General features: G+C 39.5%; 61 protein-coding genes, 2 pseudogenes and 1 riboswitch (1 of these 64 only partly in view). Of the genes and pseudogenes, 42 read left to right on the forward strand and 21 right to left on the reverse strand.

Going from position 1 to position 57,530, the window contains the following annotated elements:
• On the forward strand, positions 1-441 hold a 441-nt coding region (locus tag A8M50_RS06760), incomplete at its 5' end, for a YadA C-terminal domain-containing protein (RefSeq protein ID WP_173645656.1).
• 129 nt (positions 442-570) lie between these two features.
• On the opposite strand, the gene rdgC is transcribed toward A8M50_RS06760, so the two are convergent.
• The gene (gene rdgC, locus A8M50_RS06765) at positions 571-1,479 is read right to left on the reverse strand and encodes a recombination-associated protein RdgC (RefSeq protein ID WP_005647071.1); all 909 of its coding nucleotides are present in this window, start codon (positions 1,477-1,479) and stop codon (positions 571-573) included.
• Positions 1,480-1,544: 65 nt separating this feature from the next.
• On the opposite strand from rdgC, the gene proC reads away from it, so the two are divergent.
• The 13 genes from proC (at position 1,545) to A8M50_RS06830 (ending at position 15,273) form a co-directional block, all read left to right on the forward strand.
• Positions 1,545-2,360 carry a pyrroline-5-carboxylate reductase gene (proC, locus tag A8M50_RS06770; protein ID WP_005646990.1) on the forward strand — a complete coding sequence of 272 codons (816 nt, stop codon included), beginning with the start codon at positions 1,545-1,547 and terminating at the stop codon, positions 2,358-2,360.
• Positions 2,360-3,526, forward strand: coding sequence for a 3-phenylpropionate MFS transporter (locus A8M50_RS06775; protein ID WP_005647078.1), 1,167 nt, complete (start codon positions 2,360-2,362; stop codon positions 3,524-3,526). Before proC ends, A8M50_RS06775 begins: the two co-directional genes overlap by 1 nt.
• A gap of 30 nt (positions 3,527-3,556) precedes the next feature.
• The gene (gene xerD, locus A8M50_RS06780) at positions 3,557-4,450 is read left to right on the forward strand and encodes a site-specific tyrosine recombinase XerD (protein ID WP_005636429.1); all 894 of its coding nucleotides are present in this window, start codon (positions 3,557-3,559) and stop codon (positions 4,448-4,450) included.
• Positions 4,451-4,637: 187 nt separating this feature from the next.
• Positions 4,638-6,275 carry a glutamine hydrolyzing CTP synthase gene (gene pyrG / locus A8M50_RS06785; RefSeq protein ID WP_005636432.1) on the forward strand — a complete coding sequence of 546 codons (1,638 nt, stop codon included), beginning with the start codon at positions 4,638-4,640 and terminating at the stop codon, positions 6,273-6,275.
• A 190-nt stretch (positions 6,276-6,465) separates the two neighbouring features.
• Complete coding sequence (gene eno, locus A8M50_RS06790) at positions 6,466-7,776, forward strand: phosphopyruvate hydratase (RefSeq protein ID WP_005635098.1); 1,311 nt, start codon at positions 6,466-6,468, stop codon at positions 7,774-7,776.
• 83 nt (positions 7,777-7,859) lie between these two features.
• The gene (locus tag A8M50_RS06795) at positions 7,860-8,279 is read left to right on the forward strand and encodes a DUF2251 domain-containing protein (RefSeq protein ID WP_005636440.1); all 420 of its coding nucleotides are present in this window, start codon (positions 7,860-7,862) and stop codon (positions 8,277-8,279) included.
• Between the two features lie 12 nt (positions 8,280-8,291).
• Entirely contained in the window at positions 8,292-8,873 is a 582-nt protein-coding gene (locus tag A8M50_RS06800) for a DUF1190 domain-containing protein (protein ID WP_005647048.1), read from the forward strand.
• Entirely contained in the window at positions 8,874-10,055 is a 1,182-nt protein-coding gene (locus A8M50_RS06805; RefSeq protein ID WP_005646906.1) for a glutathionylspermidine synthase family protein, read from the forward strand.
• 268 nt (positions 10,056-10,323) lie between these two features.
• Positions 10,324-11,178, forward strand: coding sequence for a formate transporter FocA (gene focA, locus A8M50_RS06810; RefSeq protein ID WP_005647050.1), 855 nt, complete (start codon positions 10,324-10,326; stop codon positions 11,176-11,178).
• Positions 11,179-11,219: 41 nt separating this feature from the next.
• Complete coding sequence (gene pflB, locus A8M50_RS06815; RefSeq protein WP_005647128.1) at positions 11,220-13,532, forward strand: formate C-acetyltransferase; 2,313 nt, start codon at positions 11,220-11,222, stop codon at positions 13,530-13,532.
• 80 nt (positions 13,533-13,612) lie between these two features.
• On the forward strand, positions 13,613-13,903 hold the full coding sequence (locus A8M50_RS06820) for a putative quinol monooxygenase (RefSeq protein ID WP_005647085.1): 291 nt from the start codon (positions 13,613-13,615) through the stop codon (positions 13,901-13,903).
• Positions 13,904-14,018: 115 nt separating this feature from the next.
• On the forward strand, positions 14,019-14,759 hold the full coding sequence (pflA, locus tag A8M50_RS06825) for a pyruvate formate lyase 1-activating protein (RefSeq protein ID WP_005647113.1): 741 nt from the start codon (positions 14,019-14,021) through the stop codon (positions 14,757-14,759).
• A gap of 31 nt (positions 14,760-14,790) precedes the next feature.
• Entirely contained in the window at positions 14,791-15,273 is a 483-nt protein-coding gene (locus A8M50_RS06830; RefSeq protein WP_005647108.1) for a surface-adhesin E family protein, read from the forward strand.
• Positions 15,274-15,318: 45 nt separating this feature from the next.
• On the opposite strand, the gene dsbB is transcribed toward A8M50_RS06830, so the two are convergent.
• Both dsbB and nhaB read right to left on the reverse strand, forming a co-directional pair.
• Positions 15,319-15,852: a disulfide bond formation protein DsbB gene (gene dsbB, locus A8M50_RS06835; protein WP_005635120.1), complete on the reverse strand. Its 534-nt coding sequence runs from the start codon at positions 15,850-15,852 to the stop codon at positions 15,319-15,321.
• A gap of 9 nt (positions 15,853-15,861) precedes the next feature.
• Positions 15,862-17,406, reverse strand: coding sequence for a Na(+)/H(+) antiporter NhaB (gene nhaB, locus A8M50_RS06840; protein ID WP_005646897.1), 1,545 nt, complete (start codon positions 17,404-17,406; stop codon positions 15,862-15,864).
• A 125-nt stretch (positions 17,407-17,531) separates the two neighbouring features.
• On the opposite strand from nhaB, the gene fadR reads away from it, so the two are divergent.
• The 4 genes from fadR to ruvX all read left to right on the forward strand — a co-directional run bounded on the left by fadR (position 17,532) and on the right by ruvX (position 20,039).
• Positions 17,532-18,257, forward strand: a complete 726-nt coding sequence (fadR, locus tag A8M50_RS06845; RefSeq protein WP_005647028.1) for a fatty acid metabolism transcriptional regulator FadR — start codon at positions 17,532-17,534, stop codon at positions 18,255-18,257.
• Positions 18,258-18,319: 62 nt separating this feature from the next.
• Positions 18,320-19,057 carry a 16S rRNA (uracil(1498)-N(3))-methyltransferase gene (gene rsmE / locus A8M50_RS06850; RefSeq protein WP_005646920.1) on the forward strand — a complete coding sequence of 246 codons (738 nt, stop codon included), beginning with the start codon at positions 18,320-18,322 and terminating at the stop codon, positions 19,055-19,057.
• A complete protein-coding gene (locus A8M50_RS06855; protein ID WP_032826618.1) occupies positions 19,054-19,614 on the forward strand; it encodes a YqgE/AlgH family protein in 561 nt (186 codons plus the stop codon). Before rsmE ends, A8M50_RS06855 begins: the two co-directional genes overlap by 4 nt.
• A complete protein-coding gene (gene ruvX, locus A8M50_RS06860; protein WP_005646895.1) occupies positions 19,614-20,039 on the forward strand; it encodes a Holliday junction resolvase RuvX in 426 nt (141 codons plus the stop codon). The genes A8M50_RS06855 and ruvX overlap by 1 nt, the downstream gene beginning before the upstream one ends.
• 141 nt (positions 20,040-20,180) lie before the next feature.
• On the opposite strand, the gene trhP is transcribed toward ruvX, so the two are convergent.
• The 9 genes from trhP to efp all read right to left on the reverse strand — a co-directional run bounded on the left by trhP (position 20,181) and on the right by efp (position 28,130).
• Entirely contained in the window at positions 20,181-21,560 is a 1,380-nt protein-coding gene (trhP, locus tag A8M50_RS06865; RefSeq protein WP_005646973.1) for a prephenate-dependent tRNA uridine(34) hydroxylase TrhP, read from the reverse strand.
• A gap of 231 nt (positions 21,561-21,791) precedes the next feature.
• On the reverse strand, positions 21,792-22,472 hold the full coding sequence (gene thiE, locus A8M50_RS06870; RefSeq protein ID WP_005647106.1) for a thiamine phosphate synthase: 681 nt from the start codon (positions 22,470-22,472) through the stop codon (positions 21,792-21,794).
• 10 nt (positions 22,473-22,482) lie between these two features.
• Positions 22,483-23,292, reverse strand: a complete 810-nt coding sequence (gene thiD, locus A8M50_RS06875) for a bifunctional hydroxymethylpyrimidine kinase/phosphomethylpyrimidine kinase (protein ID WP_005636476.1) — start codon at positions 23,290-23,292, stop codon at positions 22,483-22,485.
• On the reverse strand, positions 23,285-24,079 hold the full coding sequence (gene thiM, locus A8M50_RS06880; RefSeq protein WP_005647061.1) for a hydroxyethylthiazole kinase: 795 nt from the start codon (positions 24,077-24,079) through the stop codon (positions 23,285-23,287). The genes thiD and thiM overlap by 8 nt, the downstream gene beginning before the upstream one ends.
• Positions 24,080-24,094: 15 nt before the next feature.
• Positions 24,095-24,742 (reverse strand): thiaminase II, encoded by a 648-nt coding sequence (gene tenA / locus A8M50_RS06885; RefSeq protein ID WP_005646910.1) that lies wholly within the window; start codon positions 24,740-24,742, stop codon positions 24,095-24,097.
• A gap of 9 nt (positions 24,743-24,751) precedes the next feature.
• A complete protein-coding gene (locus A8M50_RS06890) occupies positions 24,752-25,696 on the reverse strand; it encodes an ABC transporter substrate-binding protein (protein ID WP_005647034.1) in 945 nt (314 codons plus the stop codon).
• 25 nt (positions 25,697-25,721) lie between these two features.
• Positions 25,722-26,459, reverse strand: a complete 738-nt coding sequence (locus tag A8M50_RS06895; protein WP_005646969.1) for an ABC transporter permease — start codon at positions 26,457-26,459, stop codon at positions 25,722-25,724.
• Positions 26,456-27,181: an ABC transporter ATP-binding protein gene (locus A8M50_RS06900; protein ID WP_005646975.1), complete on the reverse strand. Its 726-nt coding sequence runs from the start codon at positions 27,179-27,181 to the stop codon at positions 26,456-26,458. Before A8M50_RS06900 ends, A8M50_RS06895 begins: the two co-directional genes overlap by 4 nt.
• A gap of 74 nt (positions 27,182-27,255) precedes the next feature.
• Positions 27,256-27,347, reverse strand: a riboswitch (TPP riboswitch).
• Between the two features lie 216 nt (positions 27,348-27,563).
• The gene (efp, locus tag A8M50_RS06905) at positions 27,564-28,130 is read right to left on the reverse strand and encodes an elongation factor P (protein WP_005635150.1); all 567 of its coding nucleotides are present in this window, start codon (positions 28,128-28,130) and stop codon (positions 27,564-27,566) included.
• A gap of 37 nt (positions 28,131-28,167) precedes the next feature.
• Between efp and epmB the strand changes: the two genes are divergently transcribed.
• The 10 genes from epmB to A8M50_RS06955 all read left to right on the forward strand — a co-directional run bounded on the left by epmB (position 28,168) and on the right by A8M50_RS06955 (position 37,832).
• The gene (gene epmB, locus A8M50_RS06910) at positions 28,168-29,184 is read left to right on the forward strand and encodes an EF-P beta-lysylation protein EpmB (RefSeq protein ID WP_005647104.1); all 1,017 of its coding nucleotides are present in this window, start codon (positions 28,168-28,170) and stop codon (positions 29,182-29,184) included.
• Between the two features lie 84 nt (positions 29,185-29,268).
• Complete coding sequence (oapA, locus tag A8M50_RS06915; RefSeq protein ID WP_005646915.1) at positions 29,269-30,609, forward strand: opacity-associated protein OapA; 1,341 nt, start codon at positions 29,269-29,271, stop codon at positions 30,607-30,609.
• A gap of 47 nt (positions 30,610-30,656) precedes the next feature.
• Positions 30,657-31,061 carry a hypothetical protein gene (locus A8M50_RS06920; protein WP_005647018.1) on the forward strand — a complete coding sequence of 135 codons (405 nt, stop codon included), beginning with the start codon at positions 30,657-30,659 and terminating at the stop codon, positions 31,059-31,061.
• Positions 31,062-31,063: 2 nt separating this feature from the next.
• Positions 31,064-31,774 (forward strand): DNA repair protein RecO, encoded by a 711-nt coding sequence (recO, locus tag A8M50_RS06925; protein WP_005646928.1) that lies wholly within the window; start codon positions 31,064-31,066, stop codon positions 31,772-31,774.
• Entirely contained in the window at positions 31,774-33,090 is a 1,317-nt protein-coding gene (rlmD, locus tag A8M50_RS06930; protein WP_005646956.1) for a 23S rRNA (uracil(1939)-C(5))-methyltransferase RlmD, read from the forward strand. The genes recO and rlmD overlap by 1 nt, the downstream gene beginning before the upstream one ends.
• 77 nt (positions 33,091-33,167) lie before the next feature.
• Complete coding sequence (gene relA / locus A8M50_RS06935) at positions 33,168-35,399, forward strand: GTP diphosphokinase (protein ID WP_005647057.1); 2,232 nt, start codon at positions 33,168-33,170, stop codon at positions 35,397-35,399.
• A 14-nt stretch (positions 35,400-35,413) separates the two neighbouring features.
• The gene (locus tag A8M50_RS06940; protein WP_005627042.1) at positions 35,414-35,770 is read left to right on the forward strand and encodes a diacylglycerol kinase; all 357 of its coding nucleotides are present in this window, start codon (positions 35,414-35,416) and stop codon (positions 35,768-35,770) included.
• 82 nt (positions 35,771-35,852) lie between these two features.
• Entirely contained in the window at positions 35,853-36,446 is a 594-nt protein-coding gene (gene mog, locus A8M50_RS06945) for a molybdopterin adenylyltransferase (protein ID WP_005647046.1), read from the forward strand.
• Between the two features lies 1 nt (position 36,447).
• On the forward strand, positions 36,448-36,786 hold the full coding sequence (gene glnB, locus A8M50_RS06950; protein WP_005635169.1) for a nitrogen regulatory protein P-II: 339 nt from the start codon (positions 36,448-36,450) through the stop codon (positions 36,784-36,786).
• Positions 36,786-37,832 carry an AI-2E family transporter gene (locus A8M50_RS06955; RefSeq protein ID WP_005647001.1) on the forward strand — a complete coding sequence of 349 codons (1,047 nt, stop codon included), beginning with the start codon at positions 36,786-36,788 and terminating at the stop codon, positions 37,830-37,832. The genes glnB and A8M50_RS06955 overlap by 1 nt, the downstream gene beginning before the upstream one ends.
• Positions 37,833-37,871: 39 nt before the next feature.
• On the opposite strand, the gene priA is transcribed toward A8M50_RS06955, so the two are convergent.
• Positions 37,872-40,064, reverse strand: coding sequence for a primosomal protein N' (gene priA / locus A8M50_RS06960; protein ID WP_005647100.1), 2,193 nt, complete (start codon positions 40,062-40,064; stop codon positions 37,872-37,874).
• A gap of 84 nt (positions 40,065-40,148) precedes the next feature.
• Between priA and trmB the strand changes: the two genes are divergently transcribed.
• The 10 genes and pseudogenes from trmB (at position 40,149) to ftsN (ending at position 48,796) form a co-directional block, all read left to right on the forward strand.
• The gene (gene trmB / locus A8M50_RS06965) at positions 40,149-40,889 is read left to right on the forward strand and encodes a tRNA (guanosine(46)-N7)-methyltransferase TrmB (RefSeq protein WP_005647145.1); all 741 of its coding nucleotides are present in this window, start codon (positions 40,149-40,151) and stop codon (positions 40,887-40,889) included.
• A gap of 117 nt (positions 40,890-41,006) precedes the next feature.
• Positions 41,007-41,351, forward strand: coding sequence for a YggL family protein (locus A8M50_RS06970; RefSeq protein WP_005627035.1), 345 nt, complete (start codon positions 41,007-41,009; stop codon positions 41,349-41,351).
• Between the two features lie 214 nt (positions 41,352-41,565).
• Positions 41,566-42,096 carry a ferredoxin-type protein NapF gene (gene napF, locus A8M50_RS06975; protein WP_005647141.1) on the forward strand — a complete coding sequence of 177 codons (531 nt, stop codon included), beginning with the start codon at positions 41,566-41,568 and terminating at the stop codon, positions 42,094-42,096.
• On the forward strand, positions 42,089-42,370 hold the full coding sequence (locus A8M50_RS06980) for a chaperone NapD (protein WP_005627031.1): 282 nt from the start codon (positions 42,089-42,091) through the stop codon (positions 42,368-42,370). The genes napF and A8M50_RS06980 overlap by 8 nt, the downstream gene beginning before the upstream one ends.
• A 156-nt stretch (positions 42,371-42,526) precedes the next feature.
• Positions 42,527-45,010 carry a nitrate reductase catalytic subunit NapA gene (napA, locus tag A8M50_RS06985; RefSeq protein WP_005647135.1) on the forward strand — a complete coding sequence of 828 codons (2,484 nt, stop codon included), beginning with the start codon at positions 42,527-42,529 and terminating at the stop codon, positions 45,008-45,010.
• Between the two features lie 54 nt (positions 45,011-45,064).
• A pseudogene (gene napG / locus A8M50_RS06990) lies at positions 45,065-45,903 on the forward strand (ferredoxin-type protein NapG).
• Complete coding sequence (napH, locus tag A8M50_RS06995) at positions 45,903-46,766, forward strand: quinol dehydrogenase ferredoxin subunit NapH (protein WP_005647067.1); 864 nt, start codon at positions 45,903-45,905, stop codon at positions 46,764-46,766. Before napG ends, napH begins: the two are co-directional and overlap by 1 nt.
• A gap of 5 nt (positions 46,767-46,771) precedes the next feature.
• Positions 46,772-47,215, forward strand: a complete 444-nt coding sequence (locus tag A8M50_RS07000) for a nitrate reductase cytochrome c-type subunit (RefSeq protein WP_005636511.1) — start codon at positions 46,772-46,774, stop codon at positions 47,213-47,215.
• A 14-nt stretch (positions 47,216-47,229) separates the two neighbouring features.
• Positions 47,230-47,832 (forward strand): cytochrome c3 family protein, encoded by a 603-nt coding sequence (locus A8M50_RS07005; protein ID WP_005632140.1) that lies wholly within the window; start codon positions 47,230-47,232, stop codon positions 47,830-47,832.
• Positions 47,833-48,007: 175 nt separating this feature from the next.
• On the forward strand, positions 48,008-48,796 hold the full coding sequence (gene ftsN, locus A8M50_RS07010) for a cell division protein FtsN (protein WP_005646903.1): 789 nt from the start codon (positions 48,008-48,010) through the stop codon (positions 48,794-48,796).
• 111 nt (positions 48,797-48,907) lie between these two features.
• On the opposite strand, the gene proB is transcribed toward ftsN, so the two are convergent.
• A complete protein-coding gene (gene proB, locus A8M50_RS07015) occupies positions 48,908-50,011 on the reverse strand; it encodes a glutamate 5-kinase (protein ID WP_005647138.1) in 1,104 nt (367 codons plus the stop codon).
• A 100-nt stretch (positions 50,012-50,111) separates the two neighbouring features.
• On the opposite strand from proB, the gene folA reads away from it, so the two are divergent.
• The 4 genes and pseudogenes from folA to A8M50_RS07035 form a co-directional block, all read left to right on the forward strand.
• On the forward strand, positions 50,112-50,594 hold the full coding sequence (folA, locus tag A8M50_RS07020; RefSeq protein ID WP_005647059.1) for a type 3 dihydrofolate reductase: 483 nt from the start codon (positions 50,112-50,114) through the stop codon (positions 50,592-50,594).
• A gap of 183 nt (positions 50,595-50,777) precedes the next feature.
• The gene (locus tag A8M50_RS07025; protein ID WP_005646942.1) at positions 50,778-51,950 is read left to right on the forward strand and encodes an EmrA/EmrK family multidrug efflux transporter periplasmic adaptor subunit; all 1,173 of its coding nucleotides are present in this window, start codon (positions 50,778-50,780) and stop codon (positions 51,948-51,950) included.
• 9 nt (positions 51,951-51,959) lie between these two features.
• Positions 51,960-53,492 (forward strand): DHA2 family efflux MFS transporter permease subunit, encoded by a 1,533-nt coding sequence (locus A8M50_RS07030; RefSeq protein WP_005647026.1) that lies wholly within the window; start codon positions 51,960-51,962, stop codon positions 53,490-53,492.
• A gap of 125 nt (positions 53,493-53,617) precedes the next feature.
• Positions 53,618-54,295: pseudogene (locus tag A8M50_RS07035) on the forward strand (CRISPR-associated endonuclease Cas3''); the annotation flags it as partial.
• Between the two features lie 139 nt (positions 54,296-54,434).
• Here the strand turns inward: A8M50_RS07035 and A8M50_RS07040 are convergent.
• From A8M50_RS07040 to A8M50_RS09055, 7 genes are all read right to left on the reverse strand, one after another.
• Positions 54,435-55,301, reverse strand: a complete 867-nt coding sequence (locus A8M50_RS07040; RefSeq protein ID WP_005647155.1) for a DNA adenine methylase — start codon at positions 55,299-55,301, stop codon at positions 54,435-54,437.
• 67 nt (positions 55,302-55,368) lie between these two features.
• A complete protein-coding gene (locus tag A8M50_RS07045) occupies positions 55,369-56,049 on the reverse strand; it encodes a hypothetical protein (protein ID WP_005646958.1) in 681 nt (226 codons plus the stop codon).
• A complete protein-coding gene (locus tag A8M50_RS07050) occupies positions 56,049-56,375 on the reverse strand; it encodes a hypothetical protein (RefSeq protein WP_005647162.1) in 327 nt (108 codons plus the stop codon). Before A8M50_RS07050 ends, A8M50_RS07045 begins: the two co-directional genes overlap by 1 nt.
• Positions 56,372-56,554: a hypothetical protein gene (locus A8M50_RS07055; protein ID WP_005647043.1), complete on the reverse strand. Its 183-nt coding sequence runs from the start codon at positions 56,552-56,554 to the stop codon at positions 56,372-56,374. The genes A8M50_RS07050 and A8M50_RS07055 overlap by 4 nt, the downstream gene beginning before the upstream one ends.
• Positions 56,555-56,558: 4 nt before the next feature.
• On the reverse strand, positions 56,559-56,915 hold the full coding sequence (locus A8M50_RS07060; RefSeq protein WP_005646980.1) for a hypothetical protein: 357 nt from the start codon (positions 56,913-56,915) through the stop codon (positions 56,559-56,561).
• Positions 56,905-57,390, reverse strand: a complete 486-nt coding sequence (locus tag A8M50_RS07065) for a hypothetical protein (RefSeq protein WP_005647132.1) — start codon at positions 57,388-57,390, stop codon at positions 56,905-56,907. The genes A8M50_RS07060 and A8M50_RS07065 overlap by 11 nt, the downstream gene beginning before the upstream one ends.
• Positions 57,383-57,530: the 3' end of a hypothetical protein gene (locus A8M50_RS09055; protein WP_232604896.1), read on the reverse strand. The gene runs 488 nt beyond the window's last position; 148 of the gene's 636 nt are visible here — the last part of the coding sequence; its start codon lies beyond the right edge, outside the window — the gene reads right to left on this strand; it ends in the stop codon at positions 57,383-57,385. The genes A8M50_RS07065 and A8M50_RS09055 overlap by 8 nt, the downstream gene beginning before the upstream one ends.

A 57,530-nucleotide genomic window follows, 5' to 3' on the forward strand; every position in this document is an offset into this window, starting at 1 on the left:
TATACTAAGACTGAAAGCGACAGAAAACTAAATGCTAAAGCAAATGTAGCTGACGTATATAGTAAAACTGAAACCGATAATAAATTTGCATTAAAAGCGGATAATTCAGTTGTTAGAGCTCAGGCAGCAGATATTAGAAATTTACGTACCGATGTTAATGCTCATACAAAACGTCTTGATCATTTAGATAATAGAGTAAATAAACTTGATAAAGATCTTAAACGTGGTCTTGCTGCTCAAGCTGCTTTAACAGGTTTATTCCAACCATATACTGTGGGTAAAGCAAACTTTACAGCAGCTGTAGGTGGTTATAAATCTCAAACTGCAGTAGCGATTGGTACTGGTTATCGTTATAACCAAAACATTGCGACTAAAGCAGGGGTTGCATTTACACAAGGTGGCGGTGTAACTTATAACGCTGGTGTAAACTTTGAATGGTAATTAGATAACTAATTTTCCATAACAGAAAATAAATACCTGTTTTTGAGTAATATCAGAAACAGGTATTTTTATGGGCAAAGAATTTTTAGATATAAACTGAAAAGAGTGCGGTAAATTTGTAATATGATTTTACAGTCTAGTTTTTTCGCCACCAAATTCATCTAATAAATTTTCGGTGAGTTTGGCTAGAATACCAGTCATCAGTACAAAATCTGCATCGAAACGCTGTGCAAAATCTTCTTTCAGAATATCATCATTTTTTTCCCGTACACTATCTGCAAATTTTAAACGTTTGAGGGTGCAATCTTCGTTAAAAACGAAAGTTAAGGTGTCTTCCCATTCTAAAGCTAATTTACTTACTACTTTTTTACCATCTTGCAGAAGTGCGAGAATTTCTTCATTTTCTAAGGGTTGTTTTTTGCAACGGATAACGCTGTCTTCCTGGCTGCCACGAAGCTCGGCTTCTTCTAATGCAAGTAACCAATGCGGTAAGCTATCTTGAAGGATCCAATTGGTTAAAATCGTGCTGGGTTCATTAGCAAAGGCTAAAGGCACAACAGGAAGCGAACCTAAGGATTTACGGAGTAATGCGAGCGCATCTTCCGCGCGTTTACTCGATGCGGCATCAACATGAACAAGATTATTTTCTGTATCAATCCATAGCGCTGTATGGTGATTTTTACTAAACGCACGAGGTAATAAATTGATCACGACATCATCTTTTAATGTCTGTTTTTCTACCTTTTTAAGTTTGCGGTTTTCTTTTTGTTCAAGGCTTTCAATGCGTTCATCAAGTTCACGTTTGACCACGTTTGCCGGCAAGATTTTTTCTTCTTTTTTGGCGATTAATAGAATTTGTTTTCCAACAGAAAAATAGAGTAAGTCAGAACCTCTTAATGGAGCAGACCAACCAAATTTACTTTGATCTTGAGCACCGCAAGGATGGAATTGACAATCTTCCAGTTGAGTTTGTAGCTGTGCAAGATCCCAATCTAGCGGTTTAGTCAGCCTATAAGTCATTAAATTTTTGAACCACATCGTAACACTTCCTTCAATATAGGGTAGAATGTGCGGCATTATAGCCCATAAAAGTAGGAAAAACGATGCAACATAAATTGATTGCCTTTATTGGCGGCGGCAATATGGCGCAGGCTATTATTCTTGGATTATTGAAACAAGGTTATCCTGTCGAGCAAATTATTGTGAATGATCCGAATGAGGAAAAAAGAGCATTTTTTGCCAATCTTGGCGTGGAAACTTCAGAAAATAATGTGGAAAGTGTAATCAAAGCTGAGGTTGTGTTGCTTGCGGTAAAACCTCAAATGATGGCTGAAGTTTGTTCGTCACTAAGTGCGGTGGATTTTTCCGATAAATTATTAATTTCCATTGCTGCGGGTATTTCAACTGAACGCTTGAACGCATTAATTCCAAGTATAAAATCGATAGTACGCGTCATGCCAAATACGCCCGCATTGGTGGGGGAAGGCATGGCGGGTTTATTTGCACCGAAAAATACGAGCGAAAATCACCGCACTTTTGCACAAGATTTATTGGGTGCTGTGGGAAGAACGGTTTGGGTGGATGATGAAACTCAAATGCACGCAGTAACTGCCGCGTCAGGAAGTAGCCCTGCCTATTTCTTTTTAATGCTGGAAGCAATGCAGCAGGCCTTAATCAAAATGAATATTGATGAGAAAACTGCGCGTGAATTAGTGCAGCAATCCATGCTTGGTGCAGCAAAAATGGTGACCGAAAATCCGCAAATTGCGCTTTCAACTTTACGAGAAAATGTCACTTCGAAAGGTGGCACCACTGCGGCGGCGTTAGCGGTATTTGACGCACAACATTTTAATCAAACTATAGAGCAAGCTATGCAGGCTTGTTTGTCTCGTTCACAAGAAATGGAAACTTTATTCTGATGCAAGTTCGTCCTTTTTATTGGCTCGCCCTGAGCTTTCTAGGTTACTACTGCGCTTATGGCGTATTTTTGCCGTTCTTCCCAGCATGGTTGAAATCACAACAATATGGCGAAGAAATGATTGGTTTGGTGATCGGGAGTGCTTATATTTTCCGATTTGCGGGCGGATTATTTTTTTCATCGTTAATTAAAAAAGCCAATCATATTATTATTTCCTTACGTCTGTTGGCATTAGCATCGGCCATTATTATGGCGGCAATGAGCTTAGTTGCGCATAATTTTTGGTTGTTGTTTATTGCTATTGGTTTATACGCCTCTGTGAATTCAGCGGGAATGCCGATTGGGGATTCGTTGGCATCCACTTGGCAACGACAAATAGGCTTGGATTACGGTAAAGTACGTTTAATTGGCTCTGCGGCCTTTATTCTTGGCGTAGTGGTGTTTGGTGGCATGATTGGCTGGGTTGGCGAGCAAAATATCGTGTGGATTTTAACCGCACTTTTATCCTTCTATACTATCATTCAGCTTTTAAAACCAACCATTCCCCCAAAAGATGAGATCCCTGAAGGCGGCGCTCAAAATAATATTGGTTTTATTGCGTTACTGAAAAATCCTATTACATTGAGAGTCATGATTGCAGTGGGGCTTATTCAAGGCTCTCATGCGGCTTATTATGTTTATAGCACAATTTATTGGACAAGCATTGGGATCTCCGTTTCTCAAACTAGCTTACTTTGGGGCATTGGGGTATTAGCAGAAATTGTATTATTTTTCTTTTCTCGTCGCTTATTTCAAAATATTTCTATCAGTGCGCTGCTTTATATTTCTGCGCTTGCGTGCATCGGACGCTGGGCTGTAATGGGATATATTGAAGATTTTTGGTTGATATTCTTATTGCAACTTATGCATAGTTTGACTTATGCCGTGTGCCATTATGCGATTGTTCGCTATATCACTACGCAACCGCAAAGTCATATTGCGAAGTTGCAAGGTTTGTATAATGGTTTATCGAATGGTGTGCTTATTGCCATTTTCACCGCGATTGCAGGTATGATTTATCCAATGTCGCCAGCGATGACATTTGTATTTATGAGTATTATTGCGGCGGCAGCATTTTTTGTGATTCCACGCAAATTAAATGCCTTTTTGATTGTTCAGCATAAATAGGACGCATCGATTTCCTTGTAGAGAAGTAATATGAAAAATCTTGCGCTCATTGATTTGTTTCTTAACGAATATTGGATTGAAAAAGGGCTTTCAGAAAATACCGTTCAATCTTATCGTTTGGATTTAACCGCACTTTGTGATTGGTTGGATAAAAACGACTTGTCTTTGGAAACCTTAGATGCTGTAGATTTACAAGGTTTTCTAGGTGAGCGCTTGGAGAAAGGTTACAAAGCCACGAGCACTGCGCGAATGTTAAGTGCAATGCGTAAACTTTTCCAATATTTATATCGGGAAAAATATCGAGTTGATGATCCAAGTGCGGTGCTAAGTTCGCCTAAATTACCCAGTCGCCTACCAAAATATTTAACTGAGCAACAAGTGTCAGATTTGCTCAATACGCCAGATGTGGAAGTGCCTTTGGAGCTGCGTGATAAAGCAATGTTAGAATTGCTTTATGCTACGGGGCTTCGTGTCACGGAGTTAGTTTCGCTTACGATTGAAAACATGAGTGTGCAACAAGGCGTGGTGCGAGTGATTGGTAAAGGAAACAAGGAACGTATTGTGCCAATGGGGGAAGAAGCTGCCTATTGGGTTCGTCAATTTATGCTTTATGGTCGCCCAGTGCTATTAAATGGGCAGAGTTCTGATGTTGTTTTTCCAAGTCAGCGTGCACAGCAAATGACTCGTCAAACTTTCTGGCATCGTGTAAAACATTATGCCATTCTGGCAGATATCGATGCTGATGCACTTTCCCCTCACGTTCTTCGCCATGCTTTTGCCACCCATTTAGTAAATCACGGTGCGGATTTACGCGTGGTGCAAATGTTGCTAGGGCATACAGATTTATCCACAACACAGATTTATACTCATGTGGCAAAAGAGAGATTGAAACGATTGCATGAAAGATTTCATCCTAGAGGATAGATAAATCTAATAAGGCTTTACATGCTAAATTGTGGTTTTCTAATTGAGTTCATTGACCAAATCAGGTAAACTACCGTCCCGTCTTTGATAGCTAGTTATCTTCGATTTTTGACCGCACTTTTGGTTGATTTTGTCTGTAAGATGATTAGCTATAATCATTTATATCCCAATACAGATTAGGTTCCCTATGGCTACAAATTATATTTTCGTCACTGGCGGTGTGGTTTCATCGTTAGGTAAAGGCATTGCGGCAGCATCATTGGCGGCAATTTTAGAAGCTCGCGGTTTAAACGTAACCATTATGAAATTAGATCCATATATTAATGTGGATCCAGGTACGATGAGCCCAACCCAACATGGGGAAGTTTTCGTTACACAAGATGGTGCTGAAACAGATTTAGACTTAGGTCACTATGAGCGTTTTATCCGCACGAAAATGACTAAACGTAATAACTTCACCACAGGTAAAATTTATTCTGAAGTATTACGTAAAGAGCGTCGTGGCGATTATCTTGGTGCAACAATTCAAGTGATTCCACATATCACCAATGAAATTAAAGATCGCGTCATTGCTGGTGCACAAGGTCATGACGTTGTGATTGTTGAAGTGGGAGGTACCGTTGGGGATATTGAATCACTCCCATTCTTAGAAGCATTACGTCAATTAGCCGTTCAAGTTGGTCGTGAACATACGTTATTTATGCACTTAACTTTAGTGCCTTATATTCCAACGGCGGGGGAAGTTAAAACTAAACCAACCCAACATTCTGTAAAAGAATTACTTTCTATTGGTATTCAACCTGATGTGTTGATTTGTCGTTCAGATCGTATGATTCCGCCAAATGAACGCGCGAAAATTGCTTTATTCTGTAACGTTCCAGAACGTGCAGTCATTTCATTAAAAGATGTAAATTCGATTTATCAAATCCCAGCATTATTAAAATCTCAAGGTTTAGATGATTTCGTCTGTGAACGTTTCCGTTTGACTTGCCCTGAAGCGGATCTGTCTGAATGGGAGCAAGTGCTTTACAAACAAGCCAATCCAGTGGGGGAAGTGACCATTGGCATGGTGGGTAAATATACTGAGTTACCCGATGCCTATAAATCTGTAAATGAAGCATTGAAGCATGCAGGTTTGACTAATCGTTTAAGCGTTAACATTAAATATATTGATTCCCAAGATGTTGAAACCAAAGGTGTTGAAGTATTAAAAGGCATTGATGGTATTCTTGTTCCAGGTGGATTCGGTTATCGTGGTGTGGAAGGTAAAATTCGTACCGCACAATATGCACGTGAAAACAAAATTCCTTACTTGGGCATTTGCTTAGGTATGCAGATCGCATTGATTGAATATGCACGTAATGTAGCGGGTTTAACTAAAGCTAACTCGTCCGAGTTTGATAAAGATTGTGAACAACCTGTGGTGGCATTAATCACGGAATGGCAAGATGCAGATGGTAATACAGAAGTGCGTACCGATGAATCTGATCTTGGTGGAACAATGCGTTTAGGCGCACAACAATGTCATTTGGTGTCAGGCAGCCGCGCTCGCGAGCTTTATGGAAAAGAAACCATTGAAGAGCGCCATCGTCATCGCTATGAAGTGAACAATACCTTGCTTCCACAAATTGAAAAAGCAGGATTGAAAGTAACGGGCTTATCTGCAGATAAAAAATTGGTAGAAATTATCGAAGTGCCAAATCATCCTTGGTTCGTCGCTTGCCAATTCCATCCAGAATTTACTTCTACGCCTCGTGATGGTCATCCGTTGTTTGCTGGGTTTGTAAAAGCAGCCTATGAAAATCACAAACAATCTGTGAAGTAATGGATTAAATTAGAGTAAAAAGAGCGGTGAGAAACAACGAATTTTTTCACCGCTCTTTTATTTTGTAAAAATAGATAAAGATCAAAGCATACGCATTTTTTACAAGACAAAATCTCAAAATAGCTTTATTATATCGCCTGTTTTAGGCTCGCCTAACCCGTTTTAATTAACTTAATTGAGGAAAATAAAAATGGCAAAAATCGTTAAAGTGATTGGTCGCGAAATCATCGACTCACGCGGTAATCCAACTGTTGAAGCTGAAGTTCACTTAGAAGGTGGTTTTGTTGGTTTAGCTGCGGCTCCATCTGGTGCATCAACTGGTTCTCGCGAAGCATTAGAATTGCGTGATGGTGACAAATCTCGTTTCTTAGGTAAAGGCGTATTAAAAGCTGTAGCAGCAGTAAATGGCCCAATTGCTGAAGCAATTCTTGGTAAAGATGCGTCTAACCAAGCTGAAATCGACCAAATCATGATCGATTTAGACGGAACCGAAAACAAATCTAACTTTGGTGCAAACGCAATCTTAGCGGTATCTTTAGCAAACGCAAAAGCAGCTGCAGCGTCTAAAGGTTTACCACTTTACGCTTACATCGCAGAACTTAACGGCACTCCAGGCGTTTACTCTATGCCATTACCAATGATGAACATCATCAACGGTGGTGAGCACGCAGATAACAACGTTGATATCCAAGAATTCATGATTCAACCAGTTGGGGCGAAAACATTACGCGAAGCACTTCGTATCGGTGCTGAAGTATTCCACAACCTTGCGAAAGTATTAAAATCTAAAGGCATGAGCACAGCAGTTGGTGACGAAGGTGGTTTCGCACCTAACTTAGCATCTAACGCAGATGCTTTAGCATGTATCAAAGAAGCAGTAGAAAAAGCAGGTTACGTATTAGGTAAAGACGTGACTTTAGCGATGGACTGCGCATCTTCTGAGTTCTACAACAAAGAAACTGGTAAATATGAAATGAAAGGCGAAGGCCGTTCATTCACTTCTCAAGAGTTCACACACTATCTTGAAGAATTAACTAAACAATACCCAATCGTGTCTATCGAAGATGGTCAAGATGAATCTGACTGGGAAGGTTTTGCATACCAAACTAAAGTGTTAGGCGACCGCGTTCAATTAGTGGGAGACGACTTATTCGTAACTAACACCAAAATCTTAAAAGAAGGTATCGAAAAAGGTATCGCAAACTCTATCTTAATCAAATTCAACCAAATCGGTTCTTTAACTGAAACTTTAGCAGCAATCAAAATGGCTAAAGATGCAGGTTACACCGCTGTGATCTCTCACCGTTCAGGTGAAACCGAAGATGCAACCATCGCTGATTTAGCGGTTGGTACAGCAGCAGGTCAAATCAAAACTGGTTCTATGAGCCGTTCTGACCGTATTGCTAAATACAACCAATTAATCCGTATCGAAGAAGCATTAGAACGCGCAGGTACTCCAGCAGCATTCCCAGGCTTAAAAGCGGTTAAAGGTCAAGCGTAATTCACGCTGAATTTACTGTAAAATCTCACCGCACTTTGTATAAAAGTGCGGTGTTTTTATATCTAATATTTAAAGGAAAGGGAATGTTACATTTAACTTTAGAGGACGAACTCTTTTTAGGAACGCCAAAGCAAGTGGGAACGCATTCTACGGTATTTGAGCATTTTGCTGTAATGTTTGAAGATGACGGCGAAACAGGCTATTTTTATGCACTTGATATGCGTCAAAATGCTCAACCGATAGTTGATATGTTGCACGTGTATAATGTTGATTCAACCTCTAATCATCATGAGGCTCGTAAACTTGAAATTTGTTGGGATGAGAGTGGTTATTTAGCCTTATTGCTTATTAATGGCTATCCTCATGCCGTATTTGATTTTGCCCGTTTAGTCGGCTATAACAGCAATAAATATCCACAACCAGATTTAATGAGTATGTGGACTCGTGAAGAAATTACTAATAAACAGGCCGAGCAATGGCTAGGCGTAAAAACCATTCGATAAAAATTGAGAACAATGAAAAAGAAAAATCAGATTTTAGTTAGTTTATCTATTGTGGCCTTATTAGGAGGCTGTTCAGAAGAACAAGTACAACGTGATGTGTATCAGTCTTTAGACGATTGTTTAGCGGATTGGAAAAAAATTGAGCTTTGTGAGGCAGATAAAAATACTGACAGTACTCAGAAAACTGAAACCACACCACAGCAGGGGCTTGGTTTAAATATTCGTGATAACGGTAATGCAGAAAGTGCGGTAAAAAATCCAGCTGAAAATAATGCACAAGCTAATCAAAGCGAGAACAACGCTGAATCAACTGCAAAAGCTGAAAGTACCGATCCTTCTTTAGGGGCTGCGATTGCTGGTGGCGTTATGGGGTATATGGCGGCTCGTGCAATTAGTAGTTTCCTTGGTCCAAGCTATCATCCTGGAAATCGAGCTGTCACCACACCAACAGGGCAAGTTGTGCAACCGCAAACGAATCGTTCTGTTGGAAAACCAATGCTTGTGAAAGGAAATGCAGGAAGCATGAATAGCAAACCTGTATCTCGCGGTGGTTTTAGTAGCCCAAATAATACTAATCGTAGCAGTGGGGGCTAAATGAAACGTGTAACCGGGTTTCCTACTCGACCAGATATGGTGCAACAGCTACTTAATGTTGGATTTGATTATTATAACTTGCCTTCCAGCGATGGATCTCATTATTGGTCTGATAATGTCGCCTATGAATTTACCTTAGCGGAAATTGATCGCATTGAGGATACAACTAATGAATTGCATTCAATGTGTTTAGATTTTGCGGCGGATGAAATTAAAAAAGGCGATTATGAAAATTATCGTTTTACGGAGTTGCAAAAACAGCTTATTGAAACCTCTTGGCGTAATCAAGATCCTTATTTATATGGACGCTTTGATTTTGGCTATGATGGCGACAGCCTTAAAATGTTTGAATATAACGCCGATACGCCAACATCCTTGTTGGAAGCTGCGGTTGTTCAATGGCAGTGGTTGGAGCAAATTGAGGGCTTGAAACATCGTGATCAATTTAACTGGATTCATGAAGAATTAATAAAACATTTCCAATTTTTGAAACAACAAAGTGGTAAAACAGATTTCCATTTGAGTGCCATGCAAGATGCTGGCCGTGAAGATTGGGGCAATGTGGATTATTTAGCTGATGTGGCTTATAACGCAGGTTGGAATATTCATCAATTAGCGGTGGAAGATATTGGCTATAACAGTGAAACAAAAAAATTTGTAGATTTAAATGACCAACCTATTGAAATGTTATTTAAATTGTATCCGCTGGAATGGTTAAGCCACGCTGAGTTTGCTCGCCATATTACGACGGCTTCAACACGATTTATTGAGCCTGCGTGGAAAATGTTGTTAAGTAATAAAGCGCTATTGGCAAAACTTTGGGCACGTTATCCTAATCATCCGAATTTATTGCCAGCTTATTTTACGCCCTTTGAATTACCAAAAGATTTATCAATGTGGGTGAAAAAACCATTGTTAGGTCGAGAAGGTGCCAATGTCTTCTATTATGAGAAAAACAATGGCGTAGAATTTGCAGCGAAAGGAAGCGAACACTCTACGTTTTATGGTAATTCAGGTTATGTTTATCAACAAAAATTTGAATTGCCTAGTTTTGATGGAATGTATCCAATTATCGGCTCTTGGGTTGTGGGTGATGTGGCTTGCGGTATGGGATTACGCGAAGATTTTACTGCAGTTACGGGTAATGATAGCCATTTTATACCTCATTATTTTGTACCTTAATGTGTCCTGAGTATTACTAAAATAACCAAAAAATAAACCGCACTTTTGTCTTTTTTGATAAAAGTGCGGTTTATTTTTTGTGGATTTTATCTAACCAGAAATGTGTATAGCGTATTTTCTTTGACAAATCTTGTAAAAAATCAAATTTTGTTGAGATAAATAGTGGATTTCTTGCAATGGATTTTTAAGGGAGTAAAATAGCTTTTGGTTGTAGAAGTACCCTAGAAGTATTATAAATTAAATTACTATTTCTGTTTGGAGTTACATTATGGCATCAGAAAATCTAAATCAATCTTCTGTTGCTCTCACACCAGTTGAAGCAACGGATTATGCAGAAAATGTGGGTGCGTATAAAGCGCAAAAACGTCCATTTTTATCATTTATGTCTGGCATTAACGCCGGAGCTTGTATTGCCTTAGCATTTGTATTTTACACGACAACACAAGCTGCTAGTGCCGGAGCACCTTGGGGGCTGACCAAGTTAGTGGGTGGGTTAGTATTCTCATTAGGTGTGATTATGGTGGTAATTCTGGGCTCTGAATTATTCACTTCTTCTACTTTAACTTTAGTCGCCCGAGTGGGCGATAGAATCACTACGACACAAATGATTCGAAATTGGATCGTGGTGTATTTAGGCAACTTCGTTGGTGGTTTATTTATTGCGGCTGTTATTTGGTTTGGTGGACAAACAATGGCAGCAAATGGCCAATGGGGTTTAACAATTCTTGCAACCGCCCAACATAAAATTCATCACACGTGGTTTGAAGCTTTTAACCTAGGTATTTTATGTAACATTATGGTGTGTGTGGCGGTTTGGATGTCTTATTCTGGTAAGACTGTTACAGACAAAGCATTTATTATGATTATGCCGATTGGTTTGTTTGTTGCGTCAGGATTTGAACACTGTGTGGCTAATATGTTTATGATTCCGATGGGAATTATTACCGCACATTTTAGTACTCCTGAATTTTGGCAACAAATCGGCGTTGATCCGATGAAATACGCAGATTTAGATTTGTATCATTTCATTGTGAAGAATTTAATCCCTGTAACGTTAGGAAATATTGTCGGCGGGGCAATTTGTATTGGTGTATTCCAACGTTATTTAACCAAAACGCATTAAAGATTTATTTACTTATTTATTAATTAACAAAGGAAATGACTATGTCAGAACTTAATGAAGCGCAAAAATTAGCGTGGGCTGGTTTTACTGGTGGTGATTGGCAAGAAAATGTCAATGTACGTGACTTTATCCAAAAAAACTACACCCCATATGAAGGTGATGATTCTTTCTTAGCGGGTCCAACTGAAGCGACAACAAAACTTTGGGAGACCGTAATGGAAGGAATCAAAGTTGAAAACCGTACACATGCGCCATTAGATTTTGACGAGCATACGCCTTCAACAATTACTTCTCACGCACCAGGTTACATTAACAAAGATTTAGAAAAAATCGTTGGTCTTCAAACTGATGAGCCTTTAAAACGTGCCATTATGCCATTTGGTGGTATCAAAATGGTGGAAGGTTCTTGTAAAGTTTATGGTCGTGAACTTGATCCAAAAGTGAAAAAAATCTTCACTGAATACCGTAAAACACATAACCAAGGTGTATTCGATGTTTATACGCCAGATATTTTACGTTGCCGTAAATCTGGTGTATTAACTGGTCTTCCAGATGCTTATGGTCGTGGCCGTATCATCGGTGACTACCGTCGTGTAGCACTTTACGGTGTAGACTTCTTAATGAAAGATAAATACGCACAATTCTCTTCTTTACAAAAAGACTTAGAAGAGGGTGTAAATCTTGAAGCAACTATCCGTTTACGTGAAGAAATCGCAGAACAACACCGTGCATTAGGCCAATTAAAACAAATGGCTGCAAGCTATGGTTATGATATTTCTAACCCAGCAACTAATGCTCAAGAAGCAATTCAATGGATGTACTTTGCTTATCTTGCTGCAATCAAATCACAAAATGGTGCGGCAATGTCATTCGGTCGTACTGCAACCTTTATCGATATCTATATCGAACGTGATTTACAAGCAGGTAAAATTACTGAAACTGAAGCGCAAGAATTAGTTGACCACTTAGTCATGAAACTCCGTATGGTTCGTTTCTTACGTACACCTGAATACGATCAATTATTCTCTGGTGACCCAATGTGGGCAACAGAAACCATAGCGGGTATGGGGTTAGACGGTCGTACATTAGTAACCAAAAATACATTCCGTATTTTACACACTCTTTACAACATGGGTACTTCTCCAGAACCAAACTTAACCATTCTTTGGTCTGAACAATTACCTGAAAACTTCAAACGTTTCTGTGCGAAAGTATCGATTGATACCTCATCAGTTCAATACGAAAATGATGATTTAATGCGTCCAGACTTCAACAATGATGACTACGCAATCGCATGTTGTGTATCACCAATGGTTGTGGGTAAACAAATGCAATTCTTCGGTGCGCGTGCAAACTTAGCGAAAACATTGTTATACGCAATCAACGGCGGTATCGATGAAAAATTAGGTATGCAAGTAGGCCCGAAAACTGCACCAATTACTGATGAAGTATTAGATTTCGATACAGTAATGACTCGTATGGACAGCTTTATGGATTGGTTGGCCAAACAATATGTGACTGCCTTAAACGTAATCCACTATATGCACGATAAATATTCATACGAAGCAGCATTAATGGCATTACATGATCGTGATGTATACCGTACCATGGCTTGTGGTATCGCAGGTCTTTCTGTTGCGGCTGACTCACTTTCAGCAATCAAATATGCGAAAGTTAAACCAGTTCGTGGCGACATCAAAGATAAAGATGGCAATGTTGTTGCAACTAACGTAGCAATCGACTTTGAAATCGAAGGTGAATATCCACAATATGGTAACAATGATAACCGTGTTGATGACATCGCTTGTGACTTAGTTGAACGTTTCATGAAGAAAATTCAAAAACTTAAAACTTACCGCAATGCAGTGCCTACACAATCTGTATTAACCATTACTTCTAACGTGGTTTATGGTAAGAAAACGGGTAACACCCCTGATGGTCGTCGTGCTGGTGCGCCATTCGGACCTGGTGCGAACCCAATGCACGGTCGTGACCAAAAAGGTGCGGTAGCATCATTAACTTCTGTGGCTAAACTTCCATTTGCTTATGCGAAAGATGGTATTTCTTATACCTTCTCAATCGTACCAAATGCGTTAGGTAAAGATGCAGAAGCACAACGCCGCAATCTTGCTGGCTTAATGGATGGTTACTTCCACCATGAAGCAACAGTAGAGGGTGGTCAACACTTAAACGTGAACGTGTTAAACCGTGAAATGTTGTTAGATGCAATGGAAAATCCGGATAAATATCCACAATTGACTATCCGTGTATCTGGTTACGCAGTACGTTTCAACTCTTTAACCAAAGAGCAACAACAAGACGTCGTAACTCGTACATTTACCGAGTCTTTCTAAGTAAATAAAATTATGTTTTAATATAAACCACTCACAGACTAGTTTTGTGAGTGGTTTATTTTTATATAGGAGAGCAAATTATGCTAACAGTTATTGCCCAATTTTCAGTAAAAGCGGACAAAATTAATGATTTTCTAGCCCAATGCCAAGAATTAATTAAGCATACTCGTCAAGAAACAGGATGCGTATCTTATGAATTACAACAAAATAGCGAACAAGCTAATCATTATGTTTTTATTGAGCAATGGAAAAGCAAAGCCGATTTAGAACAACATTTTGCAACGCCACACTTTACCTCAATTGTACCTGTATTGGTCGAGTATTGTGAACAAGCGCCAGTGGTGCAAACTTTTCAAAAAGTCAGCGAATAATGACCGCACTTTGATAAATATATTTTAATTATGAGCCTGATTTAAATCAGGCTCATTTTTTATAAACTAAATCTTTGGTAAAATTTAGCTATATCTAGTTTTAGGAAATTTATGTATGTCAGTTCTTGGACGAATTCACTCTTTTGAATCCTGTGGCACTGTAGATGGGCCAGGTATTCGTTTTATTTTATTTATGCAAGGCTGCTTAATGCGCTGCAAATATTGCCACAATCGTGATACTTGGGATCTTGAAGGTGGTAAAGAAATCAGTGTTGAGGATTTAATGAAAGAAGTAGTGACTTACCGCCATTTTATGAATGCGACTGGCGGAGGTGTCACGGCATCTGGTGGTGAGGCTGTGTTACAAGCAGAGTTTGTGCGTGATTGGTTCCGTGCTTGTAAAGCAGAAGGGATTAATACTTGCTTAGATACAAATGGTTTTGTACGTCATTATGATCATATTATTGATGAATTATTAGATGTAACAGATCTTGTTTTACTCGATTTAAAAGAGCTTAATGATCAAGTTCATCAAAATCTTATTGGGGTACCAAATAAACGTACTCTTGAATTTGCAAAATATTTGCAAAAACGTCATCAACGTACATGGATTCGTTATGTTGTTGTTCCTGGTTATACCGATAGCGATCACGATGTGCATTTATTAGGTCAATTTATTGAAGGTATGACCAATATTGAAAAAGTTGAACTTCTTCCTTATCATCGATTAGGTGCGCATAAATGGAAAACCCTTGGGTTAGATTATGAGCTTGAAGATGTATTACCGCCAACCAAAGAATCGTTAGAGCATATTAAAACAATCCTAGAAGGTTATGGGCACACTGTAAAATTTTAGAATGAATGTCAGATAACATAAGGAGTAAATAATGAAAAAAATTATTTTAACATTATCACTTGGGCTACTTACTGCCTGTTCTGCTCAAACTCAAAAGGCTGAACAAAATGATGTGAAGCTGACACCGCCGACTGATGTGCGAAGCGGATATGTACGTTTAGTGAAGAATGCAAATTATTACATCGATAGTGAATCTATTTGGGTGGATAACCAAGAGCCACAAATTGTACATTTTGATGCAGTGGTGAATTTAGATAAGGGATTGTATGTTTATCCTGAGCCTAAACGTTATGCACGTTCTGTTCGTCAGTACAAGATTTTGAATTGTGCAAATTATCATTTAACTCAAGTGCGAACTGATTTCTATGATGAGTTTTGGGGACAGGGTTTACGTGCAGCACCTAAAAAGCAAAAGAAACATACGTTAAGTTTAACACCTGATACAACGCTTTATAATGCTGCTCAGATTATTTGTGCGAATTATGGCAGAGGACAGCCTTCAGTTAAAAAATAACAAAATCTCGCGAATAAAAAATACGGTGAAATTTCACCGTATTTTTTAATTAAATATTCTTCTTTGTTTTCGTGTTTTGACTACTTGCACTATTAATAATAAAGCAAGAATTATCACATATACTGCAAAAATAAATACCAACCATTGCACCATCGTCACACCGAATAATGACCATTGACTTTCGTTACAAGAGCCGGTCGGGCTAAACATAAATGGAAACCATTGGTGAAACGGTAAAGTTTCAGGAAAGTTTGGAATAAATTCACATTGTTTCCAAGGGGCTGGATTCATTTGTAAATCAAGATGACGGAATGAAACCAATAATCCCTTAATCCCACTGAATAAGCCTAATGCCAAAGCGATTAATCGAATGATTAAAGCGCGAGGTTGAAGTAAACCTATAATGCCCGCAATAAATAACCCAATTATTGCTAAACGTTCATACACGCAAAGTACGCAAGGTTGTAATCCCATTCCATATTGGAAGTAAAGTGCGGTGGATTCTAGTGCTAAACTTGAGAATGCCAGCAGGAACCAAGCAGAACGTTTTTCAGAAAATCGTTTTAAAAGTGCGAGCATTTCTTCTCCTTAGATTGGTAAAATCAAGCCTAAACTTGCTAGCCAAATAGTGGCGGCTGGTAAGATAAATTCAATAGCTAGTAAACCAATGAGTGAAAGTACAATCGTGTAAGGTAAAGCCATATAAACCATTCTTCCGTAAGAAAGACGAATTAATGGCGCTAGCGATGAAGTCAATAAGAACAAGAATGCGGCTTGTCCATTTGGAGTTGCGACTGACGGCAAGTTTGTACCTGTATTGATTGCAACAGAGAGCAATTCAAATTGGTGCGGAGCAATTACGCCATTCGTTAATGCCGCTTTGGCTTCATTGATGTAAACCGTTGCGACGAATACGTTATCAGAGATAGAAGAAAGCAAGCCGTTAAATACATAGAATAAGGCAAGCTGTGTATTTTCTTCTGAAGAAAGAACGAAGTGAATGATTGGCGCAAAAAGTTTTTGATCAATAATTACGGCAACCACTGAGAAGAATACCACGAGCAATGCAGTGAAAGGCAAGGATTCTTGGAATGCTTTACCGATAGTGTGTTCGTCAGTCACACCAGTGAATGCAGTGGCAAAAATGATGATACTTAAACCAATTAAGCCTACCGCCGCGAGATGGAACGCCAATCCAAGAATTAACCAAATTGCGATTAACGCTTGGATGCCTAATTTGATTTTGTCTTGTTTAGACATTTTCTCTGAATTAGTGCGGTCTAAATCTGACAAGATTTTCCATACATCTTCAGGTAACTTTTCACCATAACCAAATAATTTGAATTTTTCGACTAGGAAGCAAGTGAGTAATCCGCAGATAAATACTGGAACAGTAACTGGCGCCATGCGGAAGAAAAATTCGATGAAGTTCCATTTGGCTTGTTCGGCAATGATTAAGTTTTGTGGTTCACCCACCATTGTCATCACACCACCAAGTGCGGTTCCGACGCCAGCATGCATCATCAAACTACGTAAGAATGAACGGAATTTTTCTAAGGTTTCGTGATGTTGTGTTTCAATTTTTCCATCATCAGCAATATCAACGGCATCAATTAAATTATTACCTGATGCGACTTTGTGGTAAACGCCATAGAATCCCATTGCTACGCTGATAATTACGGCAACAACCGTTAATGCATCAAGGAAGGCTGATAGGAAGGCTGCGCTAAAACAGAAAGCTAAAGAAAGCGCAATTTTTGAACGAATCTTGACAAGTAATTTCGTGAATACGTAAAGAAGCAGTTGTTTCATGAAGAAAATCCCTGCCACCATGAACATTAATAGCAATACGACTTCAAAGTTTGCCATAATTTCTGTTTTTACGTGTTCTACGTTAGTCATCCCTATAATAATCGCTTCAATTGCTAATAAGCCACCGGGTTGCAATGGATAGCATTTTAATGCCATTGCTAGCGTAAAAATGAATTCAGCAACGAGCAACCAACCCGCAAGAAAGGGGCTGATAAAAAAGAAAATAATTGGATTAACAATGAGAAAAACGACAATAGCGAGTTTGTACCAATTTGGGCTTGCTCCAAGAAAGTTTTTCATAAAGGCTTGTGTGTTTGTCATAAAGTACTCCATTATTTTTTATTGCGCTAACATTGTAATATATCCCCCTTTAAAGGATAATAAAAAGTGAGTAATTTTTTTATAAAATTGCATTTTTTTTTGATTTTTATCTGATTTTTTAATTTATGCAACATGATAATGACATTTTGAAAGCCCAAAGCCCCGCCGCTTTAGCTGAAGAATATATAGTGAAAAGCATTTGGCAAGATGTTTTCCCCGCGGGCAGCAATTTACCCTCAGAGCGTGATTTGGCTGATAAGATTGGTGTAACTCGTACAACTTTACGTGAAGTTTTACAACGTTTGGCTCGAGATGGTTGGTTGACGATTCAGCACGGTAAACCCACAAAAGTAAATAATATTTGGGACACGGCAGGGCCGAATATTATTGAAACGCTAATCGGTTTAGATATGCAGTCAGCACCCTTGATTATTGACAATATGTTGTCTCTACGCAGTAAAATGTCTGAATCTTATATTTATGAGGCAGTAAAAAATTCTCCAGAGCAATCTGCCGCACTTTTTGCTGAATTAGATCAATTACAAAATACGGCGCAAGATTACACAGAATTTGATTACAAATTATTTCGTCAATTTACCGTAGTGGCTAACAAACCCTTTTATCGTTTAATTTTTAATAGTTTGAAAGGGGTTTACCAACGAATTGGTTTTTTATTTTTTAAAGAAGAAAAACACCGAGAACTTACAAAAACATTCTATTTAGAAATGCAACAAATTTGCCTTGCGGGAAATGCGGATGCGGTGGTGGATTGTATTCGTAAACACAATTTACGTTCTTCAACTTATTGGAAAACTATTCTAGAGCGATTACCGCAGAACCTTTCGGATTAATTTCAACATCAAAAGTGCGGTGAAGTTTAACCGCACTTTTTTCATTAATATAGATAAACATTATGCGCATACCAAGAATTTATCATCCTGAATCCCTTGAAAATCAAACTCAATGTCAGCTTTCAGATGACGCGGCAAACCATGTAGGGCGCGTGTTAAGAATGACAGAAGGCGAGCAAGTTGAGCTCTTTGATGGTTCTAATCATATTTATCCAGCCAAAATTATTGAGTCAAATAAAAAAGCTGTAAAGGTAGAGATTTTGGGGCGTGAGCTGGCGGATAAAGAATCCAATTTAAAAATTCATTTGGGACAAGTGATTTCTCGCGGAGAGCGAATGGAATTTACCATTCAAAAATCGGTGGAATTGGGTGTGAATGTGATTACGCCATTATGGTCAGAACGCTGTGGCGTAAAGCTTGATGGCGAACGCATGGATAAAAAAATCCAACAATGGCAAAAAATTGCGATTGCTGCTTGTGAACAGTGTGGCCGTAATATTGTGCCGGAGATTCGTCCACTGATGAAATTACAAGATTGGTGTGCAGAAAATGACGAAGCATTGAAATTAAATTTACATCCACGCGCGCAATATTCTATTAAAACGTTACCAAATATTCCCGTTGAAGGTGTCCGCTTATTAATTGGCTCAGAAGGTGGATTATCTGCACAAGAAATTGCACAAACTGAACAGCAAGGATTTACTGAAATTTTATTAGGAAAGCGTGTTTTGCGTACTGAAACTGCATCGCTTGCGGCGATTAGTGCACTACAAATTTGTTTTGGAGATTTAGGTGAATGATGGAGTTACAAGGGAAATTTTTGATCGCGATGCCACATTTAGATGATTATTTTAATCGTACAGTGGTGTTTATGTGCGAGCATAATGAGCAAGGTTCTATGGGGTTAGTGATTAATCAGCCAACAGATTTAAGCATTGCGGAACTTTATTCAAAACTCAATTTTATGATGAAAAATGACCGCACTTTTAGCAATGAAATGGTGGTAGCGGGTGGCCCTATGCATAGCGAAAGAGGTTTTATTCTACATAAGAATACACCTAATGAATTCCAGCATACTTATAAAATCACGGATGATCTTTCAATGACAACCTCTGCTGATGTGATAGAGACGCTAGGTTCTGAACTTGCGCCAGAAAAATATCTTATCGCTCTTGGGTGCTCTAGCTGGGAGGCTGGGCAATTAGAAAAAGAAATCACTGATAATGCTTGGTTAGTCGCTACTGCGAACGATCAGATTTTATTCGATATGCCTTATGATGAGCGCTATGTTGCGGCGAATCAATTGCTTGGTATTTACCCACATAATTTTGTGTTTGCACAAGTGGGGCATAGCTAATGGGGATTACTGCACTTGCTTTTGATTTTGGTACCAAAAGTATTGGCTGTGCTGTAGGGCAAAGTATTACTGGCACCGCTCAAGCCTTGCCTGCTTTTAAGGCGCAAGATGGTATTCCAAACTGGGATGCCATCGAAAAATGCTTGAAAGAATGGAAACCAGATGTTGTCGTTGTTGGTTTGCCTTTAAATATGGATGGAACAGAACAAGATCTCACTTTGCGTGCACGTAAGTTTGCGAATCGTTTACAAGGTCGTTTTGGCGTTAATGTTCAGTTGCAAGATGAACGTCTAACAACAACGGAGGCACGCAGTGAAATTTTTGACAGAGGCGGTTTTCGTGCCTTAAAAAAAGGCAAAGTAGATGGGATCTCTGCTTGTTTGATTCTAGAAAGTTGGTTTGAGGTTGCAGAATACTCCGAATAAAAAAAGCCCTTTCAAAAGCTGAAAGGGCAAAAATATTTGGAGTCATACTATGAGTTGTTGAATTAACAAATCAGGTATGTGGCGCATTATAATAATAAAATACAAAAATGCAACATTTTTTTAACAAATAATTTTTGTCATTTAATTATGTGGATTTCTTGTATTGCTATTGACTAAATTACGCATTAGTAAAGCATAGTCTAAGTTGATATCTTGTGGTACGTCTAAGAAGACAAAATGCCCATCGCCTAGTGCTGCATCAACCGCTTCATTTTTACGATTTAGCATTTTTTCAATTTTGAAATTGATATTCCCCTGAGGGGTCATCATTTCTACATCATCACCAAGTAAGAATTTATTCTTCACCGCCACTTCAGCCATACCTTGTTCGTTACGTTTACCAGTAAATTCACCGACAAACTGTTGACGATCAGAAATAGAATAACCGTATTCGTAATTTTGGTATTCATCGTGTGTATGACGACGTAAGAAACCTTCGGTATAACCACGATGAGCAAGGGATTCCAAGGTATCCATTAAGCTTTCATCAAATGGTTTGCCTGCTGCCGCATCATCAATGGCTTTGCGGTAAACTTGTGCGGTTCTTGCGCAATAATAGAATGATTTAGTACGGCCTTCGATTTTTAAAGAATGCACACCAAGTGCGGTCAATTTTTCCACGTGTTGTACTGCACGTAGATCTTTTGAGTTCATAAAGTAAGTGCCGTGCTCATCTTCAAACGCGGTCATTTGCTCATCAGGCTTTTGTGATTCGGTATAAAGGAAAACTTTATCTGTTACTGCACCTTCACCTAAGGTTGGTGCGACATTTTTCACTTCGATTTGTTGAGCAGGATCGATTTTTGGCACGATGTTGCCCACTTCATCCGTCGTGCCTTCTTCCATTTTGTATTCCCAACGGCAAGCATTCGTGCAAGTGCCTTGGTTTGGATCACGTTTGTTGATATAGCCAGAAAGCAAGCAGCGGCCAGAATACGCCATGCATAACGCACCATGTACGAAAATTTCGAGTTCAATGTCTGGCACATGTTGGCGAATTTCAGCGATCTCTTCAATGGATAATTCGCGCGATAAAATTACACGCGTTAACCCCATTTTTTTCCAGAATTTTACCGTTGCCCAGTTTACGGCATTTGCTTGTACAGAAAGGTGGATATCAATATCCGGGAAGTTTTCACGCACCAACATGATTAAGCCTGGGTCGGACATAATTAAGGCATCAGGGCCCATGTCGATGACTGGTTGTAAATCTTTGATAAAGGTTTTGAGTTTAGAGTTATGCGGTGCAATGTTTACGACCACATAGAATTTTTTGCCAAGTGCATGGGCTTCATCGATCCCGATTTTTAAATTGGCGTGATTAAATTCATTGTTACGTACACGTAAGCTGTAACGGGGTTGGCCTGCATAAACGGCATCTGCACCATAAGCAAACGCATAGCGCATATTTTTAAGAGAGCCAGCAGGGGAAAGTAATTCTGGTTTGAATTGGGTTGTCATAATATTCTCTTTTGTCTGATTTCAGGTCAGGGATTTGCGCTAGGCAAATCGTTAGGTGGGGTATTGTAGAGAAAATATTTGGCTTGTAAAGGAAAGTGCGGTCAAATCCTAATTAGAAATTCAGTTTATTTGGTTCTGATATAAAGATTTAACCGCTTGAAATTACCCTATATTAAATAAAATTATGGGCCCAAATTTTGCCCTATGACAATATCTTGTCTTTTATTCTGGTTATAAGTTGAGTGCATTACTTTCTTCCTTTAAAGCTTGAGTCGCTGCTTTTATATCATTTGCTTGAGTGATGGCTGTGATTACAGCAACACCATCAGCGCCATATTTCCGTAAGGTTTTCACATGTTCTCGTTTTACGCCACCAATAGCCACAAGTGGTTTGGTGATTCCTGCTTCTCTCAATGTTTGAATGAACGCCATTCCTAGAGTCGGGGAAGGATTCTCTTTTGACTGGGTCGTGAAAATTGGGCCAACACCAAAATAATCAATTTCAGATATTTCCTCACCGATTTTTGCTTCATCTAAGCGGTTAATCGACCAACCAATAATCAGTGGTTTATTGGTTTTTGCTCGAATCGTTTTTACAGGCGTATCGCTTTGTCCAACATGAATTCCATCCGCTTCAATTTCCAATGCTAAATCAACGTTGTCATCAACAATAAATAGCACATTATATTGACGGCATAAGTCTCGGCACTTAATGGCTAAGGAGCGTTGTTCATCTGGCGAATTTTCTAATGAGAATTTTCCTTTATCGCGAAATTGAAAACAGGTAATGCCACCTTCTAAAGCTTGTCTAAGAACAGAAAGCAAGTTATCTGCTAGATTATCACCTAAATGTCGGCAATCTTGTGTGCCTGCTACAAAATAGAGCGGTAAAATTTCTTGAATATTTTTCATCTTTCAATCCTTAAAGGCGACTGTAAGCCCAATGATTGGTTGGCCCATGTCCATGACCAATATTCAATGGGTGAGAGATGGCTGCCATAATAAAATCTTTAGCAGTTTTTACCGCACTTTTTAATGGCGCGCCTTTGGCTAATTCTGCCGTTAAGCAGGCTGAAAAAGTACAGCCTGTTCCGTGAGTATGCGGTGTATCGAAACGCGGGCTTTCTAAAACAAAATGCTCACCATTTTGTAAAAGGATCCAATCTTGGCATTGCTGGCTTTGTGAATTGAGCGAATGTCCGCCTTTAATAATCACATTCTTTGCTCCTTGTTTTTGCAAGTCTAACGCAGCTTGTTGAATGCTGGCTGTATCAGAAATTTTGATGCCTGTTAAAGCTTCAGCTTCGGGAATATTAGGTGTAAGCACGTCAGCTAGTGGTAATAAATGTTTGATTAATGCGGAAACTGCTTGTTGTTGCAATAAAGGCGCACCACCTTTCGCAATCATCACGGGATCAACCACTAATGTGCCAAATGGGCGATGACTTAAAAAATCAGCAACACATTCAATAATATCTGCTGTACCAAGCATACCAATTTTGGCACTTGTAATCTGAAAGTCATTTTTTACTGCTTCCAGTTGAGCTTGAATTGTTTTCAGTGGAATTGGGTGAATATTAAATACGCCAAGTGTGTTTTGTGCAGTGACCGCAGTAATCACCGAAGTGCCAAAAACGCCCTGCATTTGAAAGGTTTTGAGATCTGCTTGAATGCCAGCTCCTCCACCGCTGTCCGAACCTGCAATAGTCAATGTTTGTGGAATGTTAGACATATTTCACCTCTGCGTTTTGTTCTATTAAATCAGGTGTTAAGGCTGCCAATTCATCAAGCAAGCGAATTTGGAACTGTCCAACTTGCGAGGTTAGGTTTTTAGCCGCAATCTCTCCTGCAATGGTGTAAGCTGCACAGGCTTCTATTGTTGCTGAAAAATGTTTTCCTTCATCAACGGCTAAAAATGCTGCGCATACTGCACTTAATAAACAACCCGATGCGGTAACTTTTGGAAATAGCGGCGTACCGTTATGGATTGTGGCAGTTTGTTGTCCATCGCTGATAATATCGACTTCTCCACTAATTAACACCGTACAGTCATAGCATTGTGCAACACGTTGAGCAACTTCTTGTAGATTTGTTTTACCTTGTCCTGCATCCACACCTTTTGCTTGCCAGTCTTCACCTGCAATCGCTGCAAGTTCTCCCGCGTTACCTCGGATTAAGGCAAATTTCACTTCTGCCAATAATTGACGGATAGTTTCACGTCGGTAGTTCGTAGCGCCCACTCCAACAGGATCAAGCACCACAGGAATGCCTATTGCATTTGCTGTTTTACCCGCTAGTAACATAGCATCTCGTTCTTGATCCATGACTGTACCGATATTGATGACTAATGCTTGGCTAATTTGTGGTAGTTCAACCATTTCTTCAATATTAGCTGACATCAACGGTGATGCCCCTAAAGCAAGTAAACCATTGGCACTAAAATTTGCCGCGACAATATTGGTTATGTTATGAATCAACGGATTTTGTTCACGAATTTTTGATAAATAAACTGATTTCATTTTACCCCTCTATTTTTATGCTAAATCTAATCCCATTTGCCAAAATTCGATTTCCATTCGAGTGGCTGTGGTAAAAATCTGTTGAATATTGGTTAACTGAGAATCATTAAGTGGCTCACAAAGTACGGTCAGAAAATCAACAGTTTCTTGTGCGGCTTGTTGATATTCTGGTGCAGAGTATACGTCAATCCATGCTTGATAAGGATTGCTTGGTAGTTTTGGATAATTTTCTGTGATGTAGCGGGCGACTTGTGCGTAACCTAAAGCACAAGGCGTCACGGCGGCATATAGTTCTGGTAAGCCTCCCGTCATTCCACAATCAAGCAGGTAACGTGTGTAGGAAATACATGCCGCACTTTCGGGGGTTTGGAATATTTCCTGTTCACTAATTTCCCATTGCTGGCAGTAATCCAAATGTAATTGGATTTCTTGGCAAAGAATGTCGAGCGTTTTACGCGGCATGTCCATTTCGGCAAAATTTCTTGCCTTGAACACACCCAAAGCAAAAGCACGGCTATAATGGAAAAGATAGATGTAATCTTGTTTTAAATAGTGTTGAAAACAAGCTTTTGGTAAGGTGCCTTTTGCAAGTTGTTGCACAAATTCATGCTCAACATATTGTTTCCAATAAGGTTGTGCTTGCTGAATGAGTTGGTTGATCATCATTTGCCCTTACTGTAATTCGACAGCATAGTCTTTCAATTCAAGTGCTTTTGGAATCAAGCCTTTTTGATGCATAAATTCCGCCATTTGTTGATAACGTTTGGCATCCAATTGACGAGGTTTCGTTGCTAATAAAGGCAAGGTGTCTTTCCACGCTAATTGATTTAATTCTGTATTGAGTTCTTTTGGTTTATGGTTCACAAAAGCTTGCCATGCTTCATCTGGATGACTTTGTATATAGGTTGTGGCTTGTTCAAGTGCGGTCAAAAAAGCGGAGATTTTTTTAGAGAAAAGATTATTTTTGTTTGCGACTAAAATCAATTCATCATAAACCGGCACACCATATTGTTCTGGGAAAAATGCCACGCCTTTTTGTTTTTCTAAATGGATTTGATTCAGTTCGAAATTACGAAATGCCCCGATGACCGCATCGACTTGTCCTGTTAAAAGAGAAGGGGAAAGCGACCAATTCACATTCACTAATTTTACGTCTTGGTTGCTGAGTCCGATGGAATGGAGCATGGTATCGAGTAATACATCCTCAAAGCCACTAACTGAATAGCCTACTTTTTTCCCTTTCAGATCGGCAAGCGTTTTGATATTGCTATTTTTTAGAACCACTACGCTATTTAATGGGCTGGAAATCAGAGAGCCGACACGCACTAAAGGTAATCCTTCTGCAACTTGTTGATAAAGTTGAGGTTGATAATTAATGGCTAAATCCACTTTTCCTGCAGCAACCAATTTAGGCGGTAATGATGGATCTGCGGGTTCGATAATCTTGACCTCTAAGTTATTTTTTTCAAAAAAGCCTTTTTGCTGAGCAACGATGATCGCTGCGTGATCAGGGTTCACATACCAATCAAGCATTAAGCTAATTTTCTCTTTTGCCAAACTGGTAAAACTCGTGGTGAGTCCAATTAAAATACTGAAATAACGGATGATTTTTTTCATTTTTGTCTCCTTTTGTCATGAAGTGTTAAACGTGCCAAATAAAACGGCGTAGTAGCCAATCGATGCTGAAATATAAACAAAGTGAAATTGCCACTAAGATCAGCAAGGCGGCAAACATTAAATCCACCTGCATACGAGCGTTAGCGTGAATCATTAAATAGCCAAGCCCTTCTGATGACCCTACCCATTCTCCAATTACAGCGCCAATTGGTGCGACTGAAACAGCAATGCGAAAGCCTGATGCAAATGCGGGTAAAGCGGCTGGTAAACGTACTTTAAGTAATAAACGCCAAGGGAATGGCTTGAATGTTTTGGCGAGATCAATCCAAGCTTTAGGCGTATTGCGTAAGCCATCGTAACAAGCTGCAGTTACAGGGAAATAGATAATGAGAATAGCCATAACAATTTTTGATGGCATGCCATAACCTAGCCAAAGTACGAGTATCGGAGCGATAGCAAAAACAGGAATCGCTTGAGAAATCACTAAAACCGGTAACAGTAAGGACGATGTTTTAGGTGAAAAAGAGAGTAACAGGGCTGATGACAATCCGAAAATAAAACCCAGTAGCAGCCCTAAGCCAATTTCAATTAAAGTGATTTGTGTATGTTGCCAAAGTAGTTCTGAATGAGAAGTTAATTGCAGCCATACAGCTTGCGGAGAAGGAAATATGTAATGGGGAAAATCACCTAATACGTCAATAAGTTGCCAGAGACACAGCAATATAATTCCAATAAAGAGTGGTTTAAGAAGGCTAAGTTTCATCTTTTTCCCTCTAATAACTCATTTAATAATTGTTGTTGGAGCATCCACAAATTTTCTTGGTTAAGTTCTCGTGGTGCTTTACCTTCAGGTTTTATGACATCGGATAATGCTAGTTGATTAAGTTGCGGTGAGCGTAATACAAAAATACGCTGGCTTAAGCGTAATGCTTCTTGAGGATCATGGGTAACTAATAATACTGATTTATTTTTTAATAGTTCATAGGCCAAGTTTTGTAATTGGTAACGACTAATCGCATCAAGGGCAGAAAAAGGTTCATCGAGTAAAACTAAATCAGCGTTTTGCATTAATACTCGAGCGAGCGCCACTCTTTGTTTTTGCCCTCCAGATAATTGAGCACAGTTTTTATGCAGATGCTCTGACATACCCACTTGTTCAAGTAGTACTTTTGCTTGAAGAGTTGTTTTTTGGGATTTTTTCCCAAATAGTACGTTTTCTAATTGGACGTTATCAACAATTGAAAGCCAAGGATAAAGGGTATCTTTTTGTGGTAGCCATGCCACTCGAATATTAGGATGAAAGATGATATTACCTTGAATCTTCCCTTGTATTTCAAGCCCTGCAATTAATCTTAAAAGCGTTGATTTACCCACACCAGAACAGCCAAGTAAACTCACCCAATCATTAGGTAAAAGGGTTAAATCAAGGTGTTCAAATAGTACTTGTTCTCCAAAAGCAAGACTAAGATCCTGAATATGCACCATAGCATTAACCTAAGGATTAACGACTAAAGATAACGATAGAAAAGGAATTAAAATAGGTATGAAGAATAAGAAAGTATTTTTGCATATTAGTTTCCTACGTCAGTGCTAACTGTTTCAGGTTCACGGGTATCATCTCAGCCATCTTGTGGCACCCCGACTAAAAGTAGGAAAAATTCTATACTGCAATGAAAAATAAAACAAGGCTGAATTTTATTGGCTTTGGTTTATGATTTTTTAGAAAAACTAAATTTATAAAAAATGCCTTTCCGATTTTATTCTTCGGAAAGGCATTGAAATTGAATGCGGTTTTATCCATTTTAGATACTTGTATCATGTCTAAATAATACCGCAAAAATTGACCGCACTTCTGTTATCTAAGCAATTATTTTACGCGAGATACGTATTCGCCAGAACGAGTATCTACTTTGATTACTTCACCGATTTGAACGAAAAGAGGCACTTTTACTACTGCACCGGTGCTTAATGTTGCTGGTTTACCGCCAGTACCTGCAGTATCGCCTTTAAGACCAGGGTCTGTATCGACGATTTCTAATTCAACAAAGTTTGGTGGAGTAACAGTAATTGGCGCACCATTCCATAAAGTCACGATACAATCTGCTTGGTCTAATAACCATTTTTCTGCATCACCTACAGCTTTTGCATCAGCAGAGTATTGTTCAAATGTTTCTGGGTGCATGAAGTACCAGAATGCATCGTCTTTGTATGAATAAGTTAAGTTAAGATCCATAACATCAGCAGCTTCAACCGAAGTACCAGATTTGAAGTTTACGTCTAATACTTTGCCTGAAATTAATTTACGAATACGAGTACGTGTGAACGCTTGACCTTTACCTGGTTTTACGAATTCATTCTCAACGATTACGCAAGGTTCACCGTCTTGCATAAATTTTAGACCTGGTTTGAAATCACTGGTAGTATATGTAGCCATATTTTTAATATCCTAAAAATTAGAGATGGTTTGAAAAGTGCGTATTTTAACCCAAGAACCCGTCATTAGAGAAGAACAAAATTGGCTCAGTATTCTAAAAAATGCGATTTCAGATCCTAAATTATTGCTAAAAGCCTTAAATTTACCAGAAGATGATTTTGAGCAATCCATTGCTGCGCGGAAACTTTTTTCTCTTCGCGTACCACAACCTTTCATTGATAAAATAGAAAAAGGTAATCCGCAAGATCCTCTTTTCTTGCAAGTGATGTGTTCTGATCTAGAGTTTGTACAAGCCGAAGGATTTAGTACGGATCCCTTAGAAGAAAAAAATGCCAATGCGGTGCCGAATATTCTTCATAAATATCAAAACCGCTTGCTCTTTATGGCGAAGGGTGGTTGTGCGGTGAACTGTCGTTATTGCTTCCGCCGACATTTTCCTTACGATGAAAACCCAGGAAATAAAAAAAGCTGGCAACTGGCATTAGATTACATTGCGGTGCATCCTGAAATTGAAGAAGTGATTTTTTCAGGTGGCGATCCTTTAATGGCGAAAGATCATGAGTTAGCGTGGTTAATAAAACATTTGGAAAATATACCGCACTTACAACGTTTGCGTATTCACACCCGTTTGCCTGTTGTGATTCCGCAACGGATTACTGATGAATTTTGTACCTTATTAGCAGAAACTCGTTTGCAAACAGTTATAGTGACACACATTAATCACCCGAATGAAATTGATCAAATTTTTGCTCATGCGATGCAAAAATTAAAAGCTGTGAATGTCACGCTTTTGAATCAATCCGTTTTGCTAAAAGGCGTGAATGATGACGCACAAATTCTAAAAATATTGAGTGATAAACTTTTTCAAACAGGAATTTTGCCTTATTACTTGCATTTGTTAGATAAAGTGCAAGGAGCAAGCCATTTTCTGATTAGTGATATCGAGGCTATGCAAATTTATAAAACCTTGCAATCTCTTACATCTGGCTATCTTGTTCCCAAACTCGCACGAGAAATTGCCGGCGAACCAAATAAGACTTTATACGCGGAATAAGATCCGATAAAATATCGCGTAATTTTTTCGCCGCACTTCCGCGGCTAATTAATATGAATAACAACTAGTATCAGGAGTAATCCAGTGGATTCTATGAATAAAAATCAAAATGAACAATCATCTCAAGATGAATTAGATTTAGGTCTTAATCAAGTTGAACCAATTACACCAAAGAAAGTGGTGCAACCTAGCGAGTCAATTTTTGATAAAGCAAAAGGTTTATTTGCTAAAAAAGATCATGTAGAAACAAATTTTCATGAGCGTAAAGAACCCACTTTTGGCCATACTCCAGCTCAAGAAAGCGTGCCTTTTATTTCTAGCGAAACATTGAGAACAGAACAAGAGCCAGTTATTCAGACTGTATCTGCAGGAGAGACAATATCTGCGGTTGAAGAAGAAATTAAAACTGAAACTATTGCCACAGAAACTGTTGAGCAAGCGGAAAAACGTACTTTAAGCCAACCTGAAAAATGGAAAGTGTTGCAAGTATTACCAGCAAAACATCGCCGTTTATTTATGGCTATTTTGGCGTTGGTCATTTTATTAATTATTTTCTTTGCATTAAAACCAAGTTCTGACACCGTTGAGTCTTTCACTCAATCTAACAGCAATGAAATCCCAGTGCAGTTCCAATCTTTAGATCAAAATCAACCAGTTGAAACCACGATTTTAGATAATCCTCCTGCACAAAATCAGATGGCGGCAGAGCAAGCTAACCAACCTGAAAATGCGCCAAAAGCAGATGAATCGACTAATAGTGCGACTGCTCAAAATCAACCTGCAGAAAACATGGCTGCGCCACAAAATATGGCTCAAGCGCCAGTTCAAACCTCAAATACAATGGATTCAGCTTCAGCTAAACCTATGCAAGCAGCTCAACCTGAGCAATCACAAACTCAAGCTCAAGTGGAACAGCCAAAAGCGCCAACTGTTGTAGCACCAGTTCCACCGGTGAAAAAAGTAGTAGAACAACAAGTTGCGCATAAAGATATCGCGAAAAAAGAAGTGAAGGTTGCTGAAAAAGCACATGTACCAGCAAAAGCAACTGAACAAACCGTCGCTAAAACAGCAGGAAAAGCACCTATTGTTGAAGCAAAACCAGTTCAAGTTAAAAAAGAAACTAAAGTTCAAATTGTTGATGCAAAACCTGCAACGAAAGCAGCAGCACCAACTGCATCGGCGAAAACATTAACTGTGCCTAAAGGCGTTTCTCTTATGCAAGTATTCCGTGACAATCAACTTAATATTTCGGATGTTAATGCAATGAGTAAAGCAGCGGGTGCGGGCAATGTTTTAAGTAGCTTTAAACCGGGTGATAAAGTTGCAGTATCTGTGAACAGTCAAGGGCGAGTAAATGAAATGCGTTTATCTAACGGTACGCGATTTGTTCGTCAGTCTGATGGTTCTTATGAATATAAAAAATAATTTTTAGGGCGAGCAATCGCCCATTTTTCTTTTTCAAGTAGGATGTTATGTTTAAAAAAACGTTTCTAATTTTAACCGCACTTTGCTTGGTCGGTTGTGCTCAAAGTGGTTTACCAAAGAAGCCAGAGCTACAAAAGATGCAGGTGGAAAAAGTAGATAAAGCTTTGCAAAAAGGTGAGGCTAAAGTTTATTTGTGTAAAGATGAAAAGCAAGTTCGTGTGGTTCATTCCACTCAAAAAAAACGTAAAAAATCATTGCATCACATTACGGTGACTTTCAATGCTATGTCAGAAAAATTGACATTAATGATTTCTGAGCGCGGTAAAAATTACGGCAATATTCGTTGGACGTGGCAAGAACGCGAGGATTTCAGTGTGCTAAAAACTAATTTAGGTGAAGTTTTAGCGGAACAATGTGTATTACAACCAGTAGAGCGTTTATCCGGTAATTAATTGTGCAAACCGAACTCCAACGAGGCTTTATTCTTCATCGTAGCCCTTATAGTGAAACGAGTCTTTTAGTGGATTTGTTTACTGAAGAAAGTGGTCGGCTAACCGTGATTGCCAAGGGTGCACGAGCAAAGCGTTCATCTTGGAAGTCGGTTTTGCAACCTTTCACACCTTTATTGTTGCGTTGGACGGGAAAAAGCTCATTGAAAACCCTCACTAAAGCTGAACCTGCCGCAATTACACTTCCTTTACAAAAAACCGCACTTTATAGCGGTTTTTATGTGAATGAGTTATTGACTCGTGTCATTGAGCCTGAAACGCCGAATTCTTCGCTGTTTCAACATTATTTAAAATGCTTAACAGGCTTGGCAACTGAAACCAACGTTGAGCCAACTTTGCGTCTTTTTGAATTTCAACTTTTACAAATTCTCGGTTACGGCGTGGATTTTCTGCATTGTGCAGGGTCTGGCGAGCCAGTCGATTTCTCAATGACATATCGTTATCGTGAGGAAAAAGGTTTCATCGCTTCCTTAGTGAAAGATAATCTCACCTTTTACGGAAGAGATTTGTTAGCCTTTGAAGCCCTTGATTTTTCTGATGATGCGGTACGTCAAGCAGCAAAACGTTTTACTCGTATTGCACTGAAACCTTATCTTGGCGATAAACCGCTAAAAAGCCGAGAATTATTCACTCAAAATATTTTACTTCTAAAATAATGGTTCTTCTTTATACCCCAAAGCAAAAAACAAACAATGTTCAAACCATTACGGCTAATATTCTTGATTTAGATTATCAAGGTTTAGGCGTAGCAAAAATTAATGGTAAAACTTGGTTTATTGAAAATGCACTTCCGCACGAAAAAGTGGAATGTCGGATTCTGGAAGATAAACGCCAATATGGTCATGCTACGGCAAAAAAATGGCGAGTAAAAAGCCCTGAACGTTTAGCACCAAAATGTGCTCATTTTATGCGTTGTGGTGGTTGCCAAGGGCAACATATTCCTATTGAAATGCAGAGGAAAGCGAAAGAATCTGCATTGTTTAAACGATTAAGTAAATTACAGTCAGAGCCGATTTCATTTCAACCTATGATTTGTGGCGATGCTTGGGCATATCGTCGTCGTGTACGTTTGAGTTTATGGTTTAATCCAAACACAAAACAAATCGAGATGGGCTTTCGTCAGAAAAATACCAACGATTTAATTACTGTTCAATCTTGCGAAGTGGCAGAACCTGCAATTAATTATTTACTGCCTAAATTAACCGTACTTTTAGAACAATTCTCTGCGCCAAAACAGCTTGGGCATATTGAACTTGTGGCGGCCGATAATGGCGTCGCAATGTTGTTACGTTACACCAAAAACCTTGCGGAAATTGACCGCACTTTATTGCTCAAATTTGCTGAACAAGAAAAGTTAATGCTGTTTTTACAAAGTGATGAAGGCATTGAACAAATTTATGGTAATGCACCTTATTATCAATTTTCTGATGGCATAAAATTACATTTTGATATTCGTGATTTTATCCAAGTAAATCGTGCATTAAATGAACGTATGGTTAATACGGCATTAGATTGGCTTGAATTGAATCAACAGGATTGCGTATTAGATTTATTTTGTGGCATGGGAAATTTTACCCTTCCTCTGGCCAAACGAGTAAAAAGTGCGGTAGGAATTGAAGGTGTTTTTGAAATGGTCCAAAAAGCGGAGCAAAATGCCGTCAGAAACCAAATCAAGAATATTGAATTTTTCCAAGCCGATCTTGACCAATCCTTTGTTGAACAACCTTGGGCACGTCAGTCGTTCAATAAAATTTTGCTTGATCCTCCACGCAGTGGCGCAGCTTTCGCGTTAAATGCGTTGTGCGAGTTGAAAGCAGAGAAAATTTTATATGTGTCTTGTAACCCCGCAACATTAGTGCGCGATGCAGAAATTTTACGTGATTTTGGCTACAAGATTGAAAAAAGTGCGGTGATAGATATGTTCCCGCATACGGGGCATTTGGAATCGATAACGTTATTCACTACAAAATAACTCGGTTATTCGGTACAATATCCACCCAAAATAAAAGCGACAGGAAGTTGCTTTCTCTTCATCAACAAGGGGGTGTTATGGTTGCTGTTCGTGGTTCTCATTTGTTAAATCCGCAGGATTTTGTGATTGAACAATGGTGCGCTAGCTTAAAACTGGCAGAACAAACAGAAAAAAGTTTGAACGATGCGTGGTATTACGCACGTGACTTAATGAGCACCCATTCCGATGAAATGAAGAATGCTACCTTGATGCTCCAGTCCGGCGTGGAAATGGTAGAGATTTTGCACGAACTTAATATGGATGCGGAAACATTGCTTACTGCCATGTTGTTTCCTATCGTTGCAAATAAATTAACAGACTGGGAAAGTCTAAAAGAAAAGTTTGGTGCGAAAATCACTAAATTGCTTAAAGGCGTGTTGGAGATGGATAACATCCGCCAACTCAATGCTAGCCATTCCGCTAACGCGTTACAAGTGGATAATGTTCGCCGTATGTTGCTGGCGATGGTGGATGATTTCCGCTGCGTAATCATTAAACTTGCCGAGCGTATTACTTTCTTGCGTGATGCGGAGCATCGTTGTGCCGAAGAAGACAAAGTCCTTGCTGCCAAAGAATGTTCTTATATTTATGCCCCTCTTGCCAATCGTCTTGGGATTGGTCAGTTGAAATGGGAGTTAGAGGATTACTGCTTCCGTTATCTCCATCCTGAACAATATCGCGCTATTGCTAAATTATTACAGGAACGTCGCCTCGATCGAGAACATTACATTGCTGATTTCGTTAGCGAGTTGAGCGGTTATTTACGCGAAAATATCGAGCAAGTGGAAGTCTATGGTCGTCCGAAACATATTTATAGCATTTGGCGCAAAATGCAGAAAAAGCATCTTGAGTTTAGCGGTTTATATGATGTAAGAGCGGTCAGAATTATCGTGCAAAAATTACAAGATTGTTATACCGCACTTGGGATTGTTCATACTCAATTTAAACACCTACCCAAAGAATTTGACGATTATGTCGCGAATCCGAAACCGAACGGTTATCAATCTATTCATACTGTTGTTTTAGGTAAAGGTGGCAAGCCAATTGAAGTGCAAATTCGAACCCAACAAATGCATGATGATGCAGAGTTAGGTGTGGCGGCTCATTGGAAATATAAAGAGGGCAATACAGGCAGCATGTCTGCCTACGAAGAAAAAATTGCGTGGTTGCGTAAATTGTTAGCTTGGCAAGATGATATTACGGATTCTGGCGAAGTGATGGCAGAGCTGCGTAGCCAAGTGTTTGACGATCGTGTATATGTGTTTACGCCAAAAGGCGAAGTAGTGGATTTGCCAACGGGATCTACACCATTAGATTTTGCTTATGCAATTCATAGTGAAATTGGTCATCGCTGCATCGGGGCAAAAGTGGCAGGACGTATTGTGCCATTTACGTATCAGCTACAAATGGGTGATCAAATTGATATTATTACCCAGAAAAACCCGAACCCGAGCCGTGACTGGCTAAACCCCAATTTAGGATTTACTCACACTGCAAAATCTCGAGCCAAAATCCAGGCGTGGTTTAAAAAACAAGATCGCGATAAAAATATTCCAGCGGGTAAAGAATTACTCGATAATGAATTAGCGCGTTTAAATTTAAGTATTAAGCAAGTGGAACCTTATGCGTTACCACGCTATAACTTGAAAAATTTGGATGATCTTTATGCGGGTATTGGCAGTGGCGATATTCGTTTAAATAACTTAATCAATTTTTTGCAAAGTAAATTGATTAAAGTGACCGCTGAAGAGGCTGATCAAGAGATTTTGCGTCATGTTGCTAACAAAAGTGCGGTGAATTCTCAGCAGAAATCTGAGAAAAAAAATGGCTATGTGATTGTGGAAGGTGTGGGCAATCTTATGCATCATATTGCACGTTGTTGCCAGCCTATTCCTGGTGATGCGATTGTTGGTTATATCACAATGGGGCGTGGTATTTCTATTCACAGAGCGGATTGTGAACAATTCTTAGATTTACAAGCGGCTCACCCAGAGCGCGTGGTGGAATCAATTTGGGGCGAAAATTACGCAAGTGGTTTCCATATTAATATCCGTATTGTGGCAGGCGATCGCAATGGCTTATTGCGTGATATTACGACAGTTCTGGCAAATGAAAAAATTAGCGTGTTAGGGGTATCAAGCCGTGCTGATACCAAAAAACAGCTTGCTACCATTGATATGGAAATTGAACTTCATAATGTTGAAAGTTTGAGTAAAATATTGGCTCGATTAGCAAAATTAGATGATGTTATCGAAGCGAAACGTTTATAAAAATAGGAAAATTTATGTATAAAACGACGGGGCTAACCCATTTAATCAACTCCACTAAATATTCATTACAAGGCTTAAAAAGTGCGTTTAAAAATGAAACGGCTTTTCGCCACGAATGTTTTTTAGCCTGCATTTTAATTCCTCTTGCTTTCTTTTTAGGCGAAACAAAAATTGAAATTATCTTGATGATTTCTTCTGTTTTGCTTGTGATGGCGTTAGAACTTTTAAACAGTGCGGTGGAAGCTGTAGTTGATCGCATTGGTACAGAACGCCACGAACTTTCAGGGCGCGCGAAAGATCAAGGCTCTGCATCGGTATTTATTGCTCTTTGTATTGTCGGTATCGTTTGGGGCGGAATTTTATTCTTCTAGCCCTTTAAAAGTGCGGTAAGTTTTTACCGCATTTTTGATTTATCCAATCATGTCAAAATCATTTATAAAAATAAGGAAAAATATGACCGCACTTTTAAAAATTGGTCTGGTGTCTGTTTCTGATCGCGCATCAGCAGGCGTGTATCAAGATCAAGGCATCCCAGAATTACAGGCTTGGTTAGAACAAGCGCTTGTCGATCCTTTCCATTTGGAAACAAGATTAATCCCCGATGAGCAGCCAGTTATTGAACAAACATTAAAAGAGCTGGTGGATGAACAAGGTTGCCATTTAGTGCTGACAACCGGTGGAACAGGGCCAGCAAAACGCGATGTAACACCTGATGCTACCCTTGCGGTAGCAGATCGAGAAATGCCGGGTTTTGGCGAACAAATGCGTCAAGTGAGTTTACATTTTGTGCCTACCGCAATTTTATCCCGTCAAGTGGGCGTGATTCGTAAGGAAAGCTTGATTTTAAATCTTCCGGGTCAGCCTAAAGCGATTAAAGAAACCTTAGAAGGCGTGAAAGATAAAGAAGGAAATGTGCTTGTAAAAGGCATTTTTAGCGCAGTGCCTTATTGTTTGCAACTGATTAACGGCTTATATATTGATACCAAGCCTGAAATCATCGAAAGTTTCCGTCCTAAATCCGCAAGACGTGAAAATCTGGAGAAATAGCATGAAAAAAATTGAAGCAATGATCAAACCGTTTAAATTAGATGATGTGCGAGAAAGCCTTTCAGATATTGGTATTTCAGGTATGACAATCACGGAAGTACGCGGATTTGGTCGCCAAAAAGGTCATACAGAACTTTATCGTGGTGCGGAATATATGGTGGATTTTCTGCCAAAAGTGAAATTGGAAGTGGTAGTTCCCGATGAGCTTGTGGATCAATGTATTGAAGCTATTATTGAAACGGCACAAACAGGCAAAATCGGTGACGGCAAAATTTTTGTTTATAACGTTGAACGAGCGATCCGCATTCGCACGGGCGAAGAAAACGAGGAGGCGATTTAGTGCAAAATAATTTAAATTTACACCGCACTTTGCGTGGCATTGCTTCGGTGATTATTATCTTAGCTGGCGTTGCATTGGCGGCAGAAATTGTGGTGCCATTCTTGCTATCGCTATTTATCGCGATAATTTGTTCACCGATGATTAAGGCGATGACGCAACGCCGAATTCCTCATTGGTTGGCCATTACTTTGCTTTTCATCTTGATTTCTTTGGTGTTTTTCTTATTAGTCGGGCTGATTAACAGCACTGCAAGAGAATTCACCCAATCAATTCCACAATATAAAGTTTTGCTTTCACAACGCGTGAGTGATTTAACTGAATTGTTGCAACGTTTCAATCTGCCTTTGACGCTTTCGCGTGAAACCATCCAAGAAAATTTTGACCCAAGCATCATTATGAATTTTGTGAGCCGAGTATTGCTGAATTTCTCTGGTGTGGTGAGTAATGTGTTTGTTTTAGTGTTGGTCGTGATTTTTATGCTTGCTGAAGCACCAACGATGAAACATAAATTTGCTATGGTGATTAGTTCAACACCTCATGACGCAGCCAAAGAAGAACGCCATATTGATCGCGTTTTGCAAGGCATAATTGGTTATCTTGGCATTAAAAGTATCACGAGTTTGCTTACTGGTGTTGGTATTTTTATTTTGTTAGAGGCTTGTGGGGTTCAATATGCCATTTTGTGGGCAACCTTGAGTTTCTTGCTGAATTATATTCCGAATATTGGTTCTATCATTGCGGCTATTCCGATTATTGTTCAAGCCTTATTACTAAATGGTTTTGGTGTTGGCTTTGGCGCGGCAATCGGTGTTATTGCGATTAATATGGTTGTCGGTAACATTATTGAGCCTAAAATGATGGGACAACGATTAGGGCTGTCAACCTTAGTGGTGTTCCTTTCATTATTATTTTGGGGATGGTTACTGGGAACAGTGGGAATGCTACTGTCTGTTCCTTTGACGATGGCATTAAAAATTGCCTTGGAATCTAGCCCCAATACGGCGAAATATGCCTGTCTATTGGGTGATGTTGAAGATTTCAAATAGATTTTATAGAGAAAGTGCGGTGAATTTTCACCGCATTTTTTATGATAAGTCTTGCGGATCAACATCCAAAATTAACCGAACTTGGCTGTTTTTTTCAAGTTCGGCTTGTTGATATTCTCTCAATGCTTTTTGCAACGTCATTCTTGACGGATGTTGCAATAATAACTGCCAGCGGTATTGCCCCGCTTTCTTGCTGAACGGTGCAGGCATAGGGCCAAGCATTTGCAATCCCGTGATTTGCTTTGATTGAAAAAAATCTGCAATTTGACTTAAGCAATTTTCTGCAAGCTCAGAATGTCGAGCCTGTGCTTTGAATAACGCCTGAAAAGTGAAAGGTGGCAATCCCATTGAATGGCGTAATTGTAAGGTTTCTTTTGCAAAAACTTGGTAGCCATTCGCTAATAACGTGGTAAGCAAAGGATGATCTGGATAATGTGTTTGTAGCACGACTTCGCCTTGTTTATCGGCACGTCCAGCACGTCCAGCAACCTGAATATAAAGTTGAGCTAAGCGTTCTTCTGCACGAAAATCCAGTGAAAATAATGCACTATCTACATTCACTAAGGCAACGAGAGTAACATTCGGAAAATGATGTCCTTTCACGAGCATTTGTGTGCCAATCAAAATTTGGCTTTTGCCTTGTTGAATATCTTCTAAATAACCTTCCAATTTCCCTTTACGCGCAGTGCTATCGCGGTCGATTCGAGCCACAGAATAATGAGGAAATAGCATTTTCAAGGTTTCTTCTAATTGTTCCGTGCCGAGACCTGTGGTGACTAAATGAGTCGAGCCGCAATCACCACATTGTTGAGGAATAGTTTTCTGTGCACCACAATGATGACAACGCAATACATTTTGATGCTGATGATACGTATAAGGTTTTTCACAATGAGGGCATTGTGCAATCCAACCACATTCATGGCAAAGCAACACAGGGGCAAAGCCACGACGATTTAAGAAAAGCAACACTTGATTGCCTTTTTCGAGGTGAGCTTTCATTCGGTCCAATAAGGGTTTTGAAAGACCGTTTTGTATGTTTTGATTTTTCAAATCAATAACGAAATGACGAAGTGCGGTAGAATTCCCCGCTCTTTTTGATAAAACTAAATGTTGGTATTTGCCGTTTTGTACATTATTAATACTTTCTAAACTTGGTGTAGCAGAACCCATTAATACCGCAATATTTAGTTTTTGAGCCAGTACAATAGCCAGGTCTCGCGCGTGATAACGCCAGCTGTCTTGCTGTTTGTAAGACGCATCGTGTTCTTCGTCCAAAATAATTGCACCAAGATTAGAAAATTGCGTGAACAATGCCGATCTCGTGCCAATCATAATGGCACTTTGTCCAGAACGCGCACGATCCCATACATAAAGCCGTTGCGTATCGGTTAAATTAGAATGCAGCACATCAATTTCTACATTGAAACGTGCTTTGAAACGGTGCACCGTTTGTGGTGTTAGCCCGATTTCGGGTACAAGCACTAGTACCTGTTTACCCGATTTTAAAACTTCTTCAATATATTGCAGATAAATTTCTGTTTTGCCTGAACCAGTTACCCCATCGAGCAGCCATACGTTGAAACCAGAATGAAAGAGCAATTGACTAAACACTAAGGCTTGCTGCTTATTTAAGGTTAAGCGATTTTCAGCATTGACAATTGGGTTATCTCCTAAGCTTTGTTGCCAGCTTAGGGGCTTTGTTTGGATAGTAATTTCCTCAATAAACCCTTTGGCTTTTAAGGCTGACCAAATCGCGGAGGAAAACTCATTATTGCCTTTTTTAAGATCAGCTTTAGATAAGCATTGTAGGGCTTCAACTTGCTTTTTCGAGCGTTTTAACAGGCCTTGTTCAAGCGCATTTTTCCCCGCATCTGTAATTTGCCAAAAAGTGCGGTCATTTTTCACCGCACTTTCGCCGTTACGCAATTTCACAGGCAAGGCTTGAAATAAGACATCGCCTAATCCCGCTTGATAATAATTTGCAGCCCAATGAAGCCAATCCCAATAAATTGGGGTAAAGAGCGGTGCGAAATCTAATGGTTGAAGAATGGTTTTGAGTTTATCCTCTGGCACGTCAGATTTTGTCGGGAAATCAGCCACAATCGCGACACGTTTTTGCGTACCAAAAGGCACAAGAACGCGCATACCGATTTGTAATAAAACATCATCGGGGACGAGATAATCAAATAAACGAGGAAGCGGCACAGCCAGTGCCACTCGGACAATTTTCATAATCAACCTTGGGAAAAAATTTGCCCTATTATACGAGAAAAACGTGTATAATCGCCGCCAATTTTTTTCATGAACAAGATTTTTATGACACAAACTTTTGCTGATCAAAAACGTAAAACCGTTGAAACCGCAGAATTTACCGAAGATGGCCGCTATAAACGCAAAGTCCGTAGTTTTGTTCTCCGCACTGGTCGTTTGAGCGAATTTCAGAAAAACATGATGAATGATAACTGGGGAACACTTGGTTTAGATTATCAAACGGAACCTTTTGATTTTGCGAAGATTTATGGCAATGATAATCCAGTTGTATTAGAAATTGGCTTTGGTATGGGAAAATCGCTCGTGGATATGGCTTTTGCTAATCCCGACAAAAATTACCTTGGTATTGAAGTTCATACTCCAGGTGTTGGTGCTTGTATTGCTTATGCAGTGGAAAAAGGCGTAACGAATCTCCGCGTGATTTGTCATGATGCCACGGAAATTTTACGAGATAGTATTGCAGATGGTGCGCTTGGCGGTTTGCAATTATTTTTCCCCGATCCTTGGCATAAAGCAAAGCATCATAAACGTCGTATTGTTCAACCGCACTTTGTGGCACAAGTTGTGCAAAAATTAGGTGGAAATGGTTTTATCCATATGGCGACAGACTGGGAAAATTATGCAGAGCAAATGTTAGAAGTATTAAGCGCAAACACCGATTTAGTGAACATCTCAAAAAGTGGTGATTATATTCCAAGACCAGATTTTAGACCTTTAACTAAATTTGAAGCCAGAGGCCACAGACTTGGTCATGGTGTTTGGGATTTATACTTTGTGAAGAAATAAGCCTATTTTGGGCAAGTTAACTTTTGGGTGAAGATTGATGTTGGGGAAATCCGATGCCAAATTCACGAATTTAATATAGAATACTGATTTGAATACGACCTTAATAGGAGAAATACCATGTCTAAATCTTACAATCAACGTCAACGCAAAAAACTTCACCTTGCTGAATTCCAAGAACTTGGTTTCCTTGTAAATTTCCAATTTGCAGAAGGTACTGCGATTGAAACTGTAGATGAAATCGTTGATCGTTTTATTAACGAAGTGATTCAACCAAATGGTCTAGCTTATGAAGGTAGCGGGTATTTACATTGGGAAGGCTTAGTTTGCCTAGAAAAAATTGGTAAATGTGATGAAAGCCACCGCGAAACTGTGAAAAAATGGTTAGAAACCAATGGCTTGCAAAAAATTGAAGTAAGCGAATTATTTGATATTTGGTGGGAATATCCAGCAAAAGCAGAGTAATTTGATTTAAAAACAGCATGGCATAAATCGCTGTGCTGTTTTATTAAAAATATTAGCGAAATTTACCGTACTTTCGATTTTTTGATCTATCACAAATAAAGCTCAATAATTTAACAATCTACCCATTTTAGGTAGTTCATATTGTAACTGTTGCGTCGCATAATTCTACGCCTTAAAAAAGCATTTGTTTATTTATCCACAAAAGGCACGCTCGATGACCGTTGAAAACTTACCCCGCAGACAGTTTTTACGAGGTAAATTCTTAACGTCTTTACATTCAGAAAATGAGCAAAAACAAGGCTTTGATGGAATTCGCCCTCCTTGGGCTGTGGAAAATTCCATTTTTGTGGAGCAATGTACTCGCTGTGGCGATTGTCTTTCTGTCTGTGAAACCAATATTTTGGTGAAAGGCGATGGAGGCTTTCCTGAAGTTCGTTTTGATAATGGCGAATGTACTTTTTGTGGAAAATGCGTAGATGTGTGTAAACAACCTATTTTTCATTCTCGCGATGAAAAACCTTGGTTACACAAAATCGAAATTGGCATGGCTTGTTTAAGCCAACATCGCATTGAGTGCCGTTCTTGCCAAGACAGTTGCCCGATGAGAGCAATTAGTTTTCGTCTGCAAATGGGCGGAGTGGCGCAGCCTTTAGTGAATATGGATGTTTGTAACGGCTGTGGGGCTTGTTTACAGGGGTGTCCAGTGAATGCGATTAAAATTAGTTATCTAAAACAAAATGAGTAATACAAATTTATCTCCGGAAAGCGCAAAAGATTGGCATGTTGTTGGGCTAATTGTTCAAGGTAATCCAGAAAAATTTGCGGCAATTCGAACCGCACTTTTAGCGATTGAGCATACTGAAATTCCAACTTTTGATGAAAAATTTGGGAAGATGGTCGTAGTGATGCAATCGCATGATCAACATATTCTGCTAGATAATATGGAAAGCGTGAAAGACATTGATGGTGTTATTAATGTGTCATTGGTGTATCACGAGCAAGACGAGCAGAAGAAATAAATTACTATAACAATACCTTTATTCTCTTGTAAGCAAGGGAAATGCTTAAAAGATAAAAGAAAAGTTTTTGTCTTTTATCGTAAGGCTACTGCCTTATAGGTGTGTAAAAAAGTTTACATTTAATAATAAATCAGTGTTTAACGTGGGGGAAACGCGATGAGTTTAAGTCGTCGAGACTTTATGAAAGCCAACGCAGCTGTAGCTGCGGCAACGGCTGCGGGGCTAACCATCCCAGTCAAAAATGTGGTTGCGGCTGAATCCGAAATTAAATGGGACAAAGCAGTATGTCGTTTCTGTGGTACCGGTTGTGCAGTATTAGTGGGTACTAAAGATGGACGTGTTGTGGCATCTCAAGGCGATCCGGATGCAGAAGTAAACCGTGGTTTAAACTGTATTAAAGGTTACTTCTTACCGAAAATTATGTACGGTAAAGACCGTGTAACTCAGCCACTTTTACGTATGACAAACGGAAAATTTGATAAGAACGGCGATTTTGCGCCTGTTTCTTGGGATTTTGCGTTCAAAACAATGGCTGAAAAATTCAAAGAAGCTTTCAAAAAGAACGGTCAAAATGCAGTAGGTATGTTCAGTTCCGGTCAGTCTACCATTTGGGAAGGCTATGCGAAGAACAAACTTTGGAAAGCTGGTTTCCGTTCTAACAACGTAGACCCGAATGCGCGTCACTGTATGGCGTCTGCTGCAACTGCGTTTATGCGTACCTTCGGTATGGATGAACCTATGGGTTGTTATAACGACATTGAACATGCAGATGCTTTCGTTCTTTGGGGTTCAAATATGGCGGAAATGCACCCAATTTTATGGTCGCGCATTACTGATCGCCGTATCTCTAATCCAGATGTTCGTGTAACTGTACTTTCTACTTACGAGCATCGTAGTTTCGAACTTGCCGATCACGGTTTGGTATTTACACCACAAACCGACTTGGCGATCATGAACTACATCATCAATTATTTAATTCAGAACAATGCTGTAAACCACGATTTTGTGAACAAACACACTAAATTTAAGCGTGGTGAAACCAATATTGGTTACGGTTTACGTCCTGAAAACCCATTAGAAAAAGATACTAACCGTAAAACTGCGGGCAAAATGTATGATTCTTCTTTCGAAGAATTAAAACAAATTGTGTCTGAATACACACTTGAAAAAGTATCTGAAATGTCTGGTGTGGATAAAACTCAGCTTGAAACTTTAGCAAAACTTTATGCTGATCCAAGCAAAAAAGTGGTATCTTTCTGGACAATGGGCTTCAACCAACACACTCGTGGTGTGTGGGCAAACCAACTAATTTATAATATCCACTTATTAACTGGGAAAATCTCACTTCCAGGTTGCGGACCATTCTCATTAACAGGTCAACCTTCTGCTTGTGGTACAGCGCGTGAAGTTGGTTCATTCCCTCATCGTTTGCCGGCTGACTTAGTGGTAACTAATCCTAAACACCGTGAAACAGCGGAACGTATTTGGAAATTACCAAAAGGTACGGTTTCTGAAAAAGTTGGTTTGGATACAATTGCACAAGACCGTGCAATGAACGATGGCAAAATGAATGTGCTATGGCAAATGTGTAACAACAATATGCAAGCTGGTCCAAACATTAATCAAGATCGTTTACCAGGCTGGCGTAAAGAAGGAAACTTCGTTATTGTATCTGATCCTTATCCAACTGTATCCGCACTTTCTGCTGACTTAATTCTTCCAACTGCAATGTGGGTAGAAAAAGAGGGTGCTTACGGTAATGCAGAACGTCGTACTCAATTCTGGCGTCAACAAGTAAAAGCACCAGGTGAAGCAAAATCAGACTTATGGCAATTAATGGAGTTTGCAAAATACTTCACGACTGATGAAATGTGGACAGAAGAATTACTTGCTCAAATGCCTGAATATAGAGGTAAAACTTTATATGATGTACTCTTCAGAAATGGTCAAGTAGATAAATTCCCATTAAGCGAACTTGCTGAAGGCCAATTAAACGACGAATCAGAGCACTTTGGTTACTATGTTCACAAAGGTTTATTTGAAGAATATGCTGAATTTGGTCGCGGTCATGGTCATGACTTGGCTCCATTTGACATGTATCACAAAGCTCGTGGTTTACGCTGGCCGGTTGTAGAAGGTAAAGAAACCTTATGGCGTTACCGTGAAGGCTATGATCCATTCGTTAAAGAGGGTGAAGGTGTGGCATTCTACGGTTATCCAGATAAGAAAGCGATTATTCTTGCGGTACCTTATGAGCCTGCAGCTGAGTCTCCGGATAAAGAATATGACTTATGGTTATCTACCGGTCGTGTTCTAGAGCATTGGCATACTGGTACTATGACGCGTCGTGTGCCTGAATTACACCGTGCTATGCCGAACAACCTTGTTTGGATGCACCCATTGGATGCTGAAGCTCGTGGTTTACGCCATGGCGATAAAATTAAGATTTCATCTCGTCGAGGCGAAATGATTTCTTACTTAGATACTCGCGGACGTAATAAACCACCTCGTGGCTTAGTATTTACCACTTTCTTTGATGCTGGTCAGCTTGCAAATAGCTTAACGCTAGATGCGACAGACCCAATTTCAAAAGAAGCCGACTTCAAAAAATGTGCGGTAAAAGTGGAAAAGGCTGCGTAAAAACAATGTAAAAATCAACCGCACTTTATTTTCCCTTATTAATAAAAGAGGAAGATGAAAGTGCGGTTAAAATCTAAAAGAAAATGAAGAAACCAGCACTCAATCCTGAACGTAGAAAATTTCTCAAAGAAGCAACCCGTACTGCGGGTGGTTTAGCTGGCGTTGGGATTTTGTTGGGATTGCAGCAAAATCAAAGTCTTGCTCGCGAAGGTGTGCCATTGCGCCCGCCGTTTGCTTTGCAAGATGCGAAAGCGTTTTCTGCCGCTTGTATTCGTTGTGGACAATGTGTTCAAGCCTGTCCTTATGACATGCTACATTTAGCTTCTTTATTATCGCCAGTAGAAGCGGGAACACCGTATTTTATTGCGCGTGATAAACCTTGCGAAATGTGCCCTGACATTCCTTGTGCTCATGCTTGCCCAACAGGGGCGCTTGACCGCAATGCAACAGATATTAATGAGTCTCGTATGGGGCTGTCAGTACTGTTAGACCATGAAACGTGCTTGAACTGGCAAGGATTACGTTGCGATGTTTGTTATCGGGTTTGTCCATTAATTGATAAAGCGATTACATTGGAAAAACAACATAATCAACGTTCTGATAAGCATGCGTTATTTATTCCAACAGTACATTCTGATGCCTGTACTGGATGTGGGAAGTGTGAGCAAGCTTGTGTGTTAGAAGAGGCTGCGATTAAGGTTTTACCAATGGATCTTGCAAAAGGTATGCTAGGTAAACATTATCGTTTGGGCTGGGAAGAAAAAGCGAAAGCTGGCCATTCTCTTGCGCCTAAAGATATGATTTCGTTGCCAACTCGTACGCCAGAAGGAACCACTGTAATTCCTGAACCGGCAGAACCCGTGCTTGCACCTATTTTAGGGAGTGGCAAATAATGGCAAATACACCAAAATTTGCAGGTAAAGAGTCGCGAGAAAAATGGGGCTGGTGGTATGCAAACCGCTTTTTATTTTGGCGTCGATTAAGCCAACTTAGCATTCTTGCGATGTTTTTAAGTGGTCCTTATTTTGGCGTGTGGATTTTAAAAGGAAATTATAGTGGAAGCTTATTGCTCGATACTATTCCATTAAGCGACCCTTTAATTACAGCAGAAAGCTTGGCTGCAAGACATTTACCTGATGCTCTCACCTTGATTGGTGCAGCAATTATTGTGTTATTTTACGCAGTACTTGGTAGTAAAGTATTTTGTGGTTGGGTATGTCCACTAAATGTTGTGACGGACTGTGCTGCATGGCTACGCCGTAAGTTAGGCATTCGCCAAACAGCAAAAATTTCACGCGGTTTACGTTATGGCATCCTTGCACTTATTTTACTAGGCAGTTGCGTAAGCGGAATGTTGCTTTGGGAGTGGGTTAATCCAGTGGCTGCTCTTGGCCGTGCCTTTATATTTGGTTTCGGTGCAACAGGCTGGCTATTGCTTGTTATTTTTCTTTTTGATTTATTGATTGTAGAACATGGTTGGTGTGGACACCTTTGCCCAATTGGTGCTGCTTATGGTGTGATTGGTGCAAAAAGTTTAATCCGTATCAAAGTGATTGATCGTGCAAAATGCGATAATTGTATGGATTGTTACAATGTTTGTCCTGAAGCCCAAGTGTTACGTTCACCTTTACATGGAAAAAAAGACGAAAGCCTACTTGTGCTTTCCAAAGATTGCATCAGCTGCGGACGTTGTATTGACGTTTGCGCTGAAAAAGTTTTTAAATTTTCGACCAGATTCGATCATTCAGGGGAGTGATTAATATGACTAAACAGGTATCTAAAATTTTAGCGGGATTATTTACCGCACTTTTTGCTGGCTCACTGATGGCATCTGATGCACCAGCAGTGGGAAAAGATTTAACTCAAGCTGCAGAAAATATTGCTCCAGCATTTCATAATGCACCTCGTCAAGGTGAATTACCAGCATTAAACTATGTAAACCAACCTCCAATGGTTCCACATAGTGTTGCAAATTATCAAGTGACAAAAAATGCGAACCAATGTTTAAATTGCCACAGTCCAGAAAATTCTCGTTTGAGTGGTGCAACTCGAATCAGCCCAACTCACTTTATGGATCGTGATGGCAAAGTGGGCTCAAGCTCATCGCCACGTCGTTATTTCTGTTTACAATGTCACGTTTCTCAATCAAACGTAGATCCGATTGTTCCAAATGATTTCAAACCGATGAAAGGTTACGGAAACTAATTTAAGAGGTCTATATGTCTGAGAAAAAACCAAATATCTTAAAGCGTTTCTGGCAATGGTTTAGAAAACCAAGCCGTATGGCGATAGGTACTATTATTATTTTATCAGCTATTGGCGGTATTCTTTCTTGGGTGGGGTTTAACTATGGTTTAGAAAAGACTAACACAGAGCAGTTCTGTGCGAGTTGTCATACTCAAGATGCTTATCCAGAATATTTGCATAGCGTGCATTATCAAACTCGTACTGGTGTAGGTGCAAGCTGTCCAGATTGCCATGTGCCGCATGAATTTGGCGCAAAAATGAAACGTAAAATTGTTGCAGCGAAAGAAGTATTTGCTCACTATACTGGAAAAGTGGATACCTTAGAAAAATTCAACGCACATCGTTTAGAAATGGCTGAAAACGAATGGGCTCGTATGAAAGCTAACGATTCTAAAGAATGCCGTAACTGTCATAAAGTAGATCGTATGAACTTCAACGATCAACGTTCTGTGGCAGCACGTATGCATGAAAAAATGAAAACTGAAGGTAAAACTTGTATCGACTGTCATAAAGGTATTGCACACCAATTACCTGATATGAGTGGCGTTGAGTCAGGATTCAAAGACGAGAAATAATTTTCTCAAAATATTGTGAAAAAATACCGTGCTTAGCTAATAAGTGCGGTATTTTTATTTTGTGTTTATACACGATAATCTATTGATGTTAGTCTTTATTTAAAGCCTATTTTTCAGTAAACTTAGCAAGTTTTGTAGAATTATTAAAATATTACTTAAAATTTAGGAATTTATTGTGGCTCACCGAGATTTTGCCGCACGTCGCGGCTCAAATAATAAGAAAAAAACAAAAAAGAATAAGAATATTCTGATCATCCTCGCTTTGGTCATTGTGTTGGCTTTTGGCGTAGGACTTTATTTGTTGAAAAATAAAAATAGCGAAGTTGTAGTGCAACAGGCTGCGACACAACAAGAAAAAACGCAACCTAAAAGTGTCTTACCCAATCGCCCAGAGGAAGTTTGGAGTTATATCAAGGCGTTAGAAACTCGAACTGTTCCTGTTGATAATAAACCTACAAGCGTAGAGCAAAATATGCGCTTAACCGAAGAACAACGCCAAGTCCTAGTGCAAATGGAAAAAGAACAACAAGCAGAGGAAGAGGCGCGTAAATTAGCGGAGCAACAACGTGCGGTAGAAACGGCGAAAGCTCAACAAGTGCAAGCAGCGCCAAAAGTAGAGCAAGCGAAAAAGCCTGAAGCTGTAAAAACAGAAACTGTAAAATCTGAACCAGTTAAAAAACAAGAACAGTCAAAAATTGAGACGGCTAAAAAAATTGAGCAACCTAAAACTGCAGATAATCCGAATGGTGGTAAAAAATTTGGTTTGCAATGTGGTGCTTTCAAAAATCGAGCGCAAGCTGAAAATATGCAAGGTCGTTTGGCTATGACCGGTTTAAATGCACAAGTGCAAGTGAATGGCGAGTGGAACCGTGTTCGTGTAGGTGGCTTTGCTAGTCGAGATGCCGCAGTGCAAGCGCAAAGTAAAGCTAAAAGTGTGGCAGATTGTGTTGTGATTGGTATGTAATGCTAATCTAACATTGAGTTATCTTGATACATTAAATCTCTATCATTGAAATAAAAAAAATCCCAACTAAAAGTGCGGTACAATTAGTTGGGATTTTTTCATTAAGGATTATTATAAAATAATCATATCATCACGATGCATTGCTACTGCACCGTATTCATAGCCTAAAACATTTTCTATGTCTACTGATTTTCGGCCTTTAATTAATTGTAGGGCATCGCTGTTATAGCGTGGCATACCTAGCGCAATGTCTTTACCCGATTGAGTGCGTATTTTGACTACTTCACCACGCGAAAAACGTCCTTCCACGTTAACAATGCCAGCAGGTAATAAGGATTTATTTTGTTCAAGAATAGCGTTTTGGGCCCCTTCATCAACAGTGATAATGCCTGCAGATGGCGCGGCGAAAAGCCATTGTTTGCGGCTTTCTAATCGATCAGATTGGTGCGCAATAAATTTTGTACCAATATTTTGTTCATAAGCAAGATTAGCGATCACATTTGGGCGATTACCTGGTGCAATAATTGTTTCAATTCCAGAGCGAGTGGCAACATCGGCAGCAATGATTTTAGTCATCATTCCCCCAGTGCCAAGATTGGTTCCACTGCCGCCTGCGATTGAGCGAATGTGATCGGTAATTTGTTCTACAACTGGAATTAATTTCGCTTCAGGATTTTTACGTGGATCACTATCAAATAAACCTTGTTGATCAGTCAATAAATAAAGCTGTTCCGCTTGAACAAGAATAGCGACTAATGCAGATAAATTGTCATTATCGCCTACTTTAATTTCTACGGTCGCCACCGCATCATTTTCATTAATCACAGGAATAATGTGGTTATCTAAAAGTGCGTGTAAAGTATCTCGCGCATTTAAAAAACGTTCGCGATCTTCAATATCGGCACGAGTTAATAAAAGTTGTCCGATATGAATATCATAAATAGCAAATAATTTTTCCCAAGCCTGAATTAATTGGCTCTGACCAACAGCTGCAAGCAGTTGCTTTGAGGCAATTGTGGGTGGTAATTGAGGATGATTCAGATAATGGCGACCCGCTGCAATAGCGCCAGAAGTCACTATCACTATACGAAATCCATCATTATGCAATTGCGCAATTTGACGAACGATTTCCATCATGTGCGGTGAATTCAGTTTTGGCGAACCCTGTGTTAGGGTACTTGTACCAAATTTCACTACGATTGTTTTTTTGTTCATAGTTGTTTCCAAAGTTCTTAAAATTGACATTAACGTTATCACTAAATCAATGAAAAATCACCTAATATCAGGTATAGTAACAGCAAATTTAGGGGGATTTATGACATTTAGTTTAATTGTGGCGACGACATTAAATAGCGTGATTGGTAAAGATAACCAAATGCCTTGGCACTTGCCTGCAGATTTAGCATGGTTTCGTCAGAACACGACAGGCAAACCTGTCATCATGGGGCGTAAAACGTTTGAAAGTATTGGTCGCCCGCTACCTAAACGCACGAATATCGTACTTTCTCGTCAGCATTTTGAACACGAAGGTGTGGTATGGAAAGATAGCCTTGAAAGTGCGGTAGATTTTGTCAGAGATTTTGATGAAATTATGTTGATTGGTGGGGGAGAGTTATTCAAACAATATTTGCCACAAGCAGATAAGTTATACCTTACTCAAATTCAGGCAGAACTAGATGGTGATACTTTTTTCCCTCAATTGAATTGGGATGAGTGGAAAATTGAATTTGACGAATATCGTAAGGCGGATGAACAAAATCGCTATGATTGTCGATTTTTGATTCTTACACGAAGATAAATCAAATTAATGAGACCATATCTCTAGAGCATTCATTAATCTAGAAAATAAAGAGATGATGATTTCCCTTGAGTTCCCCTTTTTAAAGTTTCATAATGACCCTTCATTTTTTATTTTTGATAGTTTTAAAGGTTATCTCAAATATCTCATTTTTAAACATTATCCCAACTTAGGGAAGGCATTATGACGCAAACTGCAACTGAAAACCCATCAACTAAATCTGTATCAAATAAAACTAACCGTAAAAAAGGCTTAAGCATTTTTATTCTTCTCCTGCTTATTATTGGTATTGCTTGTGCTTTGTATTGGTTTTTCTTCTTGAAGGATTTTGAAGAAACAGAAGATGCTTATGTGGGTGGTAATCAAGTGATGGTATCATCACAAGTTGCGGGTAATGTATCGAAGATTAATGCTGACAATATGGATAAAGTCCATGCAGGTGATATTCTAGTTGAATTGGATGATACGAATGCGAAGCTTAGTTTCGAACAGGCCAAAAGCAATCTCGCCAATGCTGTGCGCCAGGTAGAACAACTGGGTTTTACTGTGCAGCAATTACAATCAGCTGTGCACGCCAATGAAATTTCTTTAGCTCAAGCACAAGGCAATTTGGCGCGCCGAGTTCAACTTGAAAAAATGGGCGCGATTGATAAAGAATCTTTCCAACACGCAAAAGAAGCCGTTGAACTTTCCAAAGCAAATTTAAATTCCTCTAGAAACCAATTAGCTGCTAATCAGGCTTTATTGAGTAACGTTCCATTACGTCAACAACCGCAAATACAGAATGCAATGAGTTCACTCAAACAGGCTTGGTTGAATTTACAACGTACAAAAATTAGAAGTCCAATTGATGGCTATGTGGCACGTCGCAATGTTCAGGTTGGGCAAGCCGTTTCAGTGGGCGGCGCATTAATGGCGGTGGTATCTAATGAGCAAATGTGGTTGGAAGCTAACTTCAAAGAAACTCAATTAACGAATATGCGTATTGGCCAGCCGGTGAAAATTCATTTTGATTTATACGGTAAAAATAAAGAATTTGATGGCGTGATAAATGGCATTGAAATGGGGACAGGCAATGCGTTTTCTCTTTTGCCTTCACAAAATGCCACGGGTAACTGGATTAAAGTGGTACAACGTGTACCTGTGCGAATTAAATTAGATCCACAACAATTTGTAGAAACACCATTGAGAATTGGTCTTTCTGCAACGGCAAAAGTAAGAATTGCAGATTCATCTGGCCCAATACTACGAGAAAAATCAGAACCGAAAACGTTATTTGCGACTGATGCACTTAAATATGATGAAAGTGCGGTAGAAGATTTGATTGAATCTATCATTCAGCAAAACAGCCATTAAGGCGGCGTTATGGACGATTCCGCAAAAAAATTCCCGCCTATTCAAGGTGGTGCGCTGATTTTATTGACACTGGCTTTATCTCTCGCCACCTTTATGCAAGTATTAGATTCTACGATTGCAAATGTGGCGATTCCTACTATTGCTGGCGATCTTGGCGCATCTTTTAGTCAAGGTACGTGGGTAATTACTTCTTTTGGTGTGGCAAATGCGATTTCTATTCCAATAACAGGTTGGTTAGCAAAACGTTTTGGCGAAGTGCGGTTATTTTTAGTTTCAACTTTTTTATTTGTTGTCTCTTCTTGGCTTTGTGGGATTGCAGATAGTCTTGAAGCATTAATTATTTTTCGAGTCATTCAAGGTGCTGTCGCAGGCCCAGTGATCCCTCTTTCGCAAAGTTTATTATTGAATAATTATCCACCAGAAAAACGCGGAATGGCATTGGCGTTTTGGTCAATGACTATTGTGGTTGCGCCTATTTTTGGCCCAATTTTAGGCGGATGGATTAGTGATAATATCCACTGGGGATGGATTTTCTTTATCAATGTTCCAATTGGTTTATTAGTTGTGCTAATCAGCTGGAAGACTTTGGGTAGCCGAGAAAGTGAAATTGTTCATCAACCTATTGATAAAGTCGGTTTAGTTTTACTTGTCTTAGGCGTGGGATGTTTGCAATTAATGCTTGATCAGGGCCGTGAGCAAGATTGGTTTAATTCTAATGAAATCATTATATTAGCCGTTATCGCTGTCGTTTGTCTGATTGCCTTGGTTATTTGGGAATTGACGGATGACAATCCTGTGGTGGATATTTCGCTTTTCCATTCTCGTAATTTTAGCGTAGGGTGTTTATGTACTAGTTTAGCCTTTTTGATTTATCTAGGTTCTGTGGTATTAATTCCGCTCTTGCTACAACAAGTCTTCCATTATACTGCGACGTGGGCAGGGCTTGCGGCTTCCCCAGTTGGATTATTCCCTATTTTACTTTCACCGATTATTGGACGTTTCGGTTATAAGATCGATATGCGAATTTTAGTGACGATAAGTTTTATTGTATATGCAATAACATTTTATTGGCGAGCGGTGACTTTCGAGCCTTCAATGACTTTTGCTGATGTGGCTTTACCACAATTAGTGCAAGGTTTGGCGGTGGCCTGTTTCTTTATGCCACTTACCACAATAACTCTGTCTGGCTTGCCTGCGCATAGAATGGCTTCTGCGTCTAGTTTATTTAACTTCTTGAGAACTTTAGCGGGTTCTGTAGGGACATCTTTAACCACATTTATGTGGTATAACCGTGAAGCCGTTCACCATACTCAATTAACAGAATACATTAATCCTTATAACCCAATTTCCCAAAGTTTTTATCATCAAATGAATCAATTTGGTTTAAGTGATACCCAAACTTCAGCTTACCTCGCTCAACAAATAACATCGCAAGGATTTATTATTGGCGCAAATGAAATATTTTGGCTATCAGCTATGGGATTCTTAGGATTGTTTATTGTGATTTGGTTTGCAAAACCACCTTTTGGCGGGCGGAATTAGTAGCGTATTATTTAAAATATGAATGATTCAATCTCAAAATTTATCAATGTAAACATGGTTGAATTAAAAGAGGATTAGGAGTAGATTAGGTCAAATAATAATCATAAATATAAGGGATTATTTTTATGTTTACTAAGCCTTTCTACTATGCCCATTCAGCTCAAGACGAACTAGGTAATCTCTTACCTTATGAACATTGGCAAACCTTGCAAAGCCATTCTGTGAATGTTGGCGAAATGGCAGCGGAGTTTGCTCGGGTATTTGGTGCGCAGGAAATTGCCTGCCAGACGGGAAAGTTTCATGACTTAGGGAAATATTCGGAAGCCTTTAACCGCCGATTGCATGGTGGCTCATCAGTCGATCATGCTACTGCGGGAGCCAAAATTGCTGTCGAGCGTTGGGGAGATGTTATCGGCAAGCTGATGGCGTTTTGCATTGCGGGGCATCATGCGGGGCTGGCAAATGGAAATGGCGAAGGCGATAACCGCCGCACGTTAAAGCAGCGTTTAGGATTGCAATTCGGCACAGATATTCCCGCCCTCGATAACCTGTGGCAACAAGAAATCAAGCTCCCTCAAAACCTGTCCGCACCGCCACTCAAAGCCGACGCACATCATCCTTTTTTCTCCTACGCCTTCTTCACCCGAATGCTTTATTCTTGCTTGGTGGATGCTGATTATCTCGACACCGAAGCCTTTTATTCAAACCTAGAAAACAAAGCCATCGAGCGCAGCGGTTATCCTGATTTAAACGCCTTACAACACAATTTCAATCAATTTATCAACAAGTTCAGACGACGTGTATAAGTTCGCGAATCTTTTTGCATAAAATCGAAATTTATTTTGCATAAACAATTAAACTATTATGCAAAATAAACCTCAAATTTAAACCAAACAAAAACGCCCTTTAAATCATCATTAAAGGGCGTTTAAATTTTACAGTTTAGAACTTATAAACCATATTATCCTCATACTTACCTGAATAGCTTGCTGAAGCATTGACTACAATTCGTTGCGCATTATCAAAGTTTTGCCAATTATGCACTTTATCATCAACCATATACTTAATAAACCGCACAAACTCCGACTTAGTTGAACTGAAGAAGATATAAGGCGGTCGAGTAATGTTGATTAATCGCAAAAAGTCGATTAAATCAAAGTAAGTCGCCTGCTTGTAGCTTTCCTGTCTAGTGCATAGATATGGTGGATCTAATACAAATAACGCTTTCGGGTCATCGCTAAACTTAGGCAAGAGCGTGTGGAATGATTCTTGCACAATCTCTACGCCGTCCAAATAGCCGTCTGCCTTTTGATAATCAGATTGACGAATACAATGCCAGAAATCATGTTGGAATAAGTCATCAAGCGTTGCTACTTGTTGCCCACTGAACAATAACCAACTCGCTAAGCAATTTAAATCTTTATACCCTTTGAAGTTTTGAATGATTCTGATGCATTCTGCTTTACAATCCTTCGTCATACGTTTATTTTTTGGCGTAGCGTTACCAACTACAGAGTAAAGCTCGGCACGCAGCTTGTTGATGTCATCAATATGTGCTAATCGTTCCGCATAGCCGTCGAAATCATTATAGATGACACGAGCTTTTGGCTTAATCGCTTTGGCTGCGTGGCTTAATAAACCTGAACCACCAAAGGTATCAATAATCGTCCATCCTTCACCATCGTCTTCGATATTTTCATTGAGAATAGTCTCAAAATGTTTCAAAAACATCCGTTTTTGCCCCACAAAAGGTAACGGAGCCTGCTTAAATTGCACTACGCTTTGTTTGTTCGTTTTTTCGTTTGTCATTATTATCCATTTTTCTGGTTGAATTACATCCTATCTCTAAAATACTATTTAGAGATATAAAATTATCTTAAACCCTATCAGGCCAAGGGTCTGACGTTGTCCACATCATAGCGGGCGGTCTTAGATTTTTTGGGCCAATGTCAGGTATTGCATCATTGCCTCTGACTTTTGGGTCTGCATGGTAAGGAGTGAACCTCATAAAATTAGCATCGCCCACACCTCCCACATAAATACCTGCAACAGCTCGATTGGTATCATCATCGTATAAACTGAAACCACAGGAATCGTCAGCTCTAAAACCGAGCGGAATCCCACTTGTACCAATAACCTCAACTCGACCTGCTTGTCGTGGACTATAACCTTTCTCTGACTTACCTAAGTAACCAAACAGCCCCCAAGATAACCCGCCCATATGACATGATACAAGGTTGCCTTGCCTGCGGAGTTTAATGTAAGCTCCTGGTTTCAGATTTTTCGTTACAACATTAACCAAACCTGTATCACCATCAATAACAACCCATTTCTTATTTCGTTTTTGCCATTTCCAAGCTCCGACTCCACCGCCATCTGATGACTCATAGATAGTCCCATTAGGCTCATTGCCTTTTATTTTGGGCTCTTCTCCTGCTGTTTTGTCGCCTGTTGTATCGGGCTTATCAGGGCGACCGCTGCCAAGTACAACAGTTATAGCTTTAATATCTCGCCCGATTTGCTCAATGACCTCGGGCAGTTGTTCTAAAAGGCTCATTAGCTATTTTTCCCACGTTGATAAGCTGCCTTTAAGTCCATTGCATTTAAGGCGTTAAGTTTCTCAATCACACCGTCTAAACTCTGTTTAAATTCGGTCAGTTTGCTGGTCAATGCTTCAGGTGCACTGCTCCCGCTTGCTTTGAGTTTGCGTAGTTCTTCTGCCAGCTCTCTAAACGTGTCTAAATCTGCTGATACCTCACCGCCTAACAGGTCATTTTTAAGTTGGGTTATCTTTGTCTCAATTTGAGCTAAAATCGCTTTGTCTTGCTCACCTAAGTAAGTTGCAAATTCGGTTAATAATTGTTGGATAGTTTGTGTTGTCATAGTCGTCCTATTTTGTAATGAAGAATTAAATCTGAAAATTCAGGCAAAACAGGTGTGCCACAGCCACCTGAAATACCTTTTGATAACGTCACCTTGATAGGTTGTTTTGATTGCAACGATACTGTCACTGCTTGTTTCAACTGCAATTTCACATCGATTGCCCGTTTACAGTCTTTCATCGCGTCATTCCTCTACGCGTTCTGCAGGATAGTAGCTATAACGCGTAATCTTTCCGCCACATAGTGTGTCTCGCCAGTTGCTCGTATTCGTAATTTTTAACGCCCAACTTGCGGTCTTCCACTTTGTGTTAGCTAAACGGTCGCGCGTGCAAGTGATTTTGATGTTGTTATCAGATAACGCAATACCATTGCCTTTTGTCAAATGGATAACTGGATCTTTGCCATCAGGCACGATAAACAAGTCAAATTCGCTATCAGCAAAGCCTTCGGGCACTTCTTTTTCATCTAGCGTCAGTGTTTCGCTTTCATCGTCGCCAAATTTCCAGTTAAAATTAATGATCGGTTTGTCTTTAGTCATCATATTTAAATATTGCCCCTAATTGATTCGGGCTAAATCGCCAGCCTTCTTCATTGCCTGAAAGCGCATTAAAACACCATTCAGAACAAAAATACTTACTGCGTTTTTCTTTGATGCCAAGCACAATCCCTAGCGCGCCCCACCAGTCGTATTTACAACCCAAAGTGCGGTCAAAATAGGCTTTGATTTCTGCTTCGGGTACACCGTCCAGCGGAATTAAATCCCATTTGGTGTTATCGGACACATCAATCTGTTTGCAGCGCACCCCACCGTCTTGTACCGATGAGGAGTAGCAGTCATATACTGTCACATGCTCATAATGATGCCCATTACCAAACTCAATGCGCTCAATGGCAATCTCGCAATGCGAATATTTGCCTTTGGTAAAAAATCGAGTAATACGGTCGGCGATTGCTTTGACTGGCTCTTTGCGCCAGTCTCGTTTGTGTTTGTACATCGCCAAATAAACCTTAGCCATTTTGATATGCCTCCATCAAGTTATCCATTTGCTTGATAATGTCATCATGGATTGATTGCAGTTGCTCAAGCGTGAGATTAGGGGCCTTGAGCTCATACTTACGCATGCGTTGATTAGCTAATTCAACCTGCAGTTTTTCC

Origin of the sequence: Haemophilus haemolyticus (genome assembly GCF_001679045.1) — a bacterium.
In the GTDB taxonomy this organism is placed as follows: Bacteria; Pseudomonadota; Gammaproteobacteria; order Enterobacterales; family Pasteurellaceae; genus Haemophilus; species Haemophilus haemolyticus.

Coding starts and splice junctions, on each gene's coding strand:
- rdgC (WP_005647071.1), bottom strand. CDS start 1,479: ATGTGGTTCAAAAATTTAATGACTTATAGGCTGACTAAACCGCTAGAT.
- proC (WP_005646990.1), top strand. CDS start 1,545: ATGCAACATAAATTGATTGCCTTTATTGGCGGCGGCAATATGGCGCAG.
- A8M50_RS06775 (WP_005647078.1), top strand. CDS start 2,360: ATGCAAGTTCGTCCTTTTTATTGGCTCGCCCTGAGCTTTCTAGGTTAC.
- xerD (WP_005636429.1), top strand. CDS start 3,557: ATGAAAAATCTTGCGCTCATTGATTTGTTTCTTAACGAATATTGGATT.
- pyrG (WP_005636432.1), top strand. CDS start 4,638: ATGGCTACAAATTATATTTTCGTCACTGGCGGTGTGGTTTCATCGTTA.
- eno (WP_005635098.1), top strand. CDS start 6,466: ATGGCAAAAATCGTTAAAGTGATTGGTCGCGAAATCATCGACTCACGC.
- A8M50_RS06795 (WP_005636440.1), top strand. CDS start 7,860: ATGTTACATTTAACTTTAGAGGACGAACTCTTTTTAGGAACGCCAAAG.
- A8M50_RS06800 (WP_005647048.1), top strand. CDS start 8,292: ATGAAAAAGAAAAATCAGATTTTAGTTAGTTTATCTATTGTGGCCTTA.
- A8M50_RS06805 (WP_005646906.1), top strand. CDS start 8,874: ATGAAACGTGTAACCGGGTTTCCTACTCGACCAGATATGGTGCAACAG.
- focA (WP_005647050.1), top strand. CDS start 10,324: ATGGCATCAGAAAATCTAAATCAATCTTCTGTTGCTCTCACACCAGTT.
- pflB (WP_005647128.1), top strand. CDS start 11,220: ATGTCAGAACTTAATGAAGCGCAAAAATTAGCGTGGGCTGGTTTTACT.
- A8M50_RS06820 (WP_005647085.1), top strand. CDS start 13,613: ATGCTAACAGTTATTGCCCAATTTTCAGTAAAAGCGGACAAAATTAAT.
- pflA (WP_005647113.1), top strand. CDS start 14,019: ATGTCAGTTCTTGGACGAATTCACTCTTTTGAATCCTGTGGCACTGTA.
- A8M50_RS06830 (WP_005647108.1), top strand. CDS start 14,791: ATGAAAAAAATTATTTTAACATTATCACTTGGGCTACTTACTGCCTGT.
- dsbB (WP_005635120.1), bottom strand. CDS start 15,852: ATGCTCGCACTTTTAAAACGATTTTCTGAAAAACGTTCTGCTTGGTTC.
- nhaB (WP_005646897.1), bottom strand. CDS start 17,406: ATGACAAACACACAAGCCTTTATGAAAAACTTTCTTGGAGCAAGCCCA.
- fadR (WP_005647028.1), top strand. CDS start 17,532: ATGCAACATGATAATGACATTTTGAAAGCCCAAAGCCCCGCCGCTTTA.
- rsmE (WP_005646920.1), top strand. CDS start 18,320: ATGCGCATACCAAGAATTTATCATCCTGAATCCCTTGAAAATCAAACT.
- A8M50_RS06855 (WP_032826618.1), top strand. CDS start 19,054: ATGATGGAGTTACAAGGGAAATTTTTGATCGCGATGCCACATTTAGAT.
- ruvX (WP_005646895.1), top strand. CDS start 19,614: ATGGGGATTACTGCACTTGCTTTTGATTTTGGTACCAAAAGTATTGGC.
- trhP (WP_005646973.1), bottom strand. CDS start 21,560: ATGACAACCCAATTCAAACCAGAATTACTTTCCCCTGCTGGCTCTCTT.
- thiE (WP_005647106.1), bottom strand. CDS start 22,472: ATGAAAAATATTCAAGAAATTTTACCGCTCTATTTTGTAGCAGGCACA.
- thiD (WP_005636476.1), bottom strand. CDS start 23,292: ATGTCTAACATTCCACAAACATTGACTATTGCAGGTTCGGACAGCGGT.
- thiM (WP_005647061.1), bottom strand. CDS start 24,079: ATGAAATCAGTTTATTTATCAAAAATTCGTGAACAAAATCCGTTGATT.
- tenA (WP_005646910.1), bottom strand. CDS start 24,742: ATGATCAACCAACTCATTCAGCAAGCACAACCTTATTGGAAACAATAT.
- A8M50_RS06890 (WP_005647034.1), bottom strand. CDS start 25,696: ATGAAAAAAATCATCCGTTATTTCAGTATTTTAATTGGACTCACCACG.
- A8M50_RS06895 (WP_005646969.1), bottom strand. CDS start 26,459: ATGAAACTTAGCCTTCTTAAACCACTCTTTATTGGAATTATATTGCTG.
- A8M50_RS06900 (WP_005646975.1), bottom strand. CDS start 27,181: ATGGTGCATATTCAGGATCTTAGTCTTGCTTTTGGAGAACAAGTACTA.
- efp (WP_005635150.1), bottom strand. CDS start 28,130: ATGGCTACATATACTACCAGTGATTTCAAACCAGGTCTAAAATTTATG.
- A8M50_RS06920 (WP_005647018.1), top strand. CDS start 30,657: ATGTTTAAAAAAACGTTTCTAATTTTAACCGCACTTTGCTTGGTCGGT.
- rlmD (WP_005646956.1), top strand. CDS start 31,774: ATGGTTCTTCTTTATACCCCAAAGCAAAAAACAAACAATGTTCAAACC.
- relA (WP_005647057.1), top strand. CDS start 33,168: ATGGTTGCTGTTCGTGGTTCTCATTTGTTAAATCCGCAGGATTTTGTG.
- A8M50_RS06940 (WP_005627042.1), top strand. CDS start 35,414: ATGTATAAAACGACGGGGCTAACCCATTTAATCAACTCCACTAAATAT.
- mog (WP_005647046.1), top strand. CDS start 35,853: ATGACCGCACTTTTAAAAATTGGTCTGGTGTCTGTTTCTGATCGCGCA.
- glnB (WP_005635169.1), top strand. CDS start 36,448: ATGAAAAAAATTGAAGCAATGATCAAACCGTTTAAATTAGATGATGTG.
- priA (WP_005647100.1), bottom strand. CDS start 40,064: ATGAAAATTGTCCGAGTGGCACTGGCTGTGCCGCTTCCTCGTTTATTT.
- trmB (WP_005647145.1), top strand. CDS start 40,149: ATGACACAAACTTTTGCTGATCAAAAACGTAAAACCGTTGAAACCGCA.
- A8M50_RS06970 (WP_005627035.1), top strand. CDS start 41,007: ATGTCTAAATCTTACAATCAACGTCAACGCAAAAAACTTCACCTTGCT.
- napF (WP_005647141.1), top strand. CDS start 41,566: ATGACCGTTGAAAACTTACCCCGCAGACAGTTTTTACGAGGTAAATTC.
- A8M50_RS06980 (WP_005627031.1), top strand. CDS start 42,089: ATGAGTAATACAAATTTATCTCCGGAAAGCGCAAAAGATTGGCATGTT.
- napA (WP_005647135.1), top strand. CDS start 42,527: ATGAGTTTAAGTCGTCGAGACTTTATGAAAGCCAACGCAGCTGTAGCT.
- napH (WP_005647067.1), top strand. CDS start 45,903: ATGGCAAATACACCAAAATTTGCAGGTAAAGAGTCGCGAGAAAAATGG.
- A8M50_RS07000 (WP_005636511.1), top strand. CDS start 46,772: ATGACTAAACAGGTATCTAAAATTTTAGCGGGATTATTTACCGCACTT.
- A8M50_RS07005 (WP_005632140.1), top strand. CDS start 47,230: ATGTCTGAGAAAAAACCAAATATCTTAAAGCGTTTCTGGCAATGGTTT.
- proB (WP_005647138.1), bottom strand. CDS start 50,011: ATGAACAAAAAAACAATCGTAGTGAAATTTGGTACAAGTACCCTAACA.
- folA (WP_005647059.1), top strand. CDS start 50,112: ATGACATTTAGTTTAATTGTGGCGACGACATTAAATAGCGTGATTGGT.
- A8M50_RS07025 (WP_005646942.1), top strand. CDS start 50,778: ATGACGCAAACTGCAACTGAAAACCCATCAACTAAATCTGTATCAAAT.
- A8M50_RS07030 (WP_005647026.1), top strand. CDS start 51,960: ATGGACGATTCCGCAAAAAAATTCCCGCCTATTCAAGGTGGTGCGCTG.
- A8M50_RS07040 (WP_005647155.1), bottom strand. CDS start 55,301: ATGACAAACGAAAAAACGAACAAACAAAGCGTAGTGCAATTTAAGCAG.
- A8M50_RS07045 (WP_005646958.1), bottom strand. CDS start 56,049: ATGAGCCTTTTAGAACAACTGCCCGAGGTCATTGAGCAAATCGGGCGA.
- A8M50_RS07050 (WP_005647162.1), bottom strand. CDS start 56,375: ATGACAACACAAACTATCCAACAATTATTAACCGAATTTGCAACTTAC.
- A8M50_RS07055 (WP_005647043.1), bottom strand. CDS start 56,554: ATGAAAGACTGTAAACGGGCAATCGATGTGAAATTGCAGTTGAAACAA.
- A8M50_RS07060 (WP_005646980.1), bottom strand. CDS start 56,915: ATGATGACTAAAGACAAACCGATCATTAATTTTAACTGGAAATTTGGC.
- A8M50_RS07065 (WP_005647132.1), bottom strand. CDS start 57,390: ATGGCTAAGGTTTATTTGGCGATGTACAAACACAAACGAGACTGGCGC.